The sequence below is a fragment of the Streptomyces sp. A0958 genome, from assembly GCF_004795035.1.
GTDB lineage: Bacteria > Actinomycetota > Actinomycetes > Streptomycetales > Streptomycetaceae > Streptomyces.
The window spans coordinates 1-56,269 of the sequence record NZ_SSBK01000031.1 but is presented as its reverse complement, the minus strand read 5'-3'; the positions used below and the strand labels follow the sequence as shown (position 1 = coordinate 56,269).

The 56,269-nt window shown below is 73.1% G+C and carries 52 protein-coding genes, 1 pseudogene and 1 riboswitch (1 of these 54 cut by a window edge); of the genes and pseudogenes, 23 read left to right on the top strand and 30 right to left on the bottom strand.

The features are described 5' to 3' along the window. Nucleotides 1–71 carry the 5' portion of a hypothetical protein gene (locus tag E6P78_RS25400; protein ID WP_136205962.1) on the bottom strand. 121 nt of this gene lie to the left of the window's left edge, so the window shows 71 of its 192 coding nt (coding positions 1–71); the start codon lies at nt 69–71; the stop codon falls past the left edge of the window. A gap of 32 nt (nt 72–103) precedes the next feature. Continuing rightward, nucleotides 104–586, bottom strand: coding sequence for an Asp23/Gls24 family envelope stress response protein (locus E6P78_RS25395; RefSeq protein WP_136205961.1), 483 nt, complete (start codon nt 584–586; stop codon nt 104–106). Nucleotides 587–679: 93 nt separating this feature from the next. On the opposite strand from E6P78_RS25395, the gene E6P78_RS25390 reads away from it, so the two are divergent. Further along, nucleotides 680–1,390 carry a hypothetical protein gene (locus E6P78_RS25390; protein WP_136205960.1) on the top strand — a complete coding sequence of 237 codons (711 nt, stop codon included), beginning with the start codon at nt 680–682 and terminating at the stop codon, nt 1,388–1,390. Nucleotides 1,391–1,438: 48 nt separating this feature from the next. On the opposite strand, the gene E6P78_RS25385 is transcribed toward E6P78_RS25390, so the two are convergent. The 3 genes from E6P78_RS25385 to E6P78_RS25375 all read right to left on the bottom strand — a co-directional run bounded on the left by E6P78_RS25385 (nt 1,439) and on the right by E6P78_RS25375 (nt 4,522). Next, nucleotides 1,439–2,230, bottom strand: a complete 792-nt coding sequence (locus E6P78_RS25385; protein WP_136205959.1) for an enoyl-CoA hydratase/isomerase family protein — start codon at nt 2,228–2,230, stop codon at nt 1,439–1,441. A 151-nt stretch (nt 2,231–2,381) separates the two neighbouring features. Continuing rightward, nucleotides 2,382–2,603 (bottom strand): helix-turn-helix domain-containing protein, encoded by a 222-nt coding sequence (locus tag E6P78_RS25380; protein WP_018518904.1) that lies wholly within the window; start codon nt 2,601–2,603, stop codon nt 2,382–2,384. Between the two features lie 320 nt (nt 2,604–2,923). Beyond that, nucleotides 2,924–4,522: an ABC-F family ATP-binding cassette domain-containing protein gene (locus E6P78_RS25375; protein WP_136205958.1), complete on the bottom strand. Its 1,599-nt coding sequence runs from the start codon at nt 4,520–4,522 to the stop codon at nt 2,924–2,926. 327 nt (nt 4,523–4,849) lie between these two features. Here E6P78_RS25375 and E6P78_RS25370 point away from each other — a divergent pair, with 327 nt between their 5' ends. Beyond that, nucleotides 4,850–5,263 carry a VOC family protein gene (locus E6P78_RS25370; RefSeq protein WP_136205957.1) on the top strand — a complete coding sequence of 138 codons (414 nt, stop codon included), beginning with the start codon at nt 4,850–4,852 and terminating at the stop codon, nt 5,261–5,263. 34 nt (nt 5,264–5,297) lie between these two features. Here the strand turns inward: E6P78_RS25370 and E6P78_RS25365 are convergent, their stop codons facing one another. From E6P78_RS25365 to E6P78_RS25355, 3 genes are all read right to left on the bottom strand, one after another. Beyond that, nucleotides 5,298–6,608, bottom strand: a complete 1,311-nt coding sequence (locus tag E6P78_RS25365) for a hypothetical protein (RefSeq protein WP_136205989.1) — start codon at nt 6,606–6,608, stop codon at nt 5,298–5,300. A 185-nt stretch (nt 6,609–6,793) separates the two neighbouring features. Beyond that, nucleotides 6,794–7,921: an alpha/beta fold hydrolase gene (locus E6P78_RS25360; protein WP_136205956.1), complete on the bottom strand. Its 1,128-nt coding sequence runs from the start codon at nt 7,919–7,921 to the stop codon at nt 6,794–6,796. 59 nt (nt 7,922–7,980) lie between these two features. After that, nucleotides 7,981–8,640 carry a class II aldolase/adducin family protein gene (locus E6P78_RS25355; RefSeq protein WP_136205955.1) on the bottom strand — a complete coding sequence of 220 codons (660 nt, stop codon included), beginning with the start codon at nt 8,638–8,640 and terminating at the stop codon, nt 7,981–7,983. A gap of 132 nt (nt 8,641–8,772) precedes the next feature. Here E6P78_RS25355 and E6P78_RS25350 point away from each other — a divergent pair, with 132 nt between their 5' ends. The 7 genes from E6P78_RS25350 to E6P78_RS25320 all read left to right on the top strand — a co-directional run bounded on the left by E6P78_RS25350 (nt 8,773) and on the right by E6P78_RS25320 (nt 17,502). Then, complete coding sequence (locus tag E6P78_RS25350) at nt 8,773–10,047, top strand: inorganic phosphate transporter (protein WP_136205954.1); 1,275 nt, start codon at nt 8,773–8,775, stop codon at nt 10,045–10,047. Between the two features lie 40 nt (nt 10,048–10,087). After that, the gene (locus E6P78_RS25345) at nt 10,088–10,321 is read left to right on the top strand and encodes a hypothetical protein (RefSeq protein WP_136205953.1); all 234 of its coding nucleotides are present in this window, start codon (nt 10,088–10,090) and stop codon (nt 10,319–10,321) included. A gap of 181 nt (nt 10,322–10,502) precedes the next feature. Then, a riboswitch (cobalamin riboswitch) is annotated at nt 10,503–10,634 on the top strand. Between the two features lie 143 nt (nt 10,635–10,777). Further along, nucleotides 10,778–11,812 (top strand): cobalamin biosynthesis protein, encoded by a 1,035-nt coding sequence (locus E6P78_RS25340; protein WP_136205952.1) that lies wholly within the window; start codon nt 10,778–10,780, stop codon nt 11,810–11,812. Further along, entirely contained in the window at nt 11,809–13,371 is a 1,563-nt protein-coding gene (locus E6P78_RS25335; RefSeq protein ID WP_136205951.1) for a cobyric acid synthase, read from the top strand. Before E6P78_RS25340 ends, E6P78_RS25335 begins: the two co-directional genes overlap by 4 nt. Then, nucleotides 13,368–15,401 carry a putative cobaltochelatase gene (locus tag E6P78_RS25330; protein ID WP_136205950.1) on the top strand — a complete coding sequence of 678 codons (2,034 nt, stop codon included), beginning with the start codon at nt 13,368–13,370 and terminating at the stop codon, nt 15,399–15,401. Before E6P78_RS25335 ends, E6P78_RS25330 begins: the two co-directional genes overlap by 4 nt. Then, entirely contained in the window at nt 15,401–16,000 is a 600-nt protein-coding gene (cobO, locus tag E6P78_RS25325; protein WP_136205949.1) for a cob(I)yrinic acid a,c-diamide adenosyltransferase, read from the top strand. Before E6P78_RS25330 ends, cobO begins: the two co-directional genes overlap by 1 nt. Further along, a complete protein-coding gene (locus tag E6P78_RS25320; protein WP_136205948.1) occupies nt 15,994–17,502 on the top strand; it encodes a cobyrinate a,c-diamide synthase in 1,509 nt (502 codons plus the stop codon). The genes cobO and E6P78_RS25320 overlap by 7 nt, the downstream gene beginning before the upstream one ends. Before the next feature lie 5 nt (nt 17,503–17,507). Here E6P78_RS25320 and E6P78_RS25315 read toward each other — a convergent pair whose 3' ends face one another. Next, nucleotides 17,508–18,230 (bottom strand): ZIP family metal transporter, encoded by a 723-nt coding sequence (locus E6P78_RS25315; RefSeq protein ID WP_136205947.1) that lies wholly within the window; start codon nt 18,228–18,230, stop codon nt 17,508–17,510. A gap of 63 nt (nt 18,231–18,293) precedes the next feature. Between E6P78_RS25315 and E6P78_RS25310 the strand changes: the two are divergent. Further along, nucleotides 18,294–18,671, top strand: a pseudogene (locus tag E6P78_RS25310) (cobalamin biosynthesis protein); the annotation flags it as partial. A gap of 103 nt (nt 18,672–18,774) precedes the next feature. Next, nucleotides 18,775–19,869 carry an Rv2231c family pyridoxal phosphate-dependent protein CobC gene (cobC, locus tag E6P78_RS25305; RefSeq protein WP_136205945.1) on the top strand — a complete coding sequence of 365 codons (1,095 nt, stop codon included), beginning with the start codon at nt 18,775–18,777 and terminating at the stop codon, nt 19,867–19,869. Nucleotides 19,870–20,353: 484 nt separating this feature from the next. Here the strand turns inward: cobC and E6P78_RS25300 are convergent, their stop codons facing one another. Both E6P78_RS25300 and E6P78_RS25295 read right to left on the bottom strand, forming a co-directional pair. Further along, nucleotides 20,354–21,385, bottom strand: a complete 1,032-nt coding sequence (locus tag E6P78_RS25300) for an SCO1860 family LAETG-anchored protein (protein WP_136205944.1) — start codon at nt 21,383–21,385, stop codon at nt 20,354–20,356. A gap of 322 nt (nt 21,386–21,707) precedes the next feature. Continuing rightward, nucleotides 21,708–22,808, bottom strand: a complete 1,101-nt coding sequence (locus E6P78_RS25295; protein ID WP_136205943.1) for an amidohydrolase family protein — start codon at nt 22,806–22,808, stop codon at nt 21,708–21,710. Nucleotides 22,809–22,971: 163 nt separating this feature from the next. Here E6P78_RS25295 and E6P78_RS25290 point away from each other — a divergent pair, with 163 nt between their 5' ends. From E6P78_RS25290 to E6P78_RS25260, 7 genes are all read left to right on the top strand, one after another. Continuing rightward, nucleotides 22,972–24,078, top strand: coding sequence for an aminotransferase class V-fold PLP-dependent enzyme (locus tag E6P78_RS25290; protein ID WP_136205942.1), 1,107 nt, complete (start codon nt 22,972–22,974; stop codon nt 24,076–24,078). 319 nt (nt 24,079–24,397) lie between these two features. Beyond that, nucleotides 24,398–24,928 carry a diaminobutyrate acetyltransferase gene (ectA, locus tag E6P78_RS25285; protein ID WP_276607231.1) on the top strand — a complete coding sequence of 177 codons (531 nt, stop codon included), beginning with the start codon at nt 24,398–24,400 and terminating at the stop codon, nt 24,926–24,928. 86 nt (nt 24,929–25,014) lie between these two features. Continuing rightward, the gene (ectB, locus tag E6P78_RS25280) at nt 25,015–26,277 is read left to right on the top strand and encodes a diaminobutyrate--2-oxoglutarate transaminase (RefSeq protein WP_136205941.1); all 1,263 of its coding nucleotides are present in this window, start codon (nt 25,015–25,017) and stop codon (nt 26,275–26,277) included. Between the two features lie 66 nt (nt 26,278–26,343). Continuing rightward, on the top strand, nt 26,344–26,742 hold the full coding sequence (locus E6P78_RS25275) for an ectoine synthase (RefSeq protein WP_018553312.1): 399 nt from the start codon (nt 26,344–26,346) through the stop codon (nt 26,740–26,742). A 4-nt stretch (nt 26,743–26,746) separates the two neighbouring features. Beyond that, nucleotides 26,747–27,640, top strand: coding sequence for an ectoine hydroxylase (thpD, locus tag E6P78_RS25270; RefSeq protein WP_136205940.1), 894 nt, complete (start codon nt 26,747–26,749; stop codon nt 27,638–27,640). A gap of 178 nt (nt 27,641–27,818) precedes the next feature. Beyond that, a complete protein-coding gene (locus E6P78_RS25265; RefSeq protein ID WP_136205939.1) occupies nt 27,819–28,145 on the top strand; it encodes a hypothetical protein in 327 nt (108 codons plus the stop codon). Nucleotides 28,146–28,397: 252 nt separating this feature from the next. Next, nucleotides 28,398–29,420, top strand: a complete 1,023-nt coding sequence (locus E6P78_RS25260) for a VOC family protein (RefSeq protein WP_136205938.1) — start codon at nt 28,398–28,400, stop codon at nt 29,418–29,420. Here E6P78_RS25260 and E6P78_RS25255 read toward each other — a convergent pair. The 6 genes from E6P78_RS25255 to E6P78_RS25230 form a co-directional block, all read right to left on the bottom strand. Next, nucleotides 29,411–30,484, bottom strand: a complete 1,074-nt coding sequence (locus E6P78_RS25255; protein ID WP_136205937.1) for an aminotransferase class V-fold PLP-dependent enzyme — start codon at nt 30,482–30,484, stop codon at nt 29,411–29,413. The genes E6P78_RS25260 and E6P78_RS25255 overlap by 10 nt on opposite strands. Nucleotides 30,485–30,587: 103 nt before the next feature. Further along, nucleotides 30,588–31,310 (bottom strand): DsbA family oxidoreductase, encoded by a 723-nt coding sequence (locus tag E6P78_RS25250; protein ID WP_136205936.1) that lies wholly within the window; start codon nt 31,308–31,310, stop codon nt 30,588–30,590. Nucleotides 31,311–31,440: 130 nt separating this feature from the next. Continuing rightward, nucleotides 31,441–31,926, bottom strand: coding sequence for a GNAT family N-acetyltransferase (locus E6P78_RS25245; protein ID WP_136205935.1), 486 nt, complete (start codon nt 31,924–31,926; stop codon nt 31,441–31,443). Between the two features lie 46 nt (nt 31,927–31,972). Continuing rightward, complete coding sequence (locus tag E6P78_RS25240; RefSeq protein ID WP_136205934.1) at nt 31,973–32,701, bottom strand: hypothetical protein; 729 nt, start codon at nt 32,699–32,701, stop codon at nt 31,973–31,975. A 112-nt stretch (nt 32,702–32,813) separates the two neighbouring features. Further along, complete coding sequence (locus tag E6P78_RS25235) at nt 32,814–33,425, bottom strand: DUF1349 domain-containing protein (protein ID WP_136205933.1); 612 nt, start codon at nt 33,423–33,425, stop codon at nt 32,814–32,816. After that, nucleotides 33,422–34,879, bottom strand: a complete 1,458-nt coding sequence (locus tag E6P78_RS25230) for an aldehyde dehydrogenase (NADP(+)) (protein ID WP_240799372.1) — start codon at nt 34,877–34,879, stop codon at nt 33,422–33,424. The genes E6P78_RS25235 and E6P78_RS25230 overlap by 4 nt, the downstream gene beginning before the upstream one ends. Nucleotides 34,880–35,111: 232 nt before the next feature. Between E6P78_RS25230 and E6P78_RS25225 the strand changes: the two genes are divergently transcribed. The 4 genes from E6P78_RS25225 (at nt 35,112) to E6P78_RS25210 (ending at nt 38,880) form a co-directional block, all read left to right on the top strand. Beyond that, nucleotides 35,112–35,882 carry an IclR family transcriptional regulator gene (locus E6P78_RS25225; RefSeq protein WP_136205931.1) on the top strand — a complete coding sequence of 257 codons (771 nt, stop codon included), beginning with the start codon at nt 35,112–35,114 and terminating at the stop codon, nt 35,880–35,882. A 92-nt stretch (nt 35,883–35,974) separates the two neighbouring features. Next, nucleotides 35,975–37,426 carry a penicillin-binding transpeptidase domain-containing protein gene (locus E6P78_RS25220; RefSeq protein ID WP_136205930.1) on the top strand — a complete coding sequence of 484 codons (1,452 nt, stop codon included), beginning with the start codon at nt 35,975–35,977 and terminating at the stop codon, nt 37,424–37,426. A 144-nt stretch (nt 37,427–37,570) separates the two neighbouring features. Beyond that, a complete protein-coding gene (locus E6P78_RS25215) occupies nt 37,571–38,137 on the top strand; it encodes a SigE family RNA polymerase sigma factor (RefSeq protein WP_136205929.1) in 567 nt (188 codons plus the stop codon). Continuing rightward, nucleotides 38,134–38,880 (top strand): hypothetical protein, encoded by a 747-nt coding sequence (locus E6P78_RS25210; protein ID WP_136205928.1) that lies wholly within the window; start codon nt 38,134–38,136, stop codon nt 38,878–38,880. Before E6P78_RS25215 ends, E6P78_RS25210 begins: the two co-directional genes overlap by 4 nt. A gap of 65 nt (nt 38,881–38,945) precedes the next feature. Here E6P78_RS25210 and E6P78_RS25205 read toward each other — a convergent pair whose 3' ends face one another. The 11 genes from E6P78_RS25205 to E6P78_RS25155 all read right to left on the bottom strand — a co-directional run bounded on the left by E6P78_RS25205 (nt 38,946) and on the right by E6P78_RS25155 (nt 51,956). Beyond that, nucleotides 38,946–40,058 (bottom strand): pectinesterase family protein, encoded by a 1,113-nt coding sequence (locus tag E6P78_RS25205; protein ID WP_136205927.1) that lies wholly within the window; start codon nt 40,056–40,058, stop codon nt 38,946–38,948. A 77-nt stretch (nt 40,059–40,135) separates the two neighbouring features. After that, nucleotides 40,136–41,470 (bottom strand): pectate lyase, encoded by a 1,335-nt coding sequence (locus E6P78_RS25200; protein ID WP_168712695.1) that lies wholly within the window; start codon nt 41,468–41,470, stop codon nt 40,136–40,138. A gap of 212 nt (nt 41,471–41,682) precedes the next feature. Then, nucleotides 41,683–43,017, bottom strand: a complete 1,335-nt coding sequence (locus E6P78_RS25195; RefSeq protein ID WP_136205925.1) for a sugar ABC transporter substrate-binding protein — start codon at nt 43,015–43,017, stop codon at nt 41,683–41,685. Between the two features lie 80 nt (nt 43,018–43,097). Then, on the bottom strand, nt 43,098–44,651 hold the full coding sequence (locus E6P78_RS25190; RefSeq protein WP_136205924.1) for a glycoside hydrolase 43 family protein: 1,554 nt from the start codon (nt 44,649–44,651) through the stop codon (nt 43,098–43,100). Next, on the bottom strand, nt 44,648–45,475 hold the full coding sequence (locus E6P78_RS25185; RefSeq protein WP_136205923.1) for a PmoA family protein: 828 nt from the start codon (nt 45,473–45,475) through the stop codon (nt 44,648–44,650). The genes E6P78_RS25190 and E6P78_RS25185 overlap by 4 nt, the downstream gene beginning before the upstream one ends. Further along, nucleotides 45,472–46,659 carry a Gfo/Idh/MocA family oxidoreductase gene (locus tag E6P78_RS25180; RefSeq protein ID WP_136205922.1) on the bottom strand — a complete coding sequence of 396 codons (1,188 nt, stop codon included), beginning with the start codon at nt 46,657–46,659 and terminating at the stop codon, nt 45,472–45,474. The genes E6P78_RS25185 and E6P78_RS25180 overlap by 4 nt, the downstream gene beginning before the upstream one ends. Then, nucleotides 46,656–47,573, bottom strand: a complete 918-nt coding sequence (locus E6P78_RS25175) for a carbohydrate ABC transporter permease (RefSeq protein WP_136205921.1) — start codon at nt 47,571–47,573, stop codon at nt 46,656–46,658. Before E6P78_RS25175 ends, E6P78_RS25180 begins: the two co-directional genes overlap by 4 nt. Further along, nucleotides 47,570–48,499, bottom strand: a complete 930-nt coding sequence (locus tag E6P78_RS25170; protein WP_136205920.1) for a sugar ABC transporter permease — start codon at nt 48,497–48,499, stop codon at nt 47,570–47,572. The genes E6P78_RS25175 and E6P78_RS25170 overlap by 4 nt, the downstream gene beginning before the upstream one ends. Before the next feature lie 138 nt (nt 48,500–48,637). After that, a complete protein-coding gene (gene araD / locus E6P78_RS25165) occupies nt 48,638–50,371 on the bottom strand; it encodes an L-arabinonate dehydratase (RefSeq protein ID WP_136205919.1) in 1,734 nt (577 codons plus the stop codon). Beyond that, the gene (locus tag E6P78_RS25160) at nt 50,368–51,270 is read right to left on the bottom strand and encodes a dihydrodipicolinate synthase family protein (RefSeq protein ID WP_136205918.1); all 903 of its coding nucleotides are present in this window, start codon (nt 51,268–51,270) and stop codon (nt 50,368–50,370) included. Before E6P78_RS25160 ends, araD begins: the two co-directional genes overlap by 4 nt. Nucleotides 51,271–51,299: 29 nt before the next feature. Further along, nucleotides 51,300–51,956: a GntR family transcriptional regulator gene (locus tag E6P78_RS25155; protein ID WP_136205917.1), complete on the bottom strand. Its 657-nt coding sequence runs from the start codon at nt 51,954–51,956 to the stop codon at nt 51,300–51,302. Between the two features lie 265 nt (nt 51,957–52,221). On the opposite strand from E6P78_RS25155, the gene E6P78_RS25150 reads away from it, so the two are divergent. Further along, complete coding sequence (locus E6P78_RS25150) at nt 52,222–53,430, top strand: MFS transporter (protein WP_136205987.1); 1,209 nt, start codon at nt 52,222–52,224, stop codon at nt 53,428–53,430. Here E6P78_RS25150 and E6P78_RS25145 read toward each other — a convergent pair. Beyond that, entirely contained in the window at nt 53,416–54,591 is a 1,176-nt protein-coding gene (locus tag E6P78_RS25145; RefSeq protein WP_136205916.1) for a hypothetical protein, read from the bottom strand. The two genes, E6P78_RS25150 and E6P78_RS25145, sit on opposite strands and share 15 nt — an antisense overlap. Continuing rightward, on the bottom strand, nt 54,588–55,547 hold the full coding sequence (locus E6P78_RS25140) for a 5-dehydro-4-deoxyglucarate dehydratase (RefSeq protein WP_136205915.1): 960 nt from the start codon (nt 55,545–55,547) through the stop codon (nt 54,588–54,590). The genes E6P78_RS25145 and E6P78_RS25140 overlap by 4 nt, the downstream gene beginning before the upstream one ends. Between the last annotated feature and the right edge of the window lie 722 nt (nt 55,548–56,269).

Below are 56,269 nucleotides of genomic sequence, written 5' to 3'. Positions count from 1 at the left end.
CCGAACCCGCCGAAATATCCGGCGAAAGCGAGCGCCATGCCGGCCAACAGGCCGACCACAGCCATGTTCATCGTGTGCTCCTCAACTGCCGTGGGCGCCAGGGCTACTGGACGCGCGACTCGGAATCGTCGTCGTCGTCATCCTCGTCGGGCAGCTTCACGTCGCTGACCGCGATGTTCACCTCGACGACCTCGAGGCCCGTCATGCGCTCGACCGCCGAGATCACGTTCTCCCGTACGTCGCTGGCGACATCGGCGATCGCCACGCCGTAGTCCACGACGATCTCCAGGTCCAGGGCGGTCTGGGACTCGCCGACCTCGGCCTTGACCCCGCGGGTGACGGACTTGGAACCGCCGGGGACGCGGTCGCGGACCGCGCCGAAGGTCCGGGACAGGCCGCTGCCCATCGCGTGCACCCCGTCGACGTCGCGGGCCGCCATTCCGGCGATCTTCTCGACGACACCGTCGGCGATCGTCGTACGGCCGCGGGTGCCGGGGTTCCCTCCGCCGCGCTTGGTCAGGCTGCTGCCGCCCGAGGCGTTGTCGTCGGGGTTCTCGGGCCGGTTCCGCTGTGGGGTCTCAGTCATCGCCGTTCTTCCCTTCGGGGCAGGTTTGACTTCCTTGCCCACATTAAGTGCGCTTGCCCCGACTCGCGCCGTGGATGCGGCAGTCTGGTGGTCATGACGACGGCTGACAGCCCGCAAAGGGCCCATGCATGGACGGCTGCGGTACGGCAACGGCTCTCTCTGGGCCGGCTACTCCCTCTGGGCGGTCCGGCGGACGGCGCCTGGATCTCGGAGCGGGCCGCTGCCGAGGTACTGCGCCTGGCAGTGAGCGGACCGGCGCCCGGACCGGTCCTCGGTGAGCTGCGGATCTCCGTGGCCGACCCGGATTCGGCGCCCGCCGCCCAGGTGCCCCCGCCCCCGAGCGCACTGCCGCCGGGCCCCCTACGAATCGAGGCGACGATGACCGCGACGGCCGACCGGCCCCTGCCCGCAGCCGCCGACGCACTGCGCGCGGCCCTCCTCTCGGCTGCCGCGCGGCGGCTCGGGCTGGTGGTCGCGGAGGTGGACCTGCGGGTGACGGGGCTGCTCGACGGATCGTCCGAACGGGTCGAACCGGAGCCCGTGGAGGTGCGCCCGGTACCCGCGGAGAACGCCGCGGGCCGTGCCGCCGAAGGAGTGAGCGGCGTGGCGGCGCTGACCGATGTGCTGGGCGCGGCGGTGCACACGGGTGCGGATCAGGTACGGGTCGAGGTGGCGACGGAGAGCGGTCACCGGGCGCTCGACGTGGCCCGCGCGGTGCGGGAGGCGGTGACGGACGCGGTCGAGGGGCATCCGCCGGTCGCGGTGCTGGTCACGGCGGTGACCGGGAAGGCGCCGGCCGGCTGACCGGAGGCGCGCCCCTTCCGGCCGGCCGGTGCTCCCGGTGCCCGTGTCTCAGTCGAGGGCGCCCGCCAGGTCGCGGAGCCGACGGCTCTGCGCGGCCCGTTCGGCGGCGCGCTGCTCCTCGTACGTACGCGAGAGGGCGCCGCCCAGCAGGGCCTTGGTCTCGATGACGGCGTCGCGCGGGGCGGCCAGCAGGGCGCCGGCCAGGTCGCGGGCGGCGCCTTCGAGCTCGGCGGCCGGCACGACGAGGTTGGCCAGGCCGGTGCGCTCGGCCTCGGCGGCGTGGACGTAGCGGCCGGTGGCGCAGATTTCGAGCGCGCGCGCATAGCCCACGAGGTGGACGAGGGGGTGCGTGCCGGTGAGGTCGGGCACCAGTCCGAGGCTGGTCTCGCGCATGGCGAACTGCACGTCCTCGGCGACGATGCGCAGGTCGCAGGCGAGGGCGAGCTGGAAGCCGGCGCCTATGGCGTGCCCCTGGACGGCCGCGATCGACACGATGTCGTTGCGGCGCCACCAGGTGAACGCCTCCTGGTACTCGGCGATCAGCGCGTCCGTCTCGGCTTCCGGGCCGCGCCCCATGGCGAGGAAGGACGGCTCGCCGTCGAATCCCTCGGGGGTGAACGCCTGGCGGTCGAGTCCGGCGGAGAACGACACGCCTTCGCCGCGCAGCACGACGACCCGCACACTGCCGGGCAGGGCCCGTCCGGCCTCTGTCAACGCCCGCCACAGAGCGGGGGACTGAGCGTTGCGCTTGGCCGGGTTGGTGAGGGTCACCGTGGCGATCGCGTCGTCGACGGTGAGTCGTACGCCGTCCTTGTCGAGCACGGAGTCGAGCGAGGTCATGGGGAGCCTCCGGATCGGGTGCAGTCAGCACATGGAGCTAAGTGACTGAACAGTAACCACCTGATCGACCGCACGGTCGACCGGGTGGCGCACCCGGAACCGGTGGGCCCCCGGAGCCGTCCTGCGACGTGCCCCGGTCCGCGACCGGCCCTCAGGCCGTCGCGGCCTTCTTGCCTCGTGTCGCGCCGCCGCGTCCCCGCAGCGTCACTCCGGACTCGCTGAGCATCCGGTGGACGAACCCGTAGGAGCGGCCGGTTTCCTCGGCCAGCGCCCGGATGCTCGCACCGGAGTCGTACTTCTTCTTCAGGTCTGCCGCGAGCTTGTCGCGCGCGGCGCCGGTCACCCGGCTGCCCTTCTTCAGAGTCTCGGCCACCCGTGCCTCCTCGTGGGAAGTGCGCTCTGGACTCTCATGATCACCCCTCGGGCGCTTCCTGGCCACCCATTCGGCAAGGTCTCTGCGAGCGGATTCACGCCCCGGGAGTGCGCCGGTACGGCCGGAACCCCGAATTCCGCCAGGTCCCGGAAGGCGGCCGGCGCGCCGCCCCGAAGGAACGTCCAGGTCAGGGCCCGCAAGGGAAGGACCGCCGAAATGACTGCGCCCGGCAGCCAGCTGCCGGGCGCCGCGCCGAGGTACGAGACGTACTCACGCAGATGAGGGATCACGTGTAGGCCGAATGATCCGGTGCGGGTGGATCAGGCCAGTGCGACCAGGTCCCGGTAGTCCGCGCCCCACAGGTCCTCGACCCCGTCCGGGAGCAGGATGATGCGCTCGGGCTGAAGTGCCTCCACCGCCCCCTCGTCGTGGGTGACGAGGACGACGGCGCCCTGATACGTGCGCAGCGCGCCGAGGATCTCCTCGCGGCTGGCCGGGTCGAGGTTGTTGGTGGGCTCGTCGAGCAGGAGCACGTTGGCGGAGGAGACCACCAGCGTCGCCAGGGCCAGCCGGGTCTTCTCACCGCCGGAGAGCACCCCGGCGGGCTTGTCCACGTCGTCCCCGGAGAAGAGGAACGAGCCGAGCGTCTTGCGGACCGCGACCAGGTCGAGGTCGGGTGCGGCGGAGCGCATGTTCTCCAGGACCGTGCGGTCCGGGTCCAGGGTCTCGTGCTCCTGGGCGTAGTAGCCGAGCTTGAGCCCGTGGCCCTGGATGATCCGGCCGGTGTCGGGCTGCTCGGCCCCGCCGAGCAGCCGGAGCAGGGTCGTCTTGCCGGCGCCGTTGAGGCCGAGGATGACGACGCGGGAGCCCTTGTCGATCGCCAGGTCGACGTCGGTGAAGATCTCCAGCGACCCGTAGGACTTGGACAGGCCCTCCGCCATCAGGGGCGTCTTGCCGCACGGCGAGGGGTCGGGGAAGCGCAGCTTGGCGACCTTGTCGGCGACCCGGACGTTCTCCAGGCCGGACAGCAGCCGGTCGGCGCGCTTGGCCATGTTCTGCGCGGCCACGGTCTTGGTGGCCTTGGCGCGCATCTTGTCGGCCTGCGCGTTGAGGGTCGCGGCCTTCTTCTCGGCGTTCTGCCGCTCGCGCTTGCGGCGCTTCTCGTCGGCCTCGCGCTGCTGCTGGTAGAGCTTCCAGCCCATGTTGTAGACGTCGATCTGGGAGCGGTTGGCGTCGAGGTAGAAGACCTTGTTGACGACCGTCTCGACCAGTTCGACGTCGTGGGAGATCACGACGAAGCCGCCGCGGTAGTTCCTGAGGTAGTCGCGCAGCCAGACGATGGAGTCCGCGTCGAGGTGGTTGGTGGGCTCGTCCAGGAGCAGGGTGTCGGCGTCCGAGAAGAGGATGCGGGCCAGCTCCACGCGGCGGCGCTGACCGCCCGAGAGGGTGTGCAGCGGCTGGCCGAGGACCCGGTCGGGCAGGCTGAGCGCGGCGGCGATGGTGGCGGCCTCGGCCTCGGCGGCGTACCCGCCCTTGGTGAGGAACTCCGTCTCCAGGCGCTCGTACTTCTTCATCGCCTTCTCGCGGGTGGCGCCCTTGCCGTTCGCCATCCGGTCCTCGTTCTCCCGCATCTTGCGCAGGATCTCGTCGAGGCCGCGGGCGGACAGGACGCGGTCCCTGGCCAGCACGTCGAGGTCGCCGGTGCGCGGGTCCTGCGGGAGGTAGCCGACCTCGCCGGAGCGGCTGATCGTGCCGGCGGCGGGCGTGCCTTCGCCCGCGAGGCACTTGGTGAGGGTGGTCTTGCCCGCCCCGTTGCGGCCGACGAGGCCGATGCGGTCGCCCTTGGCGATGCGGAAGGTGGCGGATTCGATGAGCAGACGGGCGCCGGCGCGCAGCTCGATGCCGGAAGCGGTGATCACGGGAAGAACTCCAGGGCGGAATGGACGGCGGAGGAACGGCTAGCGGTTCACGACTCGACGCCGTTACTCACGCACACGCACAAGGAGAATTGCCATGGGAACCAGTCTACTGGCGGTGTCCACCGACTTTTCCGCATGCTCCGGGCGGCTCCGCCGCGCGGCGCGAACGGGGCCGCGCCGGGGGCCGGGCGCGCCACGCGATGCCCACGCCCGGGCCCCCGGCGCCGACGGGACGCTGTCAGTGCCCGGTGCCAGACTGAGACACAGATCACAACCGGGTCGCCCGGGCGGGCCGGCCGGCCCGCGTACGGAAAGGGGCCGATCACGATGGCGGACGCGGTAACAGGCGTGGCGACGGTGTATCCGACGATTCTGTACGACGACCCGAAGGCCGCGATCAGGACGCTGACCGAGGCTCTCGGTTTCACGGCGGAGGCGGTGTACGAGGGCGAGGACGGCTCGGTGACGCACGCGGAGCTGTCCTGTGGCAACGGCAGGGTGATGCTGGGCTCGCGGGGCCGCGAGGGCCTTTTCGCCCGGGCGATGGCGGGGGCGGGTCCGGCCGGCGTCTACGTGGTGGTCGACGAGGTCGACGCCCACCACGCGCGGGCCGCGCAGCACGGGGTGGAGATCCTGATGCCGCCCACCGACCAGGAGCACGGCTCCCGGGACTACATGGCGCGCGACGCGGAGGGCAACGTCTGGAGCTTCGGGACGTACGCCCCGGGGGCGGCGGGCTGAGGCCGCCCCCGGGGCGGGAAGACGGGCGGCCCGGTCAGGCGCCGCCGGTGTGCACCTGGAACGCCGCCTTGCGGACCGCTTTGGCGAGGGCCGGGTCGGGGTGCGCGGCGGCCAGCGCGACCAGGACCTGGACGGTGCGCGGGTGGCCGACGGCACGCACCTCGTCGAGCAGGGCCGGGACCGTGCCCTGCACGGCCGTGTCGAGATGGCGCACCAGCAGCCCCGTCTCGCCGTGGTCGGCGACGGCCGCCGCGGTGTCGACCCAGAGCCAGGTGGCCTCCTCGCGGCTGAGGACCTCCTGGGCGTCCTCCGGGTCCGCCCCGTCGTACTCGGCGAGCCAGAGCAGGGCGTAGGGGCGCAGCGACGGGTCGGTGGCGACGGCCCGCACCTCGGGTTCGGCGGGGGCGCCGACGACGCGCAGCGCCTCGAAGGCGAGCCCGCGCAGCAGTGCGTCCTCGCCCCGGGCGACGCCGAGCAGTTCGGCGACGGCGCTGCCGACCGGGCGGGCGGCCAGCCAGGCGCGGTATTCGGCGCGGGCGGGCCCGGGGGTGAGGCGGGCGCAGCCCAGGAGCATGTCGGCGGCGGCCTGCTCGATGTTGCCGGCCGGGCTCTGGGCGGCGACGCAGATCTGCTCCAGCTTGACCCAGACCGCCCAGTTGCCGAGGGGGGTCAGGGTGGCCTGTCCGGCGCCGAGGGTGAGCGCCCCGACGGCGGCCAGCCCTTCCAGGGCCCAGTCCAGCAGGAGGGCGACGAGCTCCGGGGGGTGGGCGGTGGGTGCCGGTTCGGCGGGGGCGGGCACCGGCTGGGGCTCGTACGGCACCTCGCAGCGCTCCTCGTGGAGTTCCGCGACGCGCTGGCCGAGGAGGTCGAGCAGGGCGGGCACGGTGACCGGTCCCGCCGAGAGCTGGAGCAGCGAGAGCACCTGGGGCACGGCCTCGACGGCCTCGGCGACGGCGGTGGACTCGATGCCCCGGGGCGCGGGGTGGACGAGCGACCAGGCGTCGAAGAGGGCGACCCAGCCGCGGAGCACCGCGGAGTCGTCCCGGTCCCAGGCACGCAGCCGCCAGCCGGGCCGTGCGGTGTCGCCGTGCAGTTCCACCAGGCCGGCGAGGCGGGCCCGGTCCCAGCCGGAGCGCACCTGGGCCGGGGACAACTCCAGTGCGGCGGCGGCGTGTTCGAGGGCCTGGGCGGCCAGCGGCGGGGTGCCGGGGTCCGCCCCGTCGGCCGCCCAGCGGGCGATCCGTACGGCGTCGGCGAGGGCCTTCCTGGCCTGGCGGGCCAGTTCCGCCCGGGGTGGTGTGCCCTCGGGCGGGCGCGGCGCGGGCCTGGTGCGCCGGGTCGTCACGGCCTTGCGAGCGGTGGCGAGGGGTCGCGGGCGGACAAGTCGCAGCCTGGAGTCGCGCGGGGTACGGGACGTCACGGGGAGCAGTCTTGCCCCTGACGGCCCGAAAGCCCAAACGGAACCCGGCACGCCGGTGTCCGCGGGCCCGTGCGCCGGCCGGGACCAATCGGCCCAAGCGGCGCATCACCTCACATCAAGGGCGTGAGGAAGCGGCGCAGGGTCTCTTCGTAGTGGGCCGGGTCGGCGTTCCACATCGCCGCATGCGGAGCGCGGTCCACGGGGTGCAGGGAGATCAGGTCGGGGCGGCGGGCGGCGAGCCGGCGGGAGTTCAGCCAGGGGGCCAGCGTGTCGTCGGGGCCGTGGAAGATCAGCGTCGGGGCGTGCAGGGTCGCGGGCAGCGAGGTGTCCAGGAGCCTGGTCCCGTGCAGCCCGGTCTGCCCCTGGGCGGCGCGCACGGCGAGCGGCAGCAGCGCGGAGGGGACGCCTCGGGCGGCGGCCAGGTTGCGCAGGGTGGTGGCCCAGTCCAGCACCGGGGAGTCGAGGACGAGGCCGCAGATCCGGTCCCGGAGTGCGGAGCCGACGCAGGCGTGCAGGGCCATGGAGGCACCGGTGGACCAGCCGTGCAGGATGACCTGCTCGGCGCCGTTGCGGACGGCGAAGCGGATGGCGGCGTCCAGGTCGCGCCACTCGGACTCGCCGAGGTGGCCGAGGCCGTCCGGGGAGCGGGGGGCGCCCGGGTCGCCGCGGTAGGCGAGGTCGAGCACGGGCAGCTGCTGTCCGTGCAGGAAGCCCATGAGGTTGAGGGGGTGCTCGCGGGTGGCGCCGATGCCGTGCACGGTGATGACCCAGGTGGGGCGGGGGGCCGGTACGAGCCAGGCGGGCAGTCCGCCGAGTTCTCCGGGGATCTCCACCTCGCGGAAGGTGAGGCCGAGCGCGGTCCCTGGGTCGCCGCTGTACACCTGGGGCGTCATGCGGACCTTGTCGCCGGGCGCCAGGATGCCGTGGTCGACGCGTTCCAGCCGGCGCACGACGGTGTCGGCGGCCTGGTGGGCGCGGTCGAGCACGGGGCCGACGACGGCGTGGACGTCCTTGCCGGTCAGCCCGTAGGTGCCGGGGCGCAGCGAGGTCAGCGACCGGGTCAGGGTGACCTGTCCGGCCGCCGTCGCGTGCACGGTGAGTTCGCGGTCGGCGGGCAGGGGGCGTCCTGGCGGCGTCCTCAGGGCGAGGTCGCCGGCGAACCGGCCGGCCGCGACCGCTGCCGCACCGGCGCCGATGAGTGTGGTGACGGCCGTTGCCGTCGCGGTAACCGTGCGCACACCACCAGTGTCGGGGCAGGGGCGGTGTGACGCCAGTGGGCAGGGCCGTCCGGTGGGGCTCAGCCCGGCCGGCGCTGCCCGTACCCCTTCAGCGCTTCCCCCACCTCGCCCAGCCGGTCCGGTGTGAGCAGGGCCGGGGAGCGGCCGGGCACGGAGCTCGCGGTGAGCCAGACCCGGCAGAGCCATTCGAGCTGGGCGGTGCGGTCGTACGCCTCGTCGAGCGTGGCGCCGTGGGTGACCGTGCCGTGGTTGGCGAGCAGGCAGCCGGTGCGGTCGCGCAGGGCGGTGAGCATGTTCTCGGCCAGTTCGCGGGTGCCGTATCTGGCGTAGGGCGCGACGCGGACGGGGCCGCCCAGCAGCGCGGCGGCGTAGTGGACGGAGGGGACCTCGGTGACGAGCGTGGAGACGGCCGTGGCGTGCACCGCGTGGGTGTGCACGACGGCCGCCGCCGTGGTGTTCCGGTAGACCGCGAGGTGGAGGGGGAGTTCGCTGGTGGGGGCCAGTTCTCCGAGTACCTGGTTGCCTTCCGGATCGACGCCGACCGCGTCCTCGGGGCCAAGCCGTTCGTACGGCACACCGCTGGGGGTGACGAGCACGGTGTCGCCGACCCGCGCGGAGACGTTTCCGGAGGTCCCGACGACCAGTCCCTCGGCCGCCGTCCTGCGGGCCGTGGCGACGACGGCATCCCACGCCCGCGCGATCGCGTCCCGGTCGCTCATACGAAGATCCTTTCGATGGATGAGCGGCCCGCTCCGGCCGGGGTCACCGCAACGCCCTGCTCAGTTCATCTTCCGTTCACTCAAGTTGCCTACGTTCCACGTGCCAATGACGTCGAACGATTGCCTGGGTAAATGGAACACATCACGCTGCTGCTCGCGATAGTGATCGCGACGGCTCTAGTGTTCGATTTCACGAACGGTTTCCACGACACCGCCAACGCGATGGCCACCACCATCTCGACCGGCGCACTCAAACCCAAGACGGCGGTCGCCATGTCCGCCGTTCTCAATCTGGTCGGCGCGTTCCTGTCGGTGGAGGTCGCCAAGACGATCTCCGGCGGGATCGTCAACGAGGACGGCCTCAGAACCGAGGTCATCTTCGCGGCGCTCGTCGGCGCAATCCTGTGGAATCTTCTGACCTGGCTGGTCGGGCTCCCGTCCAGCTCCTCCCACGCACTGTTCGGCGGCCTCATCGGCGCCGCGGTGATGTCCGCCGGCTGGTCGTCGGTGAACGGCGGCACCGTCGTCACCAAGGTGCTGCTGCCCGCCGTCGCCGCCCCGATCGTGGCCGGTCTGGCCGCGCTGCTGGCCACCCGGCTGACGTACCGGATCGGCGGAAAGATCCGGAACGACGCCCAGGAGAAGGCGACCGCCAAGGGCTACCGGGCCGGCCAGATCGCCTCGGCCGGGCTCGTCTCGCTCGCCCACGGCACCAACGACGCGCAGAAGACCATGGGCATCATCACGCTGGCCCTGGTCACCGGCGGCGTCCTCTCCCCCGGCTCCAACCCGCCGGTCTGGGTCATCGTCAGCGCCGGCATGGCCATCGCGCTCGGCACGTACCTGGGCGGCTGGCGCATCATCCGCACCATGGGCAGCGGCCTGACCGAGCTGAAGCCGCCGCAGGGCTTCGCCGCCCAGACCAGCGCGGCCACCGTCATCCTGGCCTCCTCCCACCTCGGCTTCTCCCTCTCCACCACCCAGTCCTGCTCCGGCGCCGTGATGGGCGCGGGCCTCGGCCGCAAGGGGGGCGTGGTCCGCTGGTCCACCGCCACCCGGATGTTCGTCGCCTGGGGCCTGACCCTGCCGGCCGCCGGTCTGGTCGGCGCGGGCGCGGAGTTCCTGACGAAGCAGGGCACCTGGGGCGTCGTGGTCGTCGCGGCCCTGCTGCTCGCCGGCTCCGCCGTGATCTGGGTGCTCTCGCGCCGCAAGCCCGTCGGCCAGGGCGACGTCGCGCCCGGCTCCGGGGACGAGGTTTCGGCCGAGCCCGCGGGTGTCGTCACCACCGCCATCGCCGCCGTCAGCCCGCCGCCCACCGCGGCCGCCCAGGCCCACGAACTCACCGCCACCATCCCGGCCCCGGCCGCACCCGTCGCCGCCGACCCGGCCCGACCCGCCACGGTCTGAGAGACCCCGGTACTCCGGTACTCCGGTAAGGACACTCCGTATGAACATCGACTGGGCAGCCCTGGGGACCGTCTTCGGCGTCTCCCTCGTCACCACCGTCGCTCTGGTGGGCCTCTTCACCCTCGGCATCGTCGGCCTCTCCAAGCAGCCGGAACCGGCCGCGCAGGGCGGCCGGGCGGGCGCCTCGCTCCGGCTGGCACGCGCCGGCGCCTACGTCTGCTTCGGGCTGTGCGCGGCGGCCGTCGCGTACGGCATCTATCTGATCGTCGCCTGACACCTCCTCCCCCTGACACCTCCTCCTGCTCGCATCGGGCTCCCCCTCGCATCGGGCCGGACGCACCTCGTGTGCGTCCGGCCCGATGTGCGTCTGCGCACACTGCGCCGCCGCAGGTCAACAGCAAGTTGACGGGCGTTCGCGGGGCGTGGTGGACTGCCGGAGCCATTACGGAGACAGCAGAGGAAGCCGGTGCGAATCCGGCGCGGTCCCGCCACTGTCACCGGGGAGCGGTCCCCCACACCGCACGTCACGGTCCGCGGAGACGGACTGGAAGACCGGGGGAACCGCCGATCCGGAAGCCAGGAGACTCTCGTCGCCGTCACGTCGAACCAGGGCGCGGACCCTGAGTGAGGACATATCGCCATGCCCGGCTGCCGTGCGACCGTTTCCCCACCGCCCCTGCGGGCGGCTGCCCGTACGAAGGTCCTCCGAGGCGTGACGGCCGGCTGAACCGTGCGTGCCGATCGCATCTACGCGTACGGCGCCACGGCCGGTCTGATCGGCGATCTGCTGCTCGGTGACCCCCGCAGGGGGCATCCGGTCGCCGCCTTCGGGCGGGCCGCGGCGGGCGTCGAACGCCGGCTCTGGCGCGACCACCGCGGCTGGGGCGCACTGCACACCGTGCTCTGCGCCGGAGGCGCCGCCGGGGGTGCCGCGCTGGCCGCCCGGGCGTTGCGCCGCCACCCCGCCGCGTCCGTCGCCCTGACCGCCGCCGCCACCTGGTCCGTCGTCGGCGGTACGTCGCTGGGGCGCGAGGCCCGGGCCATCGGCGGGGCGCTTGCCGCCGGGGACGTCGAGCTGGCCCGGGAGCGGCTGCCGCATCTGTGCGGCCGCGACCCGCAGTCCCTGGACGCCCCGCAGATCGCCCGCGCCGTCGTGGAGTCCGTCGCCGAGAACACCTCGGACGCCGTGGTCGGCGCCCTGGTGTGGGGCGCGGTGGCCGGCGTCCCCGGGCTCGTCGGCTTCCGGGCCGCCAACACGCTGGACGCGATGGTCGGTCACAGGTCGCCGCGCTACCGGCGTTACGGCTGGGCCTCGGCCCGCCTGGACGACCTCGCGGGCTGGCCGGGTGCCCGGCTGACGGCCCTGCTCGCCGTGGCCGCCGGGGGCCGGCCGCGGGAAGCGGTACACGCCTGGCGGGCGGACGCGGCCAAGCACCCGAGCCCCAACGCGGGCCCGGTGGAGGCCTCCTTCGCCGGTGCGCTGGGCGTACGGCTCGGCGGCACCCTCGCGTACGGCGGCCGCGTCGAACACCGGCCCGTGCTCAACGGCGAGCGGGGCCGCGCCGTGGAGACCGAGGACATCGAGCGGGCCGTGCGGCTGTCGCGCCGGGTGAGCGTGCTCGCCCTCGGCGTCAGCGTGGCGGCCCGCCTGGGCGCGGGGATCGCCGCACGCCGGATCGCGGCGGCCGGCCGCACCCCGAGCCCGACCCCGGCCCCGGCCCCGAGAGCGCACGGACCTCGTATCCCTGGACGGAGACCGATATGAGCGGTGGACTGCTGGTCGCCGGGACCACGTCGGACGCGGGCAAGAGCGTCGTCACCGCCGGCATCTGCCGCTGGCTGGTGCGCCGGGGCGTGAAGGTCGCCCCGTTCAAGGCGCAGAACATGTCGCTGAACTCCTTCGTCACCCGCGAGGGCGCCGAGATCGGCCGCGCCCAGGCCATGCAGGCCCAGGCCGCCCGGGTGGAACCGACCGCCCTGATGAACCCGGTGCTCCTCAAGCCCGGCGGCGACCGCTCCAGCCAGGTCGTTCTGATGGGGCGCCCGGTCGGCGAGATGAGCGCCCGCGGCTACCACGGCGGACGGCAGGAGAAGCTCCTGTCCACCGTCGTGGACTGCCTGGAGCAGCTTCGGGGCACGTATGACGCGGTGATCTGCGAGGGCGCGGGCAGCCCGGCCGAGATCAACCTGCGGCGCACGGACATCGTGAACATGGGCATCGCACGGGCGGCGCGCTTCCCGGTGGTGGTCGTCGGGGACATCGACCGCGGCGGGGTCTTCGCCTCGTTCTTCGGGACGACCGCGCTGCTCGCGCCCGAGGACCAGGAGCTGATCGCCGGTTACCTGGTCAACAAGTTCCGCGGCGACGTATCGCTGCTGGAGCCGGGCCTCGACATGCTGCGCGATCTGACGGGCCGCCCCACCTACGGGGTGCTGCCCTTCGCACACGGTCTCGGCATCGACGAGGAGGACGGGCTGCGGGTGTCGCTGCGCGGCGCCGTGCGCGAGTCGGCCGTCGCCCCGCCGCACGGCGAGGACGTGCTGCGCGTCGCCGTGTGCGCCGTGCCCCTGATGTCCAACTTCACCGATGTCGACGCGCTGGCCGCCGAACCGGGCGTCGTCGTGCGGTTCGTGGACCGGGCCGAGGAACTGGCCGACGCCGACCTCGTCATCGTGCCCGGCACCCGGGGCACCGTGAAGGCGCTCGGCTGGCTGCGCGAGCGGGGGCTCGCCGACGCGCTGCGGCGGCGCGCCGCCGAGGGCCGTCCGGTGCTCGGCATCTGCGGCGGCTACCAGATCCTCGGCGAGCACATCGAGGACGAGGTGGAGTCGCGCGCCGGGCAGGTCGACGCCCTCGGCCTGCTGCCCGTGCGCGTTCGGTTCGACCGCGAGAAGACCCTCGCCCGACCGGCCGGTGAGGCGCTCGGCGCGCCGGTCGAGGGGTACGAGATCCACCACGGCGTCGCCGATGTGCGCGGCGGCGAACCGTTCCTCACCGACGGGCGCGGCACGCCGCTGGACGGCTGCCGGTCCGGAGCCGTGTGGGGTACCCACTGGCACGGCTCGCTGGAGAGCGACGCGTTCCGCCGCCGGTTCCTGACCGAGATCGCACGGCTCACGGGCCGCCGCTTCGTGCCCGCCCCCGACACCTGCTTCGCCGCCCTGCGCGAGGAACAGCTCGACCGCCTCGGTGACCTGATCGAGGAACACGCGGACACCGACGCGCTGTGGCGGCTCATCGAGTCGGGCGCGCCGGCCGGACTTCCGTTCATCCCGCCGGGCGCGCCCGCGGCACCCGCAACCCCCGCCAAGGAGGGCCTATGAGTACGCCTTACCCGTTCACCGCCATCGTCGGGCAGGACGACCTGCGACTCGGTCTGCTGCTCAACGCGGTGAGCCCGGCAGTGGGCGGCGTCCTGGTCCGGGGCGAGAAGGGCACCGCCAAGAGCACGGCCGTGCGCGCGCTGGCCGCGCTGATGCCGGAGGTCTCCGTCGTCCCCGGCTGCCGGTTCTCCTGCGACCCCGCGTCGCCCGATCCGGCGTGCCCGGACGGTCCCCACGAGGACGCCTCGGGCGTGTCGCGGCCGGCGCGGACGGTGGAGCTGCCCATCGGCGCGTCCGAGGACCGGCTCGTCGGCGCGCTCGACATCGAACGGGTGCTCTCCGGGGGTGTGAAGGCCTTCGAGCCGGGACTACTGGCCGCCGCGAATCGCGGCATTCTGTACGTTGACGAAGTCAACTTGCTACAGGACCATCTGGTCGACGTCCTGCTCGACGCCTCAGCCATGGGCGCCTCGTACGTGGAGCGCGAGGGCGTCTCCGTACGGCATGCCGCGCGGTTCCTGCTCGTCGGGACGATGAACCCCGAAGAGGGGGAACTGCGGCCGCAGTTGCTCGACCGGTTCGGACTGACCGTCGAGGTCGCCGCGTCCCGGGAGGCCGACCAGCGGGTGGAGGTGGTGCGGCGGCGCCTCGCGTACGAGGACGACCCGGCAGGCTTCGCCGCCCGATGGGCCGACGAGGAAGCGCAGTTGCGGACCCGGATCATGGCGGCGCGGGCGCTGCTGCCCGAAGTCCGGCTCGATGACAAGGCGTTGCGGCAGATCGCGGCGACCTGCGCGGCCTTCGAGGTCGACGGGATGCGCGCCGACATCGTGATGGCGCGGACCGCCACCGCGCTGGCCGCGTGGGCGGGCCGCACCGACGTGCTCGCCGAGGACGTCCGGCAGGCCGCCCTGCTCGCGCTCCCCCACCGGCGCCGGCGCAATCCGTTCGACGCGCCGGGGCTCGACGAGGACAAGCTCGACGACATGCTGGAGGAGAACGGCGGCGGGGACGACGATCCGGAGCCGGACGGGCCCGGTGGTGGCGGTGGGGGCGGTGGGGGTGGCCTGCCGCCGCAGGGGGACGGCCCCGACACGCCGCCTCAGCCCGAGAGCGGGGCCGACGACACGCCCGGGCAGCCGGATTCCGAGCCGTCCGGACCCGCCCCATCGGTACCCGGCCAGGGCGGCGAACAGCAGCCCGTACGGGCCGGTGAGCCGTTCCGTACGAAGATGCTGAGCGTGCCCGGTCTCGGCGAGGGCGCGGCGGGGCGGCGGTCCCGGGCGCGCACCGAGCACGGGCGGACGACCGGTGCGCGGCGGCCCCAGGGCGCGCTGACCAAGCTGCATCTGGCCGCGACCGTGCAGGCCGCAGCCCCGCACCAGCGGGCCAGGGGCCGGTCCGGGCCGGGGCTCGTGGTGCGGCGGGACGATCTGCGGCAGGCGACGCGGGAGGGGCGCGAGGGCAATCTCGTGCTGTTCGTCGTGGACGCGTCCGGGTCGATGGCCGCCCGGCAGCGGATGGGCGCCGTGAAGGGTGCGGTGCTGTCCCTGCTGATGGACGCCTACCAGCGGCGCGACAAGGTCGGGCTGATCACCTTCCGGGGGCGGGACGCCGAGCTGGCGCTGCCGCCCACCTCGTCGGTGGACGCGGCGGCCGCCCGGCTGGAGTCGCTGCCGACCGGCGGGCGGACCCCGGTGGCCGCCGGGCTGCTGAAGGCCCATGACGTGCTGAGGGTGGAACGGCTGCGCGATCCGTCCCGGCGGGCGCTGCTGGTCGTGGTGACGGACGGGCGGGCGACCGGCGGGCCCGACCCGGTGGCGCTGGCCGCGCGGGCCGCCCGGCTGCACGCGGCCGACGGCACGGCGTCCGTCGTCGTGGACTGCGAGTCGGGGCCGGTGCGGCTCGGGCTCGCGGCGAGCCTCGCGGGCGAGCTGGGCGGCACCGCCGTCACGCTCGACGAGTTGCGCGCCGAATCGATCGCCGGACTCGTCAAGGACGTCCGGGGCACCGACAGGAGGGCCGCGTAATGCCGCAGGGACAGCCGGAGAGCGTGCCGGACGACGGACTCACCACCCGCCAGCGGCGCAACCGCCCGCTGCTGATGGTGCACACCGGCATCGGCAAGGGGAAGTCGACGGCGGCGTTCGGGCTCGCGCTGCGCGCCTGGAATCAGGGGTGGCCCATCGGGGTCTTCCAGTTCGTGAAGTCGGCGAAGTGGAAGGTCGGCGAGGAGAACGCCCTGAAGGTGCTCGGCGCCGGCGGCGAGGGCGGGTCCGTCGCCTGGCACAAGATGGGCGAGGGCTGGTCCTGGGTCCAGCGCGACGACCAACTGGACAACGAGGCCAAGGCCCGCGAGGGCTGGGAGCAGGTCAAGCGCGACCTGGCCGCCGAGACGTACCGGCTGTACGTGCTGGACGAGTTCGCCTACCCGCTGCACTGGGGCTGGGTGGACACCGACGAGGTCATCCAGGTGCTGCGCGACCGGCCCGGTACGCAGCACGTGGTGATCACCGGCCGCAACGCCCCCGCCGCGCTGCTCGACGCCGCGGACCTGGTGACGGACATGTCGAAGGTCAAGCACCCGATGGACGCCGGGCAGAAGGGCCAGAGGGGCATCGAGTGGTGAATGTGCCACGCCTGGTCATCGCCGCGCCCTCCTCGGGCAGCGGCAAGACCACCGTCGCGACGGGCCTGATGGCCGCGTTCGCCGCGCGCGGGCTCGCCGTGTCCGGGCACAAGGTGGGCCCCGACTACATCGACCCCGGCTTCCACACGCTGGCGACCGGGCGGTCGGGCCGCAACCTCGACGCGTACATGTGCGGGCCCGATCTGATCGCGCCGCTGTTCGCACACGGGGCGCAGGGGTGCGGCCTTGCGATCGTCGAGGGCGTGATGGGGCTGTACGACGGGGCGTCGGGCCTCGGTGAGCTGGCCTCCACCGCGCACGTGGCGAAGCTGCTGCGGGCGCCGGTGGTGCTGGTCGTGGACGCGTCCTCGCAGTCCCGGTCGGTGGCGGCGCTGGTGCATGGCTTCGCCTCGTGGGACACGGGGGTGCGCATTGGCGGGGTGATCCTGAACAAGGTGGGCTCCGACCGGCACGAGGCGCTGCTGCGGGAGGCGCTGGAGGAGTCCGGGGTTCCGGTGCTGGGGGCGCTGCGGCGGGCCGAGGGGGTGTCGGTGCCGTCGCGGCACCTGGGTCTGGTGCCGGTGGCGGAGCGGCGTGCCGATGCGGTGGCCGCTGTCGCGGCCATGGCGGGGCAGGTGGCGGCGGGGTGCGATCTGGAGGGGTTGTTGGCGTTGGCGCGGTCCGCGGGGCCCTTGCCGGGCGGGGTTTGGGGGGCCGGGGATGCGGTGGGGGGCGCCTTCGGCGGGGGTGTTCCCCTACCCGCCCCTTCCCGTAACCGGGGCTCCGCCCCGGACCCCGCTCCTCAAACGCCGGAGTGGCTGGGAGCGGCGGCTCCGGAGGGACTGGGAGGGGCACAGGGGCTGCAAGCAGCGGCTCCGGAGGGGCTGGAAGGCAGGGTTGAGGCGCCTGTTGTCGCTGTTGCCGGTGGGGCCGCGTTCACGTTTTCGTATGCGGAGAACACCGAACTGCTCGCCGCCGCCGGGGCCGAGGTCGTGGCGTTCGATCCGTTGCGGGACGAGCGGCTGCCCGAGGGGACTCGGGGGCTCGTGATCGGGGGCGGGTTCCCGGAGGTGTACGCGCCGGAGTTGTCGGCCAACGAACCGTTGCGCAAGGCCGTGGCGGAGCTGGCGGAGTCGGGGGCGCCGGTCGCCGCCGAGTGCGCGGGGCTGCTGTATCTGGCGCGGTCGCTGGACGGGCTGCCGATGTGCGGGGTGCTCGACGCCGAGGCGCGGATGTCGAAGCGGCTGACGCTCGGCTACCGGGACGCCGTGGCGCTCGTGGACAACGTGCTGGCGCCGGCCGGGGCGCGGATGCGGGGGCACGAGTTCCACCGCTCGGTGCTGGAGCCGGGCGCGGGCGACGAACCGGCCTGGGGCATGCACCGGCCCGAACGGCGCGTGGAGGGGTTCGTCCGGCGGGGGGTGCACGCGAGCTACCTGCACACCCACTGGGCCTCGGCCCCCGGTGCGGCCCTGCGGTTCGTCGGGCGGTGCCGGGGGTGAACGCGTCACTGCGCGAGGCCCACCACCAGCCAGATGAAGCCCACCCCGGCCACCGTGCACAGCAGGGTGGAGCGGGCCGGGTGGTCGTGGTGCGCCTCGGGCAGGATCTCGGCGGCGGCGAGGTAGAGCAGGGCGCCGCCGAAGAAACCGAGATAGCAGCCGAGCAGTTCCGCCGGAAGGGTGAACAGGAGCGTCGTCGCCGCCCCGACGACGGGCGCCGCCGCGTCCGCGTACAGCATCGTCAGGGCCCTGCGGCGGGCGTTCCCGTACAGGCTGGTGATCGTGTACGTGTTGAAGCCGTCGGCGAAGTCGTGCGTGATCACGGCGAGGGCGACGGCCGCTCCCATGCCTCCGCCGACCTGGAAGGCCGCGCCGAGCGCCACCCCGTCCATCAGGCTGTGGCCGACCATCGCGGCCGCCGCCGTCAGCCCGACCTGCGGGACGCGCTGCTCCGCCGCGCCGTGCGCCGCCTGGCGTACCGCGAGCAGCCGCTCCACGAGGTGGGCGACGAGGAAGCCGGCCACGAACAGCAGCAGGGCCGCCGGTACGCCGAAGACGAGGCCGCCCGCCGCCTCCACCGCCTCCGGCAGCAGGTCCAGGCCGACCACGCCGAGCATCAGCCCGCCGGCGAGACCGAGGACCAGGTGGCGGCGGTCGCTGACGCGCTGGGCGACCCAGCCGCCGGCCAGGGTCATCAGGAACGCGCCGAGCGCGACGAACACCGCCATGCGCTCTTGCTAGCCGATGCACCCCGGTCCGCGCATCTCAGCCGCCCGCCCGGGCCCGGCCGCCTGGTCGTCGGCGTCGGCGCGTCCCGGGGCGTGTCCGAGGGCGAGGTGACCGGGCTGATCCGGGAGGCCCTGGGCGCGGCGGGTCTCTCGTCGCGCGAGGTCGCGGAGTTGGTGACCGTCGACGCGAAGGCCGGCGAGCCGGGGCTCGTGGCCGCCGCCGCCCGGCTCGGTGTGCCGCTGCGCACGTACCCGGCCGAGGTGCTGGCCCGTATCGAGGTGCCGCACCCCTCCGGGGCGCCGCTCTCCACCGTCGGTACGGCTTCGGTGGCCGAGGCGGCGGCGCTCGCCGGCGGCGGTCAACTCCTCGCCCCCAAACGCAAGTCCCGACCGGCCGCCGGGCGCCCGTCCATGGCCACCTGCGCCGTCGTGCGCCGGCCCGTCCGGACCGTTGCGTGAAACCCGGTGCGGGGCGCATAGTCATCCTGCCGGACTTGACCCCGACGACGGCCATCACCCCCACACCCACCCCCCCATGGCGGTCATGCACACTCCCACTGAGAGTCCCGATGCGACAGGCGCGGGCGCGCACGATCTGCGTCATCACGGCGACGCGGAAGTACGGGGACGAGACCGGGATCTGACCGATCTCGCCGTCAACGTACGGGCCGGTACCCCACCAGCCTGGCTGAAGGAGCGGATAGCCGCGTCGCTGGGCACGCTCGCCGCGTATCCGGACGGACGCCAAGCGCGCGAGGCGGTCGCCGCGCGGCACGGACTGCCGCCGGAGCGGGTCCTGTTGACGGCCGGCGCGGCGGAGGCGTTCGTGCTGATCGCGCGGGCCCTGCCGGCCCGGCGGCCGTACGTGGTCCATCCGCAGTTCACCGAGCCGGAGGCGGCGCTGCGCGCGGCCGGGCACGACGTGGGGCGGGTGCTGCTGCGCGCCGAGGACGGCTTCCGGCTGGACCCGGCCGACGTGCCCGCCGACGCGGACCTGGTGGTGGTCGGCAACCCGACCAACCCGACCTCCGTGTTGCATCCCGCCGCCGTGCTGGAGCGGCTGGCACGTCCCGGGCGGACCCTGGTGGTCGACGAGGCGTTCATGGACGCGGTCCCGGGCGAGCGCGAGGCGCTGTGCGGGCGTACGGACGTCCCGGGGCTCGTCGTCCTGCGCAGCCTCACCAAGACATGGGGGCTGGCGGGGCTGCGGATCGGGTACGTGGCGGCCGCCCCGGAGACCATCCGCACGCTGGAGGAGGCGCAGCCGCTGTGGCCGGTCTCGTCCCCGGCGCTGGCGGCGGCGGAGGCGTGTATGGAGCCCCGGGCGCTGGCGGAGGCTGCCGCGGCGGCGGACCGGACCGCGGTGGACCGGGCCCATCTCGTCGCCGGTCTGCGGGAGTTCTCCGAGGTCCGGGTGGTGGAGCCGGCCCAGGGACCGTTCGTGCTGGTCCGCCTCGAAGGGGCCGGGGAGATACGGGAACGACTGCGGGTGCTGGGCTTCGCGGCCCGGCGCGGCGATACGTTTCCCGGGCTCGGCGCCGGGTGGCTGCGGCTGGCCGTGCGCGACCGTACGACGACCAACCGCTTCCTCCAGGCGCTCGACCTGGCCCTCCAGGCACTGACGGCGGTCGGGCGGTAGTCGCCTGGGCCTGGGCCTGCACCTGCCTCCTGCTGGTGCTGGTGCCGGTGCTGGTGCTGCTGCTCCTGCTTCAGGTGGTGAGCGGTGCTCTGGGGATGGAGCGCCGGCTCGTTTGGTGGGCCGCGCTCCGCACGTGGAGCGCGAGCCCGCGCGGTGAGCGGCGCTCCGTAGGTCGAGCACCGATCGTTGTCGTGAGCAGTGCTCCGCATATGGAGCGGAGCCCGTTATGGTGAGCAACGCTCCCTACGTGGAGCACTGCGCGTTGCGGTGAGCGGCGCGCTCTGAGTAACGGATCGCCGAATCGCCGCGCTTGGCCGTGAGCGGTGCCCCACACACAGAACGCCGCACTCGGCTGTGAGCATCGCTCTGTAATCAGAACGCCGCACTCGATGGTGAGCACTGCTCCGCATCCGGAGCAGCGCTCACCACCTCGTCGCCCCGCTCACCGTCCCCCGCTCACCGCCCCCGCTCCCCCTCCGGTGCGTCAGCCCCGCGCTCGGCGCCTTGTCACGACCATCGCGCCGGCGCCGGCCGCCAGCAGCAGGGCCGCGCCGCCCGCGATGTACGGGGTGCTGGAGCTGCTGCCCGTCTCGGCAAGGTCCGCGCCGGTGGCCGCGGGCGCCTGGTCCGTGCCGGTCTGGGTCTTCACGTCGCTGCCGCCGTCGCCCCCGGTGTCACCGGCCGTGCCCCCGCCCCCCGTGGAGCCGCCGTCACCGGAGCCGCCATCGGTCGAACCGCCCCCGGTGGAACCGCCGTTGCCGTTGCCCCCGTTGTCACCGCCCCCGCTGTGGTCGCCGTCCGACTTCGGGGTCTCGCAGGTCGCCTCGGCGAGCGTGACCTCGCCCTTGACGTCCGCGACGTTCAGGTCGAGCGGGTTGACGGAGACCTTCAGCTGGAGCGCCACCGCCGCGGCCGTGCGCGAGGTGGTCTCCGTCTTCGACAGGTCGAGGGTCACCTCGCCCACGCCCGGCACCGCGACCCGCGTGGTGCCGCCCGTGGTGAGCGTGACGCGCTTGCCGAGCACCGTCACATGCCCGAGCACGTTGGACTCGGCGACCGGCTTGCGGCCCACCTCGCACACCGCCTTGGAGGTGACCTTCTCCACCTCGATCAGCGACAGCACGTCGAGACCGGGCAGATTGACCCGCGCCTTCACCAGGTTGCTGTAGCCCTCGGCGCGGTGCTTGTCGACGGTCGCCTTCGCGGTGGCCACGTCGGCCCGCAGGACGTCGAACGGCTTTCCGTGGTCGACGCCGTCGAGCCGCACGCTGAGCGCGGTCCGCTCGGCGCTCCGCGGCGCCTGGACCTCGTTGAGCGTGGTCTTCAGCGGCACGACGACCGTCTTGTTCAGGAGCGAGACGTCGAGCGCGGTGCGGAGCACGACCGCGCTCGCCTTCCCGTCGTCGCCGGCCGTGGCGGTCGTCGCGGTGGCGGCGTGGGCCGGGACAGTGGCCAGGAGGGCGACGGGAGCCGCGGCGACCGCCAGGGCGGCGAGGCGGAAGGTGTTGCTGTTCAAGGTGGTGGAACCCCCACAAGAGACATGGAGCCACCGGCGCCGTCCAATGGGGGACATCGCGGGCACCGGTGGCCTCGACTCCGTGAATCTTTACGCACAGAGGGTGAACTGGTGGATACCTGAGGTGAGTTCACTCCAAAGGGGGGTTTCCGCGTCTGTATTCGATTATTCCGGCACGTGCGTTCCTCGCGTTCACCCGTTTCACTGAGCTTCACGCCGTTTCAGGGCGCACGTGACCGGCGTACGGGGACCCCCTCCCGCATACGCGAAAGAGGTTCAACGAGCGGGCCGGCCCGGGGTCACTGCTGGTCAACCCCGTGCGTCAGCCGATCACGCGCCCGTTCAGGACGACCCGGCGCGGCCCCGCCAGCACGCGGACGTCGGCCCGCGGGTCCTCGTCGTACACCACGAGGTCGGCCGGCGCCCCCTCCTCCAGGCCCGGCCTGCCGAGCCACTCGCGGGCGCTCCAGGTCGTCGCGGACAGCGCCTGAAGGGGCGGGATGCCCGCCTTGACGAGTTCCGCGACCTCGTCGGCCACCAGACCGTGCGCCAGCACCCCGCCCGCATCGGTGCCGACGAAGACGGGCACCCCGGCGTCGTAGGCGGCGCGCACGGTGTCGTAGCGGCGTTCGTGCAGTCGGCGCATATGGGCGGACCAGCGCGGGAACTTGGCCTCGCCGCCCAGCGCGAGGGAGGGGAAGGTGGCGATGTTGACCAGGGTGGGGACGATCGCCACGCCGCGCTCCGCGAAGAGCGGGATGGTCTCCTCGGTCAGCCCAGTGGCGTGCTCCACGCAGTCGATCCCGGCCTCCACGAGATCGCGCAGCGAGTCCTCGGCGAAGCAGTGCGCGGTGACCCGGGCGCCCAGCCGGTGCGCCTCGGCGATGGCCGCCCGGGCCGCCTCGCGCGGCCAGCAGGCGGTCAGGTCGCCCACCTCGCGGTCGATCCAGTCGCCGACGAGCTTCACCCAACCGTCACCGCGGCGCGCCTCCTGGGCGACGTAGCCGACGAGTTCGTCCGGCTCGATCTCGTAGGCGTAGTTGCGGGTGTAGCGCCGGGGCCTGGCGATGTGGCGGCCGGCCCTGATGATCTTCGGCAGGTCCTCGCGGTCGTCGATCCACCGCGTGTCGGCGGGCGAGCCGGCGTCCCGCAGGAGCAGCGCCCCGGCCTCCCGGTCGTCCAGCGCCTGCTGTTCGGTGGTCGCCGCGTCGACGGCGCCGTGGAGGTCGAGGCCGACGTGGCAGTGGGCGTCGACCAGGCCGGGCAGGGCCCAGCCGGTGACGACGAGGGCGTCGTCCGCGCCGGGCGGCCGCTCGAAGGTGACACGGCCGCCGACCGCCCAGAGCTCGTCCCTGACCTCCTCGGGCCCGATGAGCACCCGCCCCTTCACATGCAGCACCCGCGGCGCCTCGTGATCACTCATGCACAGCACTGTACGAGGGGCCCGGCCGGCTGCCACGCCCCGCACCGGGCCGGTCCTGCGGAAGGGCCGGGGCCGGGGCCGGGCGGCAGACGCTGGGTACTCTCGGAGCAGACCCGGCCCGCAGGCCGGGCGCCACCGATCCGAACCCGAAGAGAGCACCGCCGTGACGCACCCCTTCCTCGACCTCGCCCCGCTGACGGCCGCGCATTTCGCGGCGATCGAGCGGCGGGTGGCCGGTCTGCTGGCCACCGAGCAGGACGTCGTCGTCATGCAGGGCGAGGCGCTGCTCCCCCTCGAAGGCTGCATCAGGGGCGGGGCCCGGCCCGGTTCGACGGCGCTGAACGTGGTGACCGGCCCCTACGGGCAGACGTTCGGCAACTGGCTGCGCGACTGCGGGGCCGAGGTGGTCGACCTGGAGGTGCCGTTCCACACGGCCGTCACCGCCGGTCAGGTCGCCGACGCGCTGGCCGCCCGCCCGGAGATCGACTTCGTCTCGCTGGTCCACGCCGAGGCGGCGACCGGCAACACCAACCCGGTCGCGGAGATCGGCGAGGTCGTGCGGGCGCACGGGGCGCTGTTCATGCTGGACGCCGTCGCGTCGGTGGGCGCCGAGCCGCTGCTGCCGGACGCCTGGGGCGTGGACCTGTGCGTGATCGGCTCGCAGAAGGCGATGGGCGGTCCGGCCGGGGTGTCGGCGGTGTCGGTGAGCGCGCGGGCCTGGCAGCGGATCGCCGCCAACCCGCAGGCCCCGCGCCGCTCCTACCTGTCGCTCCTCGACTGGAAGGAGCGCTGGATCGACGGAGGGCGCAAGGCGCTGCCGCACGCCCCGGCCCAGCTGGAGATGCTGGCCCTGGAGGCGTGCGTGGAGCGGATCGAGGCGGAGGGCCCGGACGCGGTGATGGCCCGTCACGCGGCGGCCGCGGCGGCCACCCGGGCCGGTGCGGTGGCGCTGGGCGGCGGTCTGACCCCGTACGTGCACGAGGCACGGGACGCCGCGCCGGTGGCGACCACGCTGCGCACCCCTGACGGCGTCGACGCCTCGGAGCTGGTCGCGCGGGCGCTCGCGGGCGAGCCCTCGCTGCCGCTGATCGCGGGCGGAGGGGCGCTGTCCAAGGAGATGATCCGGGTCAATCACTACGGGGTGGATGCGACGCGGGGCGCGGTGCTGTCCTCGCTCGCGGCTCTGGGGTCGGCGCTGGCCGAGGCGGGCCGGCAGGTCGATCTGGAAGCTGCCCGGAAGGCCGTTTCGGAAACCTGGCCCAGCGCGTAAATCGGGACGTCATCCATAAATGCGGGGAGCTGCCTTATTCAGAGCAGCTCCCCGCATTCTTCTGCCCGCTTTCCCCGGAGCTAAACACCCCAGTTCCAATGAGACTCGTGAGACGCATTTCGCTTGTGTGTGGAGAGAGTTATGAGCTTGTGACCGACTCCACACAGTCGGCGATTTGACCGATAAATGGGGGCCAAAACGGGAGAAAACGCCACCGGTTCGCGCTGGTGCGCGCACCCGCCTGATAACACAGAGCTTCGCGCCGCCCAACCCCTCGCGTCGATGCAATTTCGAAATTTGCTAGGTAAATTCAATTGCCATGACCGCCGCACCAGCAGATTTTGCAAGTGCCCGAAGCGAATTCCTCACCATCGACACCCCGCGAGTGGAGGACGGAGCCGCGATCTGGCGCATCGCCCGCGACTCCGAGGTCCTGGACCTCAACTCCTCGTACAGCTACCTGCTGTGGTGCCGTGACTTCGCGGCGACCTCCGTGGTCGCTCGCGACGAGACCGGCGACCCCGTCGCCTTCGTGACGGGGTACATCAGGCCCGACCGCCCCGAGACGCTCGTCGTCTGGCAGGTGGCCGTCGACCACGGCCACCGAGGGACCGGCCTGGCGGCGAAGCTGCTGGACTCCCTGACCGCGCGCGTCGCCGCCGAGCAGGGCCTCGCCTCCGTCGAGACGACCGTCACCCCGGACAACACCGCATCGGACCGCCTGTTCACCTCCTACGCGCAGCGCCACGGCGTGGCCCTGGAGCGCGAGGTGCTCTTCGACGGCGGCCTGTTCCCCGAAGGCACCCACCTGCCGGAAGTGCTCTACCGCATCGGCCCGTTCCACGCCTGAGCAGGCACTTCCCCCGCCGGGCCGCCGGCCCGCCGCAGCCAACCTTCACCGCCGCCCGTCACACCACCTCACGCAGGAGACCCGCTGTGACCATCACCCCGCCCGCCCTGAGTGTCTTCGAGACCCTGGAGTCCGAGGTACGGAGCTACTGCCGCGGCTGGCCCGCCGTGTTCGACCGCGCCCAGGGCGCCCGGCTGACCGACGAGGACGGCCACTCGTACCTGGACTTCTTCGCCGGCGCGGGCTCGCTCAACTACGGCCACAACAACCCGGTGCTCAAGCGCGCGCTGATCGACTACATCGAACGCGACGGCATCACGCACGGCCTCGACATGGCGACCACCGCCAAACGGGCCTTCCTGGACACCTTCCAGAACGTCGTCCTGCGCCCCCGCGACCTGCCGTACAAGGTGATGTTCCCCGGCCCGACGGGCACCAACGCCGTCGAGTCGGCGCTGAAGCTGGCCCGTAAGGTCAAGGGCCGCGAGTCCGTCGTCTCGTTCACCAACGCCTTCCACGGCATGTCGCTCGGCTCGCTGGCCGTGACCGGCAACGCCTTCAAGCGGGCCGGCGCCGGCATCCCGCTGGTGCACGGCACGCCGATGCCGTTCGACAACTACTTCGACGGCCAGGTCCCCGACTTCCTCTGGTTCGAACGGCTCCTGGAGGACCAGGGCTCCGGGCTCAACAAGCCGGCCGCCGTGATCGTGGAGACGGTCCAGGGCGAGGGCGGCATCAACGTGGCCCGCCCCGAGTGGCTGCGCGCGCTCCAGGACCTGTGCCGGCGCCAGGACATGCTGCTGATCGTCGACGACATCCAGATGGGCTGCGGCCGCACCGGCGGCTTCTTCTCCTTTGAGGAGGCCGGCATCACGCCGGACATCGTGACGCTCTCGAAGTCCATCAGCGGCTACGGACTGCCCATGGCCCTGTGCCTGTTCAAGCCGGAGCTGGACATCTGGGAGCCGGGCGAGCACAACGGCACCTTCCGCGGCAACAACCCGGCGTTCGTCACCGCCGCCGCCGCGCTCGACGCCTACTGGGCGGACGGCCAGATGGAGAAGCAGACGCTGGCCCGGGGCCAGCAGGTCGAGCAGACGATGCTGGCCATCTGCGGCGAGCACGACACCGCGCGCTTCCGCGGCCGCGGCCTGGTCTGGGGCCTGGAGTTCGACGACCCGACCCGCGCGTCGGCCGTCTGCGCCCGCGCGTTCCAGCTGGGGCTGCTGCTGGAGACCTCGGGCCCGCAGAGCGAGGTCGTGAAGCTGCTGCCGCCGCTCACCATCACCCCGGAGGAACTGGACGAGGGCCTGCGCACGCTGGCCCGCGCCGTCCGCGAGACCGCCTGATCCCGGGGGCCGCCGCGGCGGCCCCCGTACACAACACCGTCGTAGAGAGAAAGGCACACAGCCACCGTGATCGTCCGATCGTTCGCCGACATCGAGAACACCGACCGGCATGTGAAGGCCGCGTCCGGCACCTGGGAGAGCAAGCGCATCGTGCTCGCCCAGGAGAAGGTCGGCTTCTCGCTCCACGAGACCACGATGTACGCCGGCACCGAGACCTCGATGTGGTACGCGAACCACATCGAGGCGGTCCTGTGCGTGGAGGGCGAGGCCGAGCTCACCAATGACGAGACCGGCGAGAAGCACTGGATCACGCCGGGCACGATGTATCTGCTCAACGGCCACGAGCACCACACGATGCGTCCCAAGACGGACTTCCGCTGCGTCTGCGTCTTCAACCCGCCGGTCACCGGACGGGAGGAGCACGACGAGAACGGTGTCTATCCACTGCTGACCGAGGAGGGCTGAACCCATGACCACCGACGTACGCACCGACCTGTACCCCTCGCGCGGCGCCGCCGAGATGACCACTCCCCGCCAGGACCCGGTCATCTGGTCCGCGCCGGGCGCGCCGGGTCCGATCACCGCGAAGGAACTGCAGGGCTACGAGCACGACGGCTTCCTCACCGTCGAGCAGCTGATCGCCCCGGACGAGGTGGCCGGCTACCACGCCGAGCTGGAACGGCTGATCGCCGATCCGGCCGTACGCGCCGACGAGCGCTCGATCATCGAGCCCAAGTCGCAGTCCGTACGGTCGGTCTTCGAGGTCCACCGGATCAGCGAGGTCTTCGCCCGGCTGGTCAGCGACGAGCGGGTGGTGGGCCGGGCCCGCCAGATCCTCGGCTCGGACGTCTACGTCCACCAGTCGCGGATCAACGTCAAGCCCGGTTTCGGTGCCTCGGGGTTCTACTGGCACTCCGACTTCGAGACCTGGCACGCCGAGGACGGTCTGCCGAACATGCGGACGGTGTCCGTGTCGATCGCGCTGACCGAGAACCACGACACCAACGGCGGGCTGATGATCATGCCCGGCTCGCACAAGTCGTTCCTCGGCTGCGCGGGCGAGACGCCGAAGGACAACTACAAGAAGTCGCTCCAGATGCAGGACGCCGGCACCCCGTCCGACGAGGCGCTGACGAAGATGGCCGACCGGCACGGCATCAGGCTCTTCACGGGCAAGCCCGGTTCGGCCACCTGGTTCGACTGCAACGCGATGCACGGCTCGGGCGACAACATCACCCCGTACCCGCGCAGCAACGTGTTCATCGTGTTCAACAGTGTGGAGAACACGGCCCAGGAGCCCTTCGCGGCTCCGGTCCGCCGCCCGGAGTTCATCGGGGCGCGCGACTTCACGCCGGTGAAGTAGGTTTCCCGAACGGCCTGTTGGGGCGGTACGCGGCTGCGCGCACCGCCCCTTCGGCATGATCACCGCACACCGGTAACCCCCTGGCCGCCCCCGGACACCCCGTCAGAGTCATGGAACTCCGGACGTGTGTGGGGGAACCATGGCGCGACGGACCGGTCAGGGCGAGCGCCTTCGGCGAGTGTCCGAACGGCGACGGAGCACGGACGGCCCGCAGGCCGAGCGGAATTCGGCCCGTGCGGTCATCACGGCGTCGGTGCTGGCCGGGGTGTCCGCCGTGATCGTCGGCCTCATCACCGGCCTGGGCAGCACGCTCCAGGACGCCGTCACGGACGCGCTGAGCGGTGACGGTAAACCGGCCGCCGCCGCGCCGCAGGACGGGACCTCAGCGGCCCCTGCCTCGCCGCGCCCGGAACCGGCGGTGCCGGTCAAGGTGGCGGTCATACCGGAGGGGGGCGGCACTTTCCTCGTCTCCGAGCACCGTGTGACGGGCGCCGCGGACACGTAGGCGGTGACCCATGGAGCCGCGAGTCCGGAGGAATGGAACAGCCTGCTGCGGAGGATCAGGGCGACGTCGATCACCAAGACCGCGTACAAAATCGCCGTCACCAATACTGGGGCCCGGACGAGGAGGGGCGGGGACGACGGCTGTACAGCCGGGAGGAACGGAAGTGACCGGTCCCGTGCCGACCACTCGCGGGGCCCGGCACCGGATTCAACTCGCTGGACGGCGGCACGGTTCAGCGGCGACAGTGGGCGAATGACCTCTCACATACATCACGTCACCGTCGACTCCCTGGACGCCTACGAGCTCGGATCGTTCTGGGCGCAGGTGCTGGGCGGAGCGCTTGCCGACGACGACTTTCCCGGTGATCCCGAGGCGCTGCTCGAAACGCCCGGCGCGGCTCTCCTGTTCGTCACCGTGCCCGAACCGAAGGCCGCCAAGAACCGCGTCCACCTGGACGTCCAGCCCCAGGACCGCACCCGGGACGAGGAGGTCGAGCGGCTGCTGGCCCTCGGCGCCACCCTGGTCGCCGACCACCGCAAGCCGAACGGCCGCGGCTGGGCGACCCTGGCCGACCCGGAGGGCAACGAGTTCTGCGTGGAGTGCGGCGCGGCCGAACGGGCGGCGCTCACCGGTAGACGGCTGCCGGTCACCGCCGACGACGTGACCGAGGCGGTCCGGCTGACGGTCGACACCCTCGCCGCCGCCGCGGACGCCGACTGGCGCGTCCCGGCCGGCACGCTGCGCTGGGACTGCTGGGAGACCGTGGAGCACCTGAGCGACGACCTGTTCGCGTACGCCGTCCAACTCGGCCCGCGCACGCCCTCGCTGGAGACCGAGGTGCCCTACCGCTGGGCCCCGCAGCGCGACGGGGGCCCGTGGAACGCGGTCTTCGCGGACCCGGAGGCCGGCACGGCGGGACTGCTCCAGACCCTGGAGGCGAGCGGCGCGCTGCTGTCCGCGATGGTCCGCACGGCCGCCCCTGACGTCCGCTCGTACCACGGGTACGGGGTCTCCGACCCGGAGGGCTTCGCCGCCATGGGCGTCGTGGAGACCCTGGTGCACACCCACGACATCGCCGAGGGCCTGGGCCTGACCTGGGCGCCGGCCGCCGACCTGTGCGACCGGGCGCTGGCCCGCCTCTTCCCCGACGCCCCGGAGGACGAGGACCGGTGGACCGTACTCCTCTGGTCCACCGGCCGCGCCGACCTGCCGGGCCACGAGCGCGTGACGTCGTGGAAGTGGCACAGCGCGCCGCCGGCGGACGCTCAGGGCTGAGGCCGCCCGGCGAGGAGGTCCAGGGCGCGGTCGACGTCGGCCTCGGTGTTGTACAGGTGGAAGGACGCCCGTAGATTGCCGGCCCGTCCGGCGACCATCACCCCGGCCCGCTGAAGCTCCGGGGCCCGGTCGCCCAGCCCGGGCACCGCGACGACGGCGGTGTCCGCCGGGACCGGGGTGCGGCCCAGCTCCGCGAGCCCCGCGCGGAAGCGGGCGGCGAGTCCGGTGGCGTGGGTGTGCAGCGCCTCGACGCCGATCTCGTGGAGCAGCGCGAGGGACTGCTCGGCCCCGTGGTACGAGAGGAAGGCGGGCGGCTCGTCGTAGCGGCGGGCGTCGGAGGCGAGCTCGGTGACCGGCCCGTAGGTGCTGCCCCACGGGTCCTCGGCCGCGACCCATCCAGCGAAGACGGGCGCCAGGCCCTCCTGCGCCTCCTCGGTGACGGTGAGGAACGACGTGCCCCTGGGGCAGAGCAGGTACTTGAAGCCCGCGGTGACCGTGTAGTCGTACGCCCCGGCGTCCAGCGGCAGCCAGCCGGCCGACTGGGTGGCGTCCAGCAGGGTCCGGGCACCGTGGGCGGCGGCCGCGGCCCGGACCGCGTCCAGGTCCGCACGCCGGCCGTCGGCGGACTGCACCGATGAGAAGGCGACCAGCGCGGTCCCGGGGCCCACGGCGTCAGCCAGCTCCCCCAGCGGCGCGTACCGCACGGTGAGGTCGCCCCGTACCGCGAACGGGCTGACGACCGAGCTGAACTCACCCTCGGGCGCGAGGACTTCGGCCCCCGGCGGCAGCGAGGACGCGATCAGCCCGACGTGGCCGGCGACCGAGCTGCCGACGGCGACCCGGCCGGCCGCGACCCCGGCGATCCGGGCGAACCCGTCCCGGGCCCGGTCCACCGCCCCGAAGTCCCCCGACCCGGCCCTGCTGCCACGGGCGTTCTCCTCGACGAGGGCCTTCACGGCGTCCACGGTGCGGCGGGGCAGCAGACCGCAGGTGGAGGTGTTGAGGTAGGTGGTCTCCGGCGCGAACTCGTCGGCCACGACACGGCTGAGCGAAGACGTCATCATGCGCCCAGCCTGGTGCCTCCCCGACCTCGGGTCAATTGACAAAATCTCACGGGAAAACCCCAGCAATGCTTATGTGTCGGGGCTGTCGCGGGTCCGCGTGGGGTCAGGCGGTCCCGGCCGCCCCGGGGACCTCGCACGCCCCGTCGGCGTCGCAGGCCGCTGCGTCGCCGTCCCCGGACGCGGTCACCGGGCGGTCCTTCCACGCCTGCTCCAGCGCCTGGGCGAAGACCTCGGCGGGCTGGCCGCCGGAGATGCCGTAGCGCCGGTCGAACACGAAGAACGGCACGGCGTTGGCGCCCAGCTCGGACGCCTCCTGCTCGTCGGCCCGTACCTCGGCGGCGTACGCCTGGGGGTCGGCGAGCACCGTGCGCGCCTCCTCGGCGTCGAGACCGGCCTCGACGGCCAGCTCCACGAGCACCGCGTCGTCGAAGACGGAACGGTCCTCGGCGAAGTTCGCCCGGTAGGCGAGGGTCAGCAGCTCGTCCTGGCGGCCGCGGGCCTTGGCCAGGTGCAGCAGCCGGTGGATGTCGAAGGTGTTTCCGTGGTCGCGCCCCTCGGTGCGGTAGCCGAGCCCTTCCGCCCGGGCGTTGGCCGCGACGTTCGCCTCCATCGAGCGGGCCTCCTCGGGGGTGCGCCCGTACTTCTGCGCCAGCATGTCGATGACCTGCTCGGTGTCGCCCTTGGCACGCCCCGGGTCGAGTTCGAAGGACCGGTGCACCACCTCGACGTCGTCGCGGTGGGCGAAGCCCGCCAGGCCCTTCTCGAAGCGGGCCTTGCCGATGTAGCACCACGGGCAGGCGATGTCGCTCCAGATCTCGACGCGCATGACTCTTCTTCTCTCCGGGCTCTCGGGCGGCTGCTCACACAGCGCGGAGGCACCCTCCGCTCCCCGCCCCAACGCACCCGGGGCCCGTCTCATTCCCCGGACCGCGCGCCTGCCGCGAACGGTCTCCCGCTCAGCCCTGCCCGGCCGGCGGCACGTCGCGGCGCAGCACCAGGTGGTCGCCCGACCGGGGGTTGTCCGGGTCGGGGGTCCAGCCGCAGGCGGAGTAGAAGGACTGGGCGCCGGTATTGGGGGCGAAGACCTCCAGGCGGGCCTCCGTCACGCCGTGGCGCTGCCAGCCGGCCATGCACGCGATGTGCAGGGCGCTGCCGATGCCCTCGCGCCAGTGGGCCGGGGACACGTGGAACTGGGAGAGGTGCGCGGAGCCGTCACGCACGGAGTAGGCGGCGACGCCGACGAGGGCGCCGTCCAGTTCCGCGCAGAGCACGGTGGCGTCGTCCCGGTCGATGGCACCCGCCCAGCCGTCCCGGCTGCGGGCCACCTCTTCGGTGCCCGCGTACTCCTCCTCGGGCAGGTGGCCCCGGTAGTAGGTGGCACGTGCCTCGGTGTGGACGGTGACTATGGCGTCGAGATCGGCGGCGGTAGCAATACGGATCATGAAGTGAGGGACGCCGCCCGGCCTTCAACCGGTTGCCGTACGGGGCTCAGAGCACGAACCGCTCCCCCGCGCGCCGGGCGTGCACGACGACGGAACCGGGGTCCTCCCCGCGACGCGCGAGGCGTACCTGACCCGCCCCGGCCACCGTCGCCCGGCCGTCGGCCGTGACGGACAGCAGGGTGTTCTCGTCGAGGGCGACGCCGGCCGCCGCCTCGCCGCGGGCCACCGCCGCGACCAGCCGCCCGAGCGTCCCCCAGGCGGAGGCGTGCACGTCGACGGTGTACGGGAGGAGTCCCAGGCCGTCGCGGACCTCGATCTCCTCCAGGTCCTCCGCCGCGTCGTCGGGGCAGACGGGGGCGCCCCGGTCCAGCCATCCGCCGACGAGGGCGCGGCGGGCGGCGACGACCGCGCCGGCGGAGAAGCCCGCGTAGGGCAGCGGGCGTTCGGCGATGATCCGTGCCACGGCGTCCCGTACCGGGGCGAGGGCGTCCTGATAGGCGGGGGTGAGTCCGCCGCCGACCAGCAGCCCGTCCACCCCGGCCAGCTCCCCGGGTGCGAACACGCCGCCCTCCGGTACGAGCAGCGGGACCGGTCTGACGCCCGGCGCGACCCGCCGCAGCACGGTGGCGTAGCGGGTGAACTGCTCGGCGCCGTCCCCCTCGTCGAGGAGCAGGCATCCCACCACGCCCTCGTCCCCCACCTCGGCGAGGAACGGGCCGTAGACGAGCGGCGCGATGTCCTCGTCCCAGCCGCCGCCGATCAGATGCACACCCATGACGGCCCCTCCCTCGGCGCTCCGGCTTCCGGAGCCGTCGGGCAGGCTCTCACGGCCGGGCGGTGCACCGGTACGGGATTTCCCTGCGTGCACCGCCCGTCCCGGGGGCGCCTCAGCTGCCGTCGCGGAGGTCGGCCGGGCCGGTCGGCCGGAACGCGATCCGGTCGAAGGACACCTCGCAGCCGTCGCCCGTGGGCGACTGGGCGAGGAAGCCGATGGAGGCGGTGGCCGCCTGCTCCGGCGTGCCCAGGGCGAAGACGCGGACGAAGGTCCACTTCTCGCCGTCGGCCGAGGCGTGGAACGCGAAGGCGTTGCCCGTACGGCTCAGGCGCAGCCAGTAGCTGTCGCCGTCCACGACGAAGGAGTTGACGTCGTCGGAGTGGCCTCGGGTGACGACGGTGCAGATGGTCGGGCGGTCCGGGGAGAGCTCCAGGCAGAGCTTGGCCCACTCCCGGTCGCCGACGTGCAGGTAGAGGACGCCCGCGTCGAAGGCGGCGGCGAAGCCCACCCGGACCCGGGCGATCAGCTGGAAGTCGCCCGCCGGGGCGGTGCCCAGCAGCCGGGACGCGTCGCTCACGGAGTCGAGGCTCTCACCGTCCGGCGGGACGAAGCGGTCCTGCCGGGCGCCGGCGCGTCCGGTGAGCACGCCGTTCTCGTGGCTCCAGTCGATGGCGGGGCCGAACGGCTCCAGGGCGAAGGGGAGTTCGGGGAGGGTGGTGGTCATGTGAGTCGTCCGTTCACTCGGCGGGGCAGGCCCAGCGGGTTGTCCTCGCGCAGCTCCGGCGGGAGGAGCGCTTCGGGGGTGGTCTGGTAGCTGACCGGGCGCAGCCAGCGTTCGATCGCGGTGGCGCCGACCGAGGTGGAGGTGGAGGTGGTGGCCGGGTAGGGGCCGCCGTGGTGCTGGGCGGGGGCGACGGCGACGCCGGTCGGCCAGCCGTTGACGAGGACGCGGCCGGCGAGCGGGGTGAGTTCGGCGAGGAGCCCGGCCGCGCTGCCGTCGGCCTCCTCGGTGGCGATGTGGAGGGTGGCGGTGAGGTTGCCGGGCAGCCGGGACAGGACGGCGGTGATCTCGTCCTCGGAGGCGTAGCGGGCGACGACGGTCACGGGGCCGAAGCACTCCTCCAGGAGCGCGTCGTGCGGGCCCTCGGCGGTGAGCAGCCGGGCCGGTACGGTCAGGAAGCCGGCCGCGACGGTGTGTTCGCCGCCCGCGCCGGGGGTGACGGGGGCGTCCACGTCCGGGAGGGCGGTGCGCTCGGCCACTCCGGCGAGGAAGGCGTCGCGCATCCGGTGGTCGAGCAGGACGCCGGCCTCGGAGTCGCTGACGGCCTCGGTGAGCGACTTCAGGAACCGGTCGCCGCCCTCGCCCTCGGGGGCCAGGACGAATCCGGGCTTCGTGCAGAACTGACCCGCGCCCATGGTCATCGAGCCGGCCAGCCCCGTACCGATCTGTTCGCCGCGCTCGGCGGCGGCCGCCTCGGTGACGACGACGGGGTTGAGGGAGCCCAGCTCGCCGTGGAAGGGGATGGGGGCCGGCCGTGCGGCCGCCGCGTCGAACAGGGCGCGTCCGCCGCGCACCGAGCCGGTGAAGCCGGCGGCACCGACGAGGGGGTGCTTGACGAGGGCGACGCCGGCCTCGAAGCCGTGCAGGAGGGTGACGACGTCCTCGGGCAGGCCGATCCGGGCGGCGGCCCGGCGCAGCACGGAGGCGCACAGCTCGGAGGTCGCGGGGTGGTCGGGGTGCGCCTTGACGACGACGGGGCAGCCGGCCGCGAGGGCGCTGGCGGTGTCGCCGCCGGGGACGGAGAAGGCGAGCGGGAAGTTGCTGGCCGCGTAGACGGCGACGACGCCGAGCGGGATCTTGTAGCGGCGCAGGTCGGGCCAGGGCGGGGTGCGGGTTGCGTCCTCGTGGTCGATGTGGATGTCGAGGTAGGCGCCTTCGTCGACGACCTCGGCGAAGGCCCGCAACTGTGCTGCGGTGCGGGCGAGTTCGCCGGTCAGCCGGGCGGGCCCGAGCGCCGTCTCGGCGTCGGCGGCCTCGATGACGTGCTCACCGGCCTCGGTGAGCAGGTCGGCCGCGGTGCGCAGGAAGGCGGCGCGCACGGTGCGGTCGGCGAGGGAGCCGCGTACGGCGTGGGCGGACCGGACCGCACGGTCGACCTCCTCGGCTGTGGCCTCCACCGCAACCTGCTCGCGCGGGTTCCCGGTGCGGGGGTCGACGCTCCAGACTGGTGCTGCTGCCACCATGATTCCTTCCGCTCCACTGCCGCACATCAGACGCTGTCCGGTATAAGTTGTTCGGTATTCTGAACAGAGTTCCTGATCGTGAATATGAAGCGACTCTATTTCCGGGTGTTCGGTGTTGGCAAGAAGTCGCGGGGTTTCGTCGGTGGGCTGGAAGGGGCGTAGGGCGATGTCGGTTGCCGAGTCGGGTGGGGCGCAGGTCAAGTCCGCGGTACGGACGGTGGAACTGCTGGAGTACTTCGCCGGGCGGCCGGGCATGCACTCGCTCGCCGCGGTCCAGGAGGCCGTCGGTTACCCCAAGTCCAGCCTCTACATGCTGCTGCGCACCCTGGTCGAGCTGGGCTGGGTGGAGACGGACGCGACGGGCACGCGGTACGGGATCGGCGTACGGGCCCTGCTGGTCGGCACCTCGTACATCGACGGCGACGAGGTGGTCGCCGCGGCCCGCCCCACCCTGGACCGGCTCTCCGACGACACCACGGAGACCATCCACCTGGCCCGGCTCGACGGGACCAACGTGGTCTACCTCGCCACCCGCCAGTCCCAGCACTACCTGCGCCCCTTCACCCGCGTCGGCCGCCGGCTGCCCGCGCACTCCACGTCGCTCGGCAAGGCGCTGCTGGCCACCTACAGCGACGAGCAGGTCCGCAAGATGCTGCCCGAGACGCTGCCCGCGCTGACCGAGCACACCCTGACCGACCGGGAGAAGCTCATCGAGGAGCTGCACCAGATCCGCGAGCAGGGGTACGCGGTGGACCGCGAGGAGAACACCCTGGGGCTGCGCTGCTTCGGTGTCGCGGTCCCCTACCGCACCCCGGCCCGGGACGCCATCAGCTGCTCGGTGCCGGTCGCCCGGCTCACGCCCGCGCACGAACAGACGGTCAAGGACGCGCTGTTCGACGCGCGCGACCGCCTGACGCTCGCCACCCGCCGGCTCTGACGGGCCCCGGTCCCGCCGGGTGACGATGAGGAATCGGTGAGAAGCGGCACAACCGGGAACGGGAGCCGGGCCCCGCACGTCCCACAAGCGGGATGAACAAGACGATCAGGCGCGCCTCGGTCTTCTGCCTGCTGCTGGTCCTCGCCCTCCTGGGGCGGGCGACCTGGGTGCAGGCGTACCAGGCCCGGGCGCTCGCAGACGACGACCACAACCGGCGGAAGACCATCGCGCAGTACGCGCAGCCGCTGGGCGACATCATCGTGGCCGGTTCCCCGGTCACGGGTTCGAAGAGGACGGAGGGGAGCGATCTCGCGTACAAGCGGACCTACACGCAGGACGGCCTCTACGCGGCCGTGACCGGCTACGGCTCGCAGGCGTACGGCTCCACCCAGCTCGAAGGGATCTACAGCCAGGTGCTGGACGGCACCGACGACCGGCTGAAGAACCCGCTGGACGCGCTGACCGGCAAGCGGGCCGCGCCCGGCGACGTGGTGACGACGATCGATCCGGACGTCCAGAAGGCGGCGCGGGACGCGCTCGGCGACGACAAGGGCGCGGCCGTGGCGATCGACCCGCGGAGCGGACAGATCCTGGGCATGGTCTCCTCCCCGTCCTACGACCCGTCCACGATCAGCGGGACCAGCGACGGCGACGCCTGGCGGAAGCTGCTCGCCGACCCGGACAAGCCGCTGGTCAACCGCGCGATGCGGCAGCCGCTCGCGCCCGGTTCGACGTTCAAGCTGGTCGTGGCGTCCGCCGCGCTGGAGAACGGCCTCTACAGCTCGGTCGACGAGCCGACGAAGAGCCCCAGCCCGTACACGCTCCCCGGGACCACCACCCCGCTGCGGAACGAGAGCGCGTCGGCCCCCTGCGAGAACGCGTCGCTGCGCGTGGCGCTCCAGTACTCGTGCAACAACGTCTTCGGCAAGGTCGCCGCCGACCTCGGCCAGGACAAGGTGCGGGCGATGGCGGAGAAGTTCGGATTCAACACCGAGAAGCTGGACGTGCCGGTCCGGGCCTCGAAGAGTGTGTACCCGACCGGGATGGACAAGGCGCAGACGGCGCTCTCGGGCATCGGCCAGTTCGAGGTGACCGCCACTCCGTTGCAGATGGCGATGGTCTCCGCGGCCCTCTCCCACGGCGGCGAGCTGGCCGCCCCGCACATGGTCTCCAAGGTCACCGACGGCGAGGGCGGCACGCTGGAGGACTTCGCGGACGGCGACACGAAGCGGATCGTCTCCGCGTCCACCGCCGAGCAGCTGCGCAGCGCCATGGTCACCGTCGTGGAGCAGGGCACCGGCACCAACGCCCGGATCTCCGGCGCCGAGGTGGGCGGCAAGACGGGCACCGCCGAGAACGGCGTGGGCAACAGCAACACCCCGTACGCCTGGTTCACCTCGTACGCGAAGGCCGGCAGCGGCGGCCAGGAGGTCGCCGTCGCGGTCGTCGTGGAGGACTCCGGCGCGGCCGCCTCCGAGGTCAGCGGCAACGGCCTCGCGGCGCCGATCGCCCGGAAGATGATGGAGGCGGCGCTCCGGCGGTAGCGCCCGCCCCGGTCCGGGTACGTACCCGTGTCGAAGCGCTTGCGGGACGCTGGTACGCTCACGCCCCGCCCCGGGCGGCGGCGCCGGGGACGTACCCGGACCGGCCGGGCGTGCACGGGATTCGAGCGCAGGGACGAGGTAGCTGTGGGCACAGCCGTCGACGATGCCGCCGCCGAGTTCCATGAGTTCTTCGAGGCCCACTACGCCGAACTCGCCCGCCTCGCCCACCTGCTGACCGGTGAGGCCGATGCCGCCGACGATCTGGCGGCCGACGCCCTGCTCGCGCTCTGGCACCGCTGGGACCGGGTCCGCGAGGCCGGCCACCCGGTGGCGTACGCGCGCGGGGTCGTCGCCAACCTGGCCAGGACCCGCATCCGCAGCGCGGTGCGCGAACGCCGCCGGGTCGCGCTGTTCTGGGCGCCGCGCGGCGGCGGGGACGGCGGCGCCGACGGTCCGGACGTGCCGGCGGTGGTCGACGTCCAGGAGGCGCTGCGCCGGCTGCCGTTCCGCAAGCGCGCCTGTGTGGTGCTGCGGCACGCGTTCGACCTCTCGGAGCGGGAGACCTCGCTGGTGCTGGGGATCTCGGTGGGTACGGTCAAGAGCCAGACCTCGCGCGCCGTCGCGGAACTGCAGCGGCTGCTGGGGCCCGAGACGCCCGCCGCGCGGGTACGGGTGGCCGTCGCGGCGCAGCGCAGCGGAGGAGACCGGTGAAGGACGAGGAGCTGTCCGGGCGGCTGCGGGACGCCGCCGAGGCCCACCGCCCCGACCGCGAGCGGATGCTGGCCCGGGTCGAGCGGGGCATGGCCGGTGGCCACGGCCCGGCGCGGACGGTGCGCCCGCCGCGTGCCGCGCTGCCGTGGCTGCGGGTCGCGGGGGCGACGGCGGCGGTCTGCGGGGTGCTGGCGGCCGGCACGTTCGCCGTCACCTCGGCGGGCGACGGCGGGACGCACGGCCGGCAGGTGGCAGCGGCACCGTCCGCATCAAAAGCGGCCCCGTCCCCCTCCCCCTCCCCCACCGCCGCCGTGACACATCCGGCGGCGCTCGGGGGGCTGCGCCCCGAGGACGGGCCGCTGTGGACGGGCGGCGTGGTCGACCCGCACAGCAACGCGTACTGGGCGCAGAGCAATGTGACCCTGCGGACGACCGAGCCGCTGTCCTCGCTCACCGTGGAGCTGCGGATCGCGCTCACCGGCGGTGTGAACAGCACCGGCTCCTGGCGTTCGCTGCCGGAGGCGGACTTCACGGTGTCGGCGACCGAGGACGGCGGCTACCTGGTCTACCGGTGGACGCTGAGGACCGGCCGGACGGTCCCGGCCGGCACGCACACGTTCGCCGGGCAGTACAACCACGCGGAGGGCGAACGGGACGCCACCGGCGACTACGTGACCGCGCACGCCGTCCGGGTCTCGGGCCGGAAGGCCTCGGTCGGCGACCGCTTCGGCCAGGACCGCTGACCCCGGCCCGCTTCGGCCGGGACCGCTGCCCCCAGCCCGCTTCGGCCGGGACCGCCGGCCGGCTCTCAGACCCGCGGGTGCCAGTCGCCGAACCAGGTGGCCGGGGTGTGCCGGCGCGCCTCGGACGCGGTCAGCCGGGGGCGGTTGGCGGGTACGGTGACGCGCGCGCCGGGGCCCGTGTTGCGGTACTCGGCGAAGCGCTGCTCCTGCCACGGGAAGCCGGCCGACATCGTCCCGTACGGCTCGTCGGTGTCGATGCCCGCGCCGAGGTGGCTGTCGCGCACGGTCAGCATGGGGTGGGCGGTGAGGTCGGACGAGGGCACCCAGGGGCGGGCCAGCTTGAAGTACCCGTCGGGGGCGGTGCTCGTGACGCGGGAGCGCAGCACCAGGAAGCCGTGCGGGTTGGCGCCAGCGGTACTGGGCGCGAAGACGAAGCCGTGGGGCGGGGCCGGCAGGTCGGTGCGGGTCAGGGTGCGGAAGTGGCAGCGCTCCAAAACTGCGGACGCGCGGCCGAAGACGAAGTCGACGTCCCCCTCGACGTAGCAGTCCCGGTAGTACTGGCGGGAGAAGGCGGTGAGGGAGGCGGAGTCGGCGTACAGGGTGTCCTGGTGGCCGAGGAAGCGGCAGCCGTGGAAGGCCGAGCGGTCGCCCAGCACCTTGATCGCTACGGCCTGGGTGCCGGTGTACTCGGGGTGGTCGGCGCGCAGCCAGTCGTTGGCGAAGGTCAGGTGGTGGGCGGTGAGGCCGGCGGGCCGGGCGGTGACGGTGGCGGACCCGCTGGTGCCGTACGTGCCCGAACCGCCGGGCAACGGGGTGCCGTTGGCGTTGTCGTACACGATCACGGTGTCGCGCGGGTCGCCGCTCGCGCCGATGAGGGTGAGGCCGGTCCCGGCGGCGGGGATGTCGACGGTCTCCCGGTAGGTGCCGGGGGCGATCACCAGGGTGCGGCCGGTTCCGGTCGCGGCGTCCACGGCGGCCTGGACGCGGGTGTGGTCGCCCCTGCCGTGCGCGTCGACGTAGAGGGTCGCGGGGTCGAGGCGGCGGGAGGGCGTGCCGTAGCGCCCGAAGGGGCGGTGTGCGTCGGGGCGGCCCTGGGCGAGGGCCGCGGGGGCCGCGCCGAGGGCGAGGGCCGCGCCGCCGCCCGCGAGGAGGGCGAGAGCGGTTCGTCTGCTGGGCATGGGCGGGTACTCCACTTCCTTGCGGGGGTGCGAGGGGCCCCCGCCGGCGCCGCGCGGCGCCGGCGGGGAGGGTGCGGTCAGGCGCCGGGCAGCCGGCCCGTACCCGCTCCGAGGCCCACGACGAGCGGGACGAGCAGCGGGTGGTCGACCCGGTTGCGCAGGGTCGGGGTCCAGCCGGCACCCGAGGTGAGGTGCTCGCCGGGGACGCCCGCGTTGTGGACGGCGATCAGGTCGGTCCGGCGGCCGTTGACGTAGTTGTCGCCGGCCGTGAGCGAGGACTCGGACCACTTCTTGATGATCTTGGCCTTGTCGAACTCGCCGCTCAGCGAGAACGCGTTGTGCTCGGCGACGAGGTGCGACTCGGCGCCGACCCCGTAGGAGTAGCCGTAGACGCTGCCCCGGGTGGCGACGAAGTAGTTGTTGTACGAGTCGACCTGGCCGAAGCGGACGCGGGGCGCGCGCTCGTTGACGTCCTTGAAGAGGTTGTGGTGCAGGGTGACGCGGAGCTTGCCCCGGTCGGTGGCCCCGGCTCCGTCGCTGTTGCCGAGGAGCATCGTCTTGTCGTGGTCCTTGAGGACGTTCCAGGAGGCGGTGACCAGGTCGGCGCCCTTGACGATGTCGAAGAGCCCGTCGTGCTGCTGGTAGAGCTCGTTGAAGTAGCGGGGCTGGTCGGCGTCGGGGCGGTCGCCGTCGCTGAAGGTGTTGTGGTCGACCCAGACGTGGTCGGAGCCGTAGACGACGAGGTTGTCGTACTCGGAGTTCCAGTGGCCGGTGTCGCCGTCGGTCGGGTCCCACTGCGGGAAGCAGTCGTAGGTGTCCTCGAAGCCGATGTTGCGGACGATGACGTTGGAGACGTTCTGGATCTGGATGGAGGCGCCGATGACCGTGGCGTCCCTGCCGACGCCGATGAGCGTGGTGTTGGACGGCACGTGGACGTTGACGGCGGCCTTCTGGAGCTTGGCGGAGGCGAGCCGGGCGTCCTCCAGCGGGCCGGAGGGGACCTCCTCGCGGCCCCAGGTGCCGGGGTCGTAGGCGGCGAGGTACTTGTCCAGCGTGTAGCCGTCGGTCTGGTACGCCTCGCAGTCGATCGGGTTGCCCTCGGCGTCGGCGTTGCCGTGGATGGTGCCGTCGATCCTGACGATCTTCGGGGCGTCGCCCGCGTCCTTGAAGGCCGCGATGAGTTCGGCGCGGTTGCGCACCGTGTAGACGTGGTCGGGGGTGGCGGCGGCGCCACCGGTGGTGGAGCCCTCGGCGGAGGCCCAGCCGTCGCCCTTGGCGAGGACGGCGCGCTCGATGCCCTTGGTGCCGGGGTGCGGGACGGATGCCTGGGCGGGGACGCTCAGGGCGAGGGCCAGCGACGCGCAGCCCATCGCGACGGCGATGGCACGGGCGTGCGTTCTGCGGGCGGGAATGCGTGTGGACATGACAACTCCTCGGTTCTCGTGCGGGACCTGCGGGAAAAAAAGCGGGGCCGCTCGGGTGCGGCGGGGGTGGCCAGGTGCGGCGGGGGCCGGGCGCGGAGCGTCTGGCGCAGGGCGGCGAGGGCGGCGGCGGGGCCGTTCGTACGGGGCGTCCCGCCGCCGGCCCCGCGTCACGGACGGGGCGGCCCGGTGCGGAGGCCGGGTCAGCCGTTGCCGATCTCCTTCCACTCCTTCTGGGCCCTGTTCAGCTCGTCGGCCATCTTGTCCAGGAAGTCCTTGGCCGTGGTCTTGCCGAGCAGCAGCTTCTGGAACTCCGGCTCGTTGTCGGCCTTGCTGATGTTGTTCCAGTCGGGCAGGTAGTACGGCAGCTGCACGATCTTGGTGGAGCCGTCGGTGAGGGCCTTGGCCGCCAGCTCGGTCGGCGCCGCCGCGCTGATCCACGGGTCCTTGGCGGCGTCGGTGTTGGCCGGGATGGCGCCGGCGGACTCGTTCCACTTGCTGTTGGCCTCGTGCGAGGCGGCGAACTCGATGAACTTCCAGGCGGCCGTCTTGTTCTTGCTCGACCGGAACAGGCCGAGGCCGTCGACGGGGTTGGAGACCTGGACACGGGTGCCGCTGTCGCCGACCGGGTTGGGGACGCCGGCGAACTTGTCCTTGCCGAGGGCCTTCAGGTGGTCCTGGTAGGAGCCGAGGTTGTGGCTGAGCATGCCGATGGTGCCGGTGTCGAACTGGGCGACCATCTTGGTGAAGTCGTTGTTGACGTCGGCGGACGGCGTCGTCTTCTTGTAGAGCGCGACGTACTTCTCCAGCGCCGCCACGTTCTTCGCGTCGTTGAGGGTCGTTCTGTCGCCGTTCCAGAACTCCGTGATGCCCGACTGCCCGTAGGCCGCGTCGATGGCCTGGGCGATGGAGCCGGCGCCGCCGCGGATGGTGTAGCCGAACTTGTTGTGCTTGGCGTCGGTGAGCTTCTCGGCCGCCTCGTAGAACTTGGCCCAGGTGGTGGGCGCGTCGAGGCCGGCCGCCTCGAACAGGTCGGTGCGGTACCAGAGGGCGCCGTTGTTCGCGGAGGTCGGCACGGTGTACATGTCGTCGCCGCGCCCCGCCGCGTCCTTGACGCTCTCGACCATGCCCTCGACGAGCTTGCCGTTGAGCGACGAGTCCTTGATCCGGTCGCCCAGCGGCTCCAGGGCCTCCTGCGACACCATGTTGGCGAGGTAGGCGGTGCCGACGCCGCCGATGTCGGGCAGACCGCCGCCCGCGATGGCCGTGTCGTACTTGGACTGCACGTCGGAGATCGGGATCGGCACGTACTTGACCTTGATGTCCGGGTACTTCTTCTCGAAGTCCTTGATGATCTCGGTCCAGACGGCGGTGCGCGGGCCGCCGTTGTTGTCCCAGAAGGTGATCTCGCCCTTGCCGCTGCCCTCGTTGCCGGTGTCGCTGCCGTCGTCACCGCACGCGGTCGCGGTCAGGGCGAGCACCGCCGCGAGGGAGACGGCGGCCGTGGCACGCCCCCGCTGCGTCTTCGAGATGTTCATGATCGGCTCTTCTCTCTCGGTTCTCTCGGTTCGTACGCATGAGTGGGGGGTTCGGTGGCCGGTGGTCCCGGCCGGTCCGGTTACGCGGTGACGTGGAAGCGGGTGAAGCGGGCGGTCCCGGCCGGGCCCGTGCCGGGCGGTGCGGTGGCGAACAGCCCGAGCAGGGCGCCGACCCAGCGCCACGGGGTGGCGGCGAAGACCTGGCCGGAGGGCCGGAACCCGGCCCCGTCCCCGGTGTCGGCGAGGAACCGGCAGCGGGCGCCCGGGGCGACCTCGATCCGCAGCCGGACCGTGGCGCCGGGGACCGGCCTGCCGGGTGCGGCCTCGCGCTCGGCGGTGGCGGACGGCTCGGCGAACCGGTGCACGAGCCGCACCCCGCCCTCCGCCGCCCGCTCCAGCCCGATCCAGCCGAACGCGTCCCCGAGCACCGCCAGCCCCGCCTTCGCCCCGGCGGCCTCGCTGTCCAGGGCGAGTCCGACCTCGGCGGTGAACGTCTCGGCGGGCAGCCGCTGGACCAGTACGTGGGGCAGCGCCCGCAGGTCGTGCGCGTGAGCCGTCCTCACACAACTGAGCCGCAGCCCGTCCCCCGCGTGCTCGACCGTCCAGCCGGGGCGCGGGTTGGCGGTCCACTGCCACTGTCTGCCGTACCGGCCGCCCGGGAAGCTGTCGTCGCAGGCCGGGGCCTCGACGGGCTGGACGGGCAGAGCGGGCTTGGGGTGGGTGGCGACGGGTTCACCCGCGTCGCCGATGACCGGCCAGCCGCCGTCGGCGGTGTCCCAGCGCATCGGCTGGAGGTGGACCACGCGCCCGTAGGCCCCGCGCTCCTGGAAGTGCAGGAACCAGTCCTCACCGGCCGGGGTCGTGACCCAGGCGCCCTGGTGCGGGCCGTTGACGTCGGTGCGGCCCTGGGCGAGGACGACGCGTTCCTCGTACGGTCCGAAGAAGTCGCGGGAGCGGAAGGCGCCCTGCCAGCCCGTCGTCACCCCGCCCGCCGGGGCGAGAATCCAGAACTCGCCGTCGCGCCGGTGGAGCTTGGGGCCCTCCAGGGTGAACCAGCCGGGGAGCGAGTCGGCGTCGATCAGGGTCTTGCCCTCGTCGAGCAGTTCCCGCCCGTCGGGGCTCATCCGGTGGCCGGTGAGCCGGTTCTTGACGCCGGAGCGGGACTTGGCCCAGGCGTGCACGAGGTAGGCCTCGCCGGTCTCCTCGTCCCACAGCGGGCAGGGGTCGATCAGCCCCTCGCCGGCCTTGAGCAGGTGGGGCGCGGTCCACGGGCCCCGGATGTCCTCGGCGCTGATCTGCTGGACGCCGTGGTCGGGGTCGCCCCAGAAGATCCAGAACCGTCCGGCGTGGTGGCGCAGGGACGGCGCCCACACCCCGCAGTCGTGGCGGGGCACGGCGAAGTCGGCGGCCGGCTCCAGGCGGTCCAGGGCGTGCCCGATCAGGGTCCAGTTGACGAGGTCGCGCGAGTGGAGCAGCGGGAGGCCGGGGGCGCGGCCGAAGCTGGAGGCGGTGAGGTAGAAGTCGTCGTCGACGCGCACGACGTCGGGGTCGGACCAGTCGGCGTTGAGCACGGGGTTGCGGTAGGTGCCGTCGCCGACGTCGGCGGTCCAGGGGCGCTCGGCGGGGGCGCTCACGCGGTCACCGCCCGGCGGACGAGGGCGGCGGCGCCGGCCCGGTCGAGGCGGCCGTCGGCGACGACGGTGACGATCCGGCGTACGACGGTGGCGCCCGCGGGGACCGGGAGCCGTTCGGCGGCGGCGAGGGACGAGCCGACGCCCGGGTACTCGGTGGTCCGCACGAACCACGGGTCGCGGCGGGTCTCCTCGGTCGCCCCGGCGAAGACCAGGCTCCAGCCGTCGCCGCACATCGCGACCCAGTCGGCGGCCCGGCCGTGCACCGCCTCCTCGCCGTCCGCCGAGGCGCTGAACACGGCGGGCGCGGCGGCCTCCTTGGGGGCGCGCCAGAAGAAGCCGCCGTAGCCGGCGCCGGGGCGGCCGTTGGTGGCGGGGCTGCCGATCGACAGGTCCGCGGGGCCGGGGTTGGTGAGCGCGAAGGAGAAGTCCAGCGCCCAGGCGGTCTCCGAGAGCGCGGCGGCGGCCACCGTGCGGTGTTCGCGCAGCAGTTCGCCGCCGTCGGCCTCCCAGCTGAGCTCCTGGACGAATCCGTCCGGGTCGCACAGCTTCCAGCCGAGGTGGCGCTGCACGCCGTGGTTGTCGAGCGCGGTGGGCCCCTGGTCCCGGACGAAGGTGCGGCCGCCCCAGAAGTTGTGCCCGGAGACGTCGGGGACGGCGACGGAGGTGCCCAGGTGGTGGAGGTGGTCGGCCGGGCGCTCCTCGGTGACGGGGGTGCGGGCGAGGGTGGTGACCGGGTGGAGGTAGGGGCGGCCCCCGGCGTCGGGGAGGTAGGTGTAGCGGCCGACCGGGCGGCCGGCGCAGCTGAGCAGTGCGGTGGTCGTCACGGGGAACTCACCTCGGTGGGGAGCGCCCAGGGGGCGCCGAGTTCGGAGAAGAGCGCGAGGGTTTCGGCGCCGGAGGCGACCAGGGCGTCGATGCCGCGCACCACCCGGCGGGTGGTGCCGGAGCCGGGCACGGGGGCGGTGCGCCAGGCGTCGGACGGCAGGGGGCGGGGTTCGGGGGCGGTACGGACGGCCTCGACGACCTCCATGAACGCGCCGGTGCGCTCCGGCGGTACGAGGAGCGGCGCCTCCCGCACCAGGTGGTCGACCAGGTTCTCCAGGAGGTCGGTCCGCCCGTGCACCGTCTCCACGGGGCCGTGCCCGGCGCGCTGGACGAGGACGCGGTCCTGCTTGTACCAGAAGGTGATGCGGCCGCGGTCGCCGTGGACGATCACATAGGGCTCCCCGGCCTGTTCCGCGCAGAGGGTGACGGCGGCGGTGACGGGCGGCCCGGAGGTGGGGGTGACGCGTACGCAGGAGGTGTCGTCGGCCTCGATGTCGTGGGCGCGGAAGAGTTCCGTTTCGATGGAGGCGACGTCCTGCGCGGTGGTGGTGCCGGCGAGTTCGAGTGCGGTGGCGACGGCGTGGGCGAGCGGGTTGGTCAGGACGCCGTCGACCACGTCGGTGTCCCCGAGCCTGCGCCGCCCGGCCCAGGGGGCCCGCCGGTAGTAGGCGTCGTCGCGGACCCAGGCGCCCGCGGCCCCGTAGCCCCGGACTGTGCCGATGGCTCCGGTGCGCACGAGTTCGCGGATGGCGGGCACGGCGTGCGAGCCGAAGGACTGGAAGCCGACCTGGCAGGCGATGCCGGCGCCGCGTACCCCGGCCAGGATGCGGTCGAAGTCGGCGCGGGTCGCGGCGGGCGGCTTCTCCAGGAGGAGGTGGACGCCGCGTCCGGCGGCGGTGAGGGCGAGGGCGGTGTGGGTCTGGATGGGGGTGCAGATGACGGCGGCGCGGGCCCCGGTGGAGTCCAGGAGGGCGCCGAAGTCGGGTGACTGCTCGGGGGGTTCGCCGGCGAAGGCTTCGAGTTCGGCGGCGTCGAGCGGGGCGAGTTCGCAGACGCCGGCGAGCCGGACCAGGCCCTGGTCCTGGAGGCGGCGGATGTTGGCGAGGTGCCATCGGCCGTGTCCTCGGGCGCCGGCGAGGACGATCGGGACGGGGGTGGCGGGCGGCGAGGGCATGTCCGTCATCCCTTCACCGCGCCCGCGCTGAAGCCGGTGATCAGCCACTTCTGGATGAAGGCGAAGACGATCACCACGGGGACGGCGGCGATCACCCCGCCCGCGGCGAGCGCGCCCAGGTCGACGCTGTCCGCGCCGATGAGGGTGTTCAGGCCGACCGGAATCGTCTGCTTGTCCTGCTCGCTGAGGAACATCAGCGCGAACAGGAAGTGGTTCCAGCTGTGCACGAAGGCGAAGGAGCCGACGGCGATGAGGCCGGGCCGCAGCAGCGGCAGCACGACCGCGCAGAAGGCCCGGAAGCGCGAGCAGCCGTCCACCCAGGCGGCCTCCTCCAGCGAAGGGGGCACGTTCTTGATGAATCCGCTGATCAGGATGATGGAGAGCGGCAGTTGGAAGACCGTCTCGGCGATGACCACGCTCCCCAGGGAGTTGATCAACTGGAGGTTCTTGAAGATCTCGAAGAGCGGTACGAGCATCAGGGCGCCCGGGATGAACTGCGAGCACAGCAGCGCCAGCATGAAGCCGTTCTTGATCTTGAAGTCGAAGCGGGCGAGCGCGTAGCCGCCGGCCAGCGCGACGAGGGTCGTGCTGATCAGGGTGCAGACCCCGACGATCATGCTGTTCTGGAAGAAGACGGCGAAGCTGCGCTCGTTCCAGACCTTGGAGAAGTGCTCCCCGGTCATCGGCCACGGCACCAGCGAGGTGGAGCCGGCGGGCCGGACGGCGAAAAGGAACATCCAGTAGAACGGGACGAGCGTGAAGACCAGGTAGACGCCGAGCGGTACGTAGATCTGCCAGCGCGGCACCTCGTCGAAGGCGCGCTCGCGGCCGGGCCTGCGGCGGGGTGTGGCCGGCGGCGGGCCGGCGGGGGCGGCCGGCCGTGCGGAGTGGATGCCGTTCTTCTCGGCGAGGGCGGCAGTCACTTGTGGTCGCCTCCGAACTTGCTCAGGCGCAGATAGACGATCGAGCAGAAGAGGAGGATCACGAAGGCGACGGTGGTGAGCGCCGAGGCGTAGCCGAAGTCGTGGCCCTCGATGCCGGTGTTGGCGACGTAGAGCGGCAGGGTGGTGGTCTCGCCGGCCGGTCCGCCGCCGGTGAGCGTGTAGAGGAGGTCGACGTTGTTGAACTCCCAGACGCCGCGCAGCAGCGTGGACAGGATGATCGCGTCGCGCAGGTGGGGCAGGGTGATGTGGAAGAACTGCCGCATCCGTCCGGCGCCGTCGACGGAGGCCGCCTCGTACAGCTCCTTGGAGACGGACTGGAGGTCGGCGAGGATGAGGATGGCGAAGAAGGGGACGCCGCGCCAGAGTTCGGCGACGGTCGCGGCCCAGAAGACCGTGCCGGTGTCGGAGAGCACGGAGGTGCCGTAGTCGCCGATCCCGGCGTCCGCGAGGTAGCGGCTGAAGCCGGTCGAGGAGTTGTAGAGCAGAATCCAGATGGTGCTGGTCAGCACGCCGGAGACGGCCCACGGCGAGAAGACCATGGCGCGGGAGATGCCGCGGCCGACGAACGACTGGTTGACGATGAGGGCCAGTGCGAGCCCGAGGGTGAGCTGGAGGGCGACCTGTACGACGACCCACTGGGCGCTGAAGCCGAGCGTCGTCCAGAACTGGTCGTCCTCGGTGAAGATCCGGGTGAAGTTGTCGAGGCCCGCGAAGCCGTTCCGCCAGGGTTTGGTGACGTTGTAGTTCTGCAGGCTGTAGTAGAAGACGCTGACCACCGGGTAGGCGATGAAGCCGAGCATCAGCAGCCCTGCGGGGGCGATCAGCAGATACGGCAGCCGGCGGGGGCTCGCGGAGCGGCGCCGGGGCACCTTGGGCGGTGTGGCCGCGGCGGAGGCTTGGGCCATGACACGTCTCCGTTCTCTCTGTACGGGGGTGCGGGGTGGCACGGGTGTGGTGCGGGGCGGTGCGTGGAGTGAGCAAGCGCTTGCCGCATGGTGTTCGGTATGCCGAACAAGGCGGGCGCCGGAATTCCGGTGGGCCGTTCAGCCGGCGTACGGGTCGGGCACTTCCCCCGGCCGGGCCAGGAAGGCGAAGTCGCAGCCGGTGTCGGCCTGGGTGATCTGGTCCTGGTAGAGCGCGCCGTAGCCGCGCTCGTACCGGAGGGGCGGCGCGGTCCACTCGGCCCGGCGCCGCGCCAGCTCCTCGTCGCACACGTCGAGGTTCAGCTGCCGCGCCTCGACGTCCAGGGTGACGAGGTCACCGGTGCGTACGAGGGCGAGGGGCCCGCCGACGTAGGACTCGGGCGCGATGTGCAGCACGCAGGCGCCGTAGCTGGTGCCGCTCATCCGGGCGTCGGAGAGCCGCACCATGTCCCGTACGCCCTGCTTCAGCAGGTAGTCGGGGATCGGCAGCATGCCGTACTCGGGCATGCCCGGGCCGCCCTTGGGTCCGGCGTTGCGGAGCACCAGCACATGGTCGGGGGTCAGGGCCCGCGCCGGGTCGTTGATGGTGCGCTGCATCTCCTTGTAGTCGTCGAAGACGACCGCGGGTCCGGTGTGGCGCAGCAGGTGCGGTTCGGCGGCGATGTGCTTGATGACCGCGCCGTCCGGGCAGAGGTTGCCGCGCAGCACCGCCACGCCGCCCTCCTCGGCCAGGGGGTTGTCGCGTTCCCGGATGACGTCGTCGTTGTGGACGAGCGCGCCGTCGAGCTGGGCGCGCAGGGTGTCGTGGGCGACGGTGGGCCGGTCCAGGTGCAGGACGTCGGTGAGCCGGGTCAGGAAGCCGGGCAGCCCGCCGGCGAAGTGGAAGTCCTCCATGAGGTACTTCCCGCCGGGGCGGAGGTTGGCGAGCACCGGGACGGTACGGGCGATGCGGTCGAAGTCGTCCAGGGTGAGCTTGATCCCGGAGCGGCCGGCCATCGCGATCAGGTGGATGACGGCGTTGGTGGAGCCGCCGAGCGCGAGGACGGTGGCGACGGCGTCCTCGTACGCCTCCGCCGTGAGGATCTCCGACAGCTTCCGCTGCTGCCACACCAGTTCGACGATGCGGAGCCCGGACGCGGCGGCCATCCGGTCGTGGCCGGAGTCGACGGCCGGGATGGAGGAGGCGCCGGGGACGGTGACGCCGAGGGCTTCGGCGGCGGCGGTGAGGGTGGACGCCGTGCCCATGGTCATGCAGTGGCCGGGCGAGCGGGCGAGGCCGTTCTCCAGTTCGCCCATCTCGCAGTCGCCGATGAGCCCGGCGCGCTTGTCGTCCCAGTACTTCCACATGTCGGTGCCGGAGCCGAGGACTTCGTTGCGCCAGTGCCCCGGCAGCATCGGCCCGGCCGGTACGAAGACGGCCGGCAGGTCGACGGAGGCCGCGCCCATCAGCAGCGCGGGCATCGACTTGTCGCAGCCGCCGAGCAGCACCGCGCCGTCGACCGGGTAGGAGCGCAGCAGCTCCTCGGTCTCCATCGCCAGCATGTTGCGGTAGAGCATCGGGGTCGGCTTCTGGAACGTCTCCGAGAGCGTGGAGACCGGGAATTCGAGCGGGAAGCCGCCCGCCTGCCAGACCCCGCGCTTGACGGCCTGCGCCCGGTCGCGCAGGTGGACGTGGCAGGGGTTGATGTCCGACCAGGTGTTGAGGATCGCGATGACCGGCTTGCCGAGGTGCTCCTCGGGGAGGTAGCCGAGCTGGCGGGTGCGGGCGCGGTGGCTGAAGGAGCGCAGCCCGTCGGTGCCGTACCACTGGTGGCTGCGCAGCTCCTCGGGGGCGATGCGGCGGGCGGCGGTCATATGGACCACCCGGCGATCTGGTCGGCCACCTCGGCGCGCTGCGCCTCGGGCAGCTCCCGGCTGGGCGGGCGCACCGCGCGGCCGCACAGTCCGAGGGCGGCCAGGGCCTCCTTGACGACGGTGACGTTGTTGGCGGACTGCCGGTCGGCGCGCAGCTCCTCGAAGCGGCGGATCTGCTCCCAGATCTTCATGGCGGCCGGGTGGTCGCCGGCCCGCAGCGCCTCCAGCATGGCCAGCGAGACGCCGGGGGCGACGTTGACGAGCCCGGAGGTGAATCCGGTGGCGCCGGCGGAGAAGTAGGACGGGGCGTACAGCTCGGCGAGTCCGGCGACCCAGACGAACCGCTCCAGGCCCGCGTCCCGGGCGAACGCGGCGAAGCGGGCGGCGTCCGGGACGGCGTACTTGACGCCGATGACGTTGGGGCAGCTGTCGGCGAGGGCCGCGAGGCAGGCGCCGTCGAGGTGCGGGTTGCGGATGTAGGGGACGACGCCGATTCCGGGGACGGCCCCGGCGATGGCCCGGTGGTAGTCGATCCAGCCGTCCTGCGAGACGTACGGGTGGACCGGCTGGTGCACCATCACCATCTCGGCGCCCGCGTCCCGGGCGTGCTCGGCGGCGGCGACGGCGGTCGGCACGTCGTGCCCGACGCCGACCAGGACCGTGGCCCGGCCGCCGGCCTCCTCGATGGTCAGCTCGGTGACGCTGCGCCGCTCCTCGGGGGTGAGCGCGTAGAACTCCCCGGTGTTGCCGTTCGGGGTGACGATGCGCACGCCGCCGTCGAGCAGTCTCCGCAGCAGGGCGCGGTGCGCCGCCGTGTCGATGGTCCCGTCCCCGGCGAACGGGGTCACCGGGATCGCCACGACGTCTGCGAGGGCCGCCTTCAGCGGTGTGAGGTCCATGCGGACAGGCCTTTCGTCGGTGTGCGGGTTCACGCCGTGCCGCCCCCGTCTTCGTCGTCGGGGAAGGCGCGGCGGACGAACGACGCGATGTGGTCGTGCAGGGCCCCGGCCGCCGCGTCCGGGTCGTCGGCGAGCGCGAGCCGCAGGATCTCCCGGTGCTCGGCCGCCTCCCGCTCCCAGGAGGGGATGGCCGACCAGGCGACCGTCGACACGAGCGCGGCCTGGTCGCGGACCTCGTCCAGCATCCGCGCCAGCAGCGGGTTGCCGCAGGGCAGATAGAGCGCCCGGTGGAAGTCCCGGTTGGCGAGCGACCGGTCGGCCTTGTCGCCCGCCGAGTCCGCCCGCTCCAGGGCCTCCTGCGCCGCGTCGAGCGACGCCTTGCGGGTGATGGAGCGGCGCAGCGCCTCGGGTTCGAGCAGCAGCCGTACGTCGTACACCTCCCGCGCCATGGCCGCGTCGACCAGCCGCACGGTGGCGCCCTTGTACTGGCTCATGACGACGAGCCCGGTACCGGCGAGCGTCTTGAGCGCCTCACGGACGGGGGTCTTGGAGACCCCGAACTGTGCGGCGAGCTCGGTCTCCACGAGCGCCTGCCCGGGCCTCAGTTGCGCCGTGAGGATCGCGTGCTTGATCGCCTCCAGCACGTACTGGGTGCGGGACGGAATCGGGGTGGGCGCAAAGGTCATGGGTGAAGGGCTCTCACATCTCGCGTATCGCGTCTCATATATGACGTACGAAGTACGACGCGATGAAGCTAGAGGCGCCGCGAATGTTTCGTCAACGCTTCTGACGAAAGAACTTCGCGGAACCAGGACATGTGCCGTACACGGATCGCGTTCCCCCGCCCGCGAGTTCACCGGCGTACGGCATCTGCCCGATGCCCGGCGGGGGCCTGGGTCGCCAGCCTGACTGCGTAACGGACGTGCAGGTCAGGAAGGTCGGGTGGGCGCGATGGCGGCGGGGCGGGTACTGAGGGACAGAACGGCGGGGCTGTTCCTCGCGGCGGTCGTCGTGTCCGGATTCGGCAGCTCTGCGATGACCCTGGCCGCCGGGATCTGGGTCAAGTCGCTGACCGGCTCGGACAGTCTGGCCGCGCTCGCCCTGTTCGCCGTCTGGCTGCCGGTCCTGTTCGGCCCGCTGCTCGGCGCCCTGGCCGACCGCCTCCCGCGCAAGCCGCTCCTCGTGGGCACCAACATCACCATGGCCGCCCTCCTGACCACCCTGACGGCGGTGGACTCGGCCGCCCGGGTCTGGCTACTGTTCGCGGTCCTGCTGGTGTACGGATGCGGCTCGGTCCTGATGGACTCCGCCGAATCGGCCCTGGTCGCGGGGACCGTCGCCCCCACCCTTCTCGGGGACTTCAACGGCTTGCGGATGACGGCCAACGAGGGCATGAAGCTGGTGGCCCCGCTGACCGGCGCCGCCCTGTACGCCCGCTTCGGTGGCGGCGCGGTGGCCCTGCTGGACGCGGTCTCCTTCACCCTGGCCGCCGGCCTCTACGGCCTGCTGCGGGTACTGCGGTCGGCCCCCGCACCCCGCAGCGCGGGCGGCTGGACCACCGGACCGCGCCGGCTGTGGGACTCGCCGGTGCTGCGCCCCCTCGTCCTCGCCGCCTCGGTCACGATGCTGTGCGCGGGGCTCAACGGGGCGACGCTGTACGCCGTCGTGGACGGCACGCTCGGCCACTCCCCCGCCTTCGCGGGCGTGCTCTCCGTCGCGCAGGGCATCGGGTCCATCACGATCGGGCTGCTGGCGGGCCCGCTGATGCGACGGCTGCCGGAGCGGGTGTTCCCGGCTGCGGGCATCGCCGTGTTCGGGGTGGCGGTGGGCCTGCGGGCCGTCCCGAACGACGCGGTGGCGCTGACCGCCTGCGCCCTGATCGGAGCCGGCCTGCCGTGCGTGCTGATCGCCGCGCTGACGGCGGTGCAGCGCGAGACGCCGGACGCGGTGCTGGGCCGCACGGCCGCGAGCGCGGACACGCTGATGATGTCGCCGAACGCGGTGGCGCTGGGGCTCGGCGCGGTGCTGGTGGCACGGGTGGACGTCGCGGTGCTGCTGCCGCTGGTGGGCGCGGCGGCCCTGCTGACGGCGGCGCTCCTGCTCACGGGCCGGCGGGAACCACTGGCCCCCGCCGGCCCGCGCGTGTCAGCCGAGGCGTGAGAGCGCCCCGGCGACGGCTTCCAGATCCGGGTCCGGGGCCAGCCCCGCGTGGTACAGCCGCAGTTGGTTCGCCCCGAGCGAGGCGGCGTGGGCGGCGTCCCGCTCCAGCGTGTCCGGGCTGCCGCCCATCCCCCGCACCACGGTGAGGTTGGCCGCGACGACCCCCTCCGCACCGGCGAACGGCCCGAGCACGGCCTCCCGTACCGCGTCGGTACCGGTGCAGGGCAGCACCACCCCGTCCGCCACGGACAGGATGTGCCCGGGTTCGACGCCCACGTTCGCCCCGCACCGGTACGGCGCCGGGTCGGCGTGCAGCAGCACCTGGAACCCGGGCGCGGCGGCTTCCCGCACCGCGCGGGCCACCGCCTCCTGGAGCCCACGGGCCACCTCGGACCGCCACCGCAGGGTGGCCGCCGCGAGATCCGCACCGAGCAGCTTCCCGACCGCCTCCCACCCGGCGTCCGCCGCCCCGCCCCCGGCCCAGACCGGCTCCAACACGCCCCGCACGGCCGCGCCGAGCTCCCCGGCATCCAGCCCCTGCCCCGCATAACCGGCCCGGCAGACAGCACAGAAGCACAGCGACATCAGATACCGCGCCACGTCCCCGAGCCCGACACCCCCCACCTTGTCGTGGGCGTGCAGATGGGCGAAGCCGTACCAGCCGCAGGACTCCAGCTCGGTGCCCCGCGCCCCCTCACGCACCGCCGCCTCCGCCGCCAGGTCCACCAGATACGCACGGACCTCCGGCTGCGCGATGCAGGGCGCCCACGGGTAGCGGTCCCCGTAGGCGTTGACCACCGAGGTCCGCGGATGCTCCGCGCCCAGCCGGGAGTTGTGCGCGAGCACCACCCAGCTGTGCACCTCCAGACCGGCCCCGGCCAGCGCGTCCGCGGCCTCGGCGAAGGGGTCGTCCGAGGCGACCCACCCCTGTTCGTACGGGCGCAGCGCACGCCCCGCCCACCGCTCGGCGTCCGGCGGGTAGAGCACCGCCGCGTGCTCGGCCGTGACGATGCGGCGGCCGGGGTGGCGCGGGGTCAGCGCCCGGGTCGAGTGGTAGGCGGCGGCGAGCGTCACCTGCTGGACGCCGAGGTCCGCGATGCGGGCGGGGGCGTCGGGGTCCCCCACGACGTCCCACGGATAGAGAAAGACGGAGGTCTTCACCCGCGCCCCCCGGCCCCGTGCCGCTCCAGCAGCGCGCGGCCGCTCGCGATGATCTCCGTCAGCTCCTCGATGTGCGCGGCCGGCGGCTCGGTGAGCGGGCTGCGCACCTCCCCGACGTCCAGCCCCTGGAGCCGGACGGCCGCCTTGACCAGCGATACGGCGTAGCCGCGCCCCTGGTCCCGCAGCTCGACGAGCGGCCGGTAGAACCTGTCGAGCAGCGCGTTGACCAGCCCGTCGTCGCCGGACTCCAGGGCCCGGTAGAAGGCGAGGGCGATGTCCGGGGCGAAGGCGAAGACGGCGGACGAATAGAGCGTGACGCCGATGCCGCGGTAGGCGAGACCGGTGAGTTCCGCGGTGGGCAGCCCGTTGAAGTACAGGAAGTCCTGCCCCGGCAGCCCGGTCCGGACCGCGCTGACGATGCGCTGCATCAGGTCCAGGTCGCCGTAGCCGTCCTTGAGCCCGATGATCCCCGGCGTCCGCGCCAGGGCGAGAACGGTCTCGGGCGTGAAGACGGCGTTGTCGCGCTGGTACACGATCGTCTCGATCCCGGTGGCCCCGGCCAGCGCCGTGTAGTGCGCCAGCAGCCCCGCCTGGTCCGCCTGCACCAGGTACGGCGGCATCGCCAGCAGCCCGTCCGCGCCGGCGTCCTCTGCCAGCTCCGCGAACCGGATCGCCAACGCGGTCCCGTATCCGGCTCCCGCCACAACAGGCACCTGCCCCGCGGTCTCCTCCACCGCGGCGGCGACGACGAGCCGGAACTCCTCCGGCGTCAGCGCGTGGAACTCCCCCGTCCCGCAGCAAGCGAACACCGCCGCCGCGCCTGCGTCGATGCCCCGGCGGACATGCGCGCGGAAGACGTCCACGTCGACGGAACCGTCCGCGCGGTAGGCGGTGACGGGAAAGAACAGCGGCCCGGCGACGGCGGTAAGCCGGGCGGCAAGCGGGTCTGAGCTCACGGGCGCTCCCTGAGGCGTACGCATCTCTGATTGACGTCCACATCTATGAACGCGGTTCACGCTAGAGCAGGCGGTGACCGCGGTCAAGGCGGTTGCCCCGGTCCGGGGCGGGGCGGGGCCCTTGGGCGGGCGGCACCCTCGGCGCCTCCCCGGTCCGGGGCGCGGGGTTCCGTCCTCAATCGCCGGACGGGCTCAAAGGCGCGCCCCGGCCTTGTGGGTGGGGTCCGGGGGCCCTCCGGGGCGTCTCCTCGGACGACGAACGTTCCGCGGGTACGCAGCGGCACCCGGGTATCCGTTCCTCGTCCTGCGGGGACTCCCCTGCACGCCCCCGAACCACCCGTCGCGCGCCTGCACACCGGTTGGCACGAAGGCCGCAGACGCAAGGCGGCCGGGTGGGGGCGTGCAGGGCAGTCCCCGCAGAAAATGGCGTACGACCCGGGTCCCCCACGCACCCGGGTGAACACGCCATTTTTGAGGAGTCTGCCCGGAGGGCCCCCACCCCCACCCACCAGGTGGAGGCGACCCGCACCCCGCGGAGGCAACCCGCACAAACCCAGCCCGTCCGGCGCCTGAGGACGGAACCCCCCGCCCCGGACCGGGGCGCAGAACCAAGATGCCGCCCGCCCAAGGGCCGGGCCCCGCCCGTCCGGCGCTTGAGGACGAACCCCCGCACCCCGGAAAGGCGCACCCCGCACCCCCGCCCCCCTTGACGCACCCCCACC

Bases quoted from the DNA above. Each gene is read 5' to 3' on its own strand.
- E6P78_RS25390 (WP_136205960.1), top strand. From the start codon at position 680: ATGACGACGGCTGACAGCCCGCAAAGGGCCCATGCATGGACGGCTGCG.
- E6P78_RS25195 (WP_136205925.1), bottom strand. From the start codon at position 43,017: ATGAACATCTCGAAGACGCAGCGGGGGCGTGCCACGGCCGCCGTCTCC.
- E6P78_RS25395 (WP_136205961.1), bottom strand. From the start codon at position 586: ATGACTGAGACCCCACAGCGGAACCGGCCCGAGAACCCCGACGACAAC.
- E6P78_RS25250 (WP_136205936.1), bottom strand. From the start codon at position 31,310: ATGCGCGTCGAGATCTGGAGCGACATCGCCTGCCCGTGGTGCTACATC.
- cobO (WP_136205949.1), top strand. From the start codon at position 15,401: ATGCCGCAGGGACAGCCGGAGAGCGTGCCGGACGACGGACTCACCACC.
- E6P78_RS25350 (WP_136205954.1), top strand. From the start codon at position 8,773: ATGGAACACATCACGCTGCTGCTCGCGATAGTGATCGCGACGGCTCTA.
- E6P78_RS25295 (WP_136205943.1), bottom strand. From the start codon at position 22,808: ATGAGTGATCACGAGGCGCCGCGGGTGCTGCATGTGAAGGGGCGGGTG.
- E6P78_RS25170 (WP_136205920.1), bottom strand. From the start codon at position 48,499: ATGGCCCAAGCCTCCGCCGCGGCCACACCGCCCAAGGTGCCCCGGCGC.
- E6P78_RS25335 (WP_136205951.1), top strand. From the start codon at position 11,809: ATGAGCGGTGGACTGCTGGTCGCCGGGACCACGTCGGACGCGGGCAAG.
- ectA (WP_276607231.1), top strand. From the start codon at position 24,398: ATGACCGCCGCACCAGCAGATTTTGCAAGTGCCCGAAGCGAATTCCTC.
- cobC (WP_136205945.1), top strand. From the start codon at position 18,775: ATGCACACTCCCACTGAGAGTCCCGATGCGACAGGCGCGGGCGCGCAC.
- thpD (WP_136205940.1), top strand. From the start codon at position 26,747: ATGACCACCGACGTACGCACCGACCTGTACCCCTCGCGCGGCGCCGCC.
- E6P78_RS25150 (WP_136205987.1), top strand. From the start codon at position 52,222: ATGGCGGCGGGGCGGGTACTGAGGGACAGAACGGCGGGGCTGTTCCTC.
- E6P78_RS25370 (WP_136205957.1), top strand. From the start codon at position 4,850: ATGGCGGACGCGGTAACAGGCGTGGCGACGGTGTATCCGACGATTCTG.
- E6P78_RS25240 (WP_136205934.1), bottom strand. From the start codon at position 32,701: ATGGGTGTGCATCTGATCGGCGGCGGCTGGGACGAGGACATCGCGCCG.
- E6P78_RS25385 (WP_136205959.1), bottom strand. From the start codon at position 2,230: ATGACCTCGCTCGACTCCGTGCTCGACAAGGACGGCGTACGACTCACC.
- E6P78_RS25160 (WP_136205918.1), bottom strand. From the start codon at position 51,270: ATGGACCTCACACCGCTGAAGGCGGCCCTCGCAGACGTCGTGGCGATC.
- E6P78_RS25220 (WP_136205930.1), top strand. From the start codon at position 35,975: ATGAACAAGACGATCAGGCGCGCCTCGGTCTTCTGCCTGCTGCTGGTC.
- E6P78_RS25260 (WP_136205938.1), top strand. From the start codon at position 28,398: ATGACCTCTCACATACATCACGTCACCGTCGACTCCCTGGACGCCTAC.
- E6P78_RS25205 (WP_136205927.1), bottom strand. From the start codon at position 40,058: ATGCCCAGCAGACGAACCGCTCTCGCCCTCCTCGCGGGCGGCGGCGCG.
- E6P78_RS25225 (WP_136205931.1), top strand. From the start codon at position 35,112: ATGTCGGTTGCCGAGTCGGGTGGGGCGCAGGTCAAGTCCGCGGTACGG.
- E6P78_RS25330 (WP_136205950.1), top strand. From the start codon at position 13,368: ATGAGTACGCCTTACCCGTTCACCGCCATCGTCGGGCAGGACGACCTG.
- E6P78_RS25355 (WP_136205955.1), bottom strand. From the start codon at position 8,640: ATGAGCGACCGGGACGCGATCGCGCGGGCGTGGGATGCCGTCGTCGCC.
- E6P78_RS25235 (WP_136205933.1), bottom strand. From the start codon at position 33,425: ATGACCACCACCCTCCCCGAACTCCCCTTCGCCCTGGAGCCGTTCGGC.
- E6P78_RS25255 (WP_136205937.1), bottom strand. From the start codon at position 30,484: ATGATGACGTCTTCGCTCAGCCGTGTCGTGGCCGACGAGTTCGCGCCG.
- E6P78_RS25315 (WP_136205947.1), bottom strand. From the start codon at position 18,230: ATGGCGGTGTTCGTCGCGCTCGGCGCGTTCCTGATGACCCTGGCCGGC.
- E6P78_RS25345 (WP_136205953.1), top strand. From the start codon at position 10,088: ATGAACATCGACTGGGCAGCCCTGGGGACCGTCTTCGGCGTCTCCCTC.
- E6P78_RS25245 (WP_136205935.1), bottom strand. From the start codon at position 31,926: ATGATCCGTATTGCTACCGCCGCCGATCTCGACGCCATAGTCACCGTC.
- E6P78_RS25180 (WP_136205922.1), bottom strand. From the start codon at position 46,659: ATGACGGACATGCCCTCGCCGCCCGCCACCCCCGTCCCGATCGTCCTC.
- E6P78_RS25155 (WP_136205917.1), bottom strand. From the start codon at position 51,956: ATGACCTTTGCGCCCACCCCGATTCCGTCCCGCACCCAGTACGTGCTG.
- araD (WP_136205919.1), bottom strand. From the start codon at position 50,371: ATGACCGCCGCCCGCCGCATCGCCCCCGAGGAGCTGCGCAGCCACCAG.